Raw genomic sequence first — 56511 nt, 5'->3', positions numbered from 1 at the left:
CGCCGTCCGCGTCGGCCGTCACAAAATCACCGGGCCGCACCGTCACGCCGCCCGCGCTGACGGGATGGTTGATGCGCCCCGCGATGTTCTTGGTCGGGCCGTTCGGGTTGGTGCCCACCGAGAACACCGGGAAACCCATCTCGCGCAGCTCCAGGCTGTCGCGCACCGCGCCGTCGATGACCACGCCCGCCAGCCCCAGCTTGCGGCAGGCGCTGACCATGATCTCGCCCATCAGGGCGCTGGTCTGGTCGCCCTTGGCGTCCACCACCAGCACGTCGCCGGGTTGGGCCAGCGCCATCGCGGCATGGATCATCAGGTTGTCGCCGGGCCGCACCTCGACGGTGACGGCCGTGCCGGCGCACTTCATGGACGGGTGCAGCGCCGTGATGCGGCCGTGCAGGGCGCCGCGCCGGCCGGCCACGTCGGCCAGGATGGCGGGCTGGAAACGCGCCGCGCCGGCGACCAGCTCGGCCGGCAGGCGCTCGAAGCCGCGGATGATGTCGGGCTTGGGGGTGGCGCTCATGGTCACTCCACCTTGATGTTGGCTTCTTTGATCACGCCGCCCCATTTGCGCTTGTCGGCAACCAGGAACTCGCGGAACTTCTGCGGCGTGCTGCCGACCGGCTCCAGGCCGTCCTGGACCAGGCGTCTGGAAATCTCGGGCATCGCCAGCACCTTGGCGACCTCGCGCTGCACACGCTCGATCGCGGCGGCCGGCGTGCCCTTGGCGGCGCACAGCCCGGTCCAGGTGACGGGGTCGAAGGCGGGAATGCCGGCCTCGGCCACGGTGGGCACGTCGGGCAGCGCCGGCAGGCGGCGCGGGCTGGCCACGGCCAGGATGCGCAGCTTGCCGGACTGGGCATACGACATGGAGCTCACCGGCTGGTCGAAGATCATGGACACCTGGCCGGCCAGCAGGTCGGTCATGGCCTGGCCCGTGCCCTTGTAGGCGACGTGGACGATGTCGATGCCGGCGCGCGCCTTGAGCATCTCGCCGGCCAGGTGGCCGCCCGTGCCGTTGCCCGAGGACGCGAAGTTGATGACGCCCGGTTTGGCCTTGGCGTAGGCCACCAGTTCCTTCACGTCCTTGACCGGCAGCGCGGCATTCACCAGCAGCAGATAGGGCGCGTTGGCGATCTGGGTGACGGGCAGCAGGTCGGTCTCGGAGTTGAAAGGCGCCTTGATCAAATGCGGCTGGATCGACAAGGTGCCGGTGGTGCACATCATGAGCGTGTGGCCGTCCGCCGGCGCGCTGAGCATGGTGGATGCGGCGATATTGCCACCCGCGCCGGGCTTGTTGTCGATCAGCACCTGCTGGCCCAGCGCTTCCGACAGCTTGGGCGCGATCAGGCGGGCCACGATGTCATTGGAGCCGCCCGGCGAAAAGCCGACCAGGATGCGGACCGGTTTGCTCGGAAAAACATCCGAGGCCAGGGCACCGGCGCTGCCCAGCGACGCCATGGCGGCGAGCAGGGGCATCATCTTCAGGAGTGTGCGTAGAGTCATAAAGCGTCCATTCAGGGGGTGGCGGGGAAAGTCGGAAGGGGCAAACGGAGCGCCGCTCAGCGGCCCAGCTGCTCGCGGGCCTGCGCGATGCGGCGGCAGCCCTCGAGCAGGTGTTCGGTGCTGGCGGCAAACGACAGCCGGAAATGCGTGGGCACACCGTAGGCGCTGCCCTGCAGGGCCGCCAGGTTTTGCGCATCGAGCAAATGCATGATCCAGTCGTCGCTGGATTCGATGACGGCGCCGCCCGGCCTGCGCAGGCCGAACAGCGCCGCGCAGGAAGCAAACACATAAAAAGCGCCTTCGGGCGCAAGGCAGCGTATGCCGTCCACCTGGTTGAGCGCGGCCACCACGGTGTCGCGGCGCTGCTGGAACACATCCCGGTTCCGGGCGATGAAATCCTGCGGGCCCGTCAGCGCGGCCACCGCCGCGGCCTGGCCTATGGAGCTTGCGCCCGAGGTGCTTTGCGATTGCAGCTTGACCATGGCCTTGATGAGCGCGGCCGGCCCTGCCCCGTAGCCGATCCGCCAGCCCGTCATCGCATAGGCCTTGGAGACACCGTTGATGGTCAGCGTGCGGTCCTTCAGCTCGGGCGCGGCCTGCGCCAGCGTGGCGAACTCGCGGCCGTCGTAAATCAGGTGCTCGTAGATGTCGTCGGTCATGACCCAGACATGCGGGTGCCGATGCAGCACCTGCGCCAGCGCCACGAGCTCATCCCGCGTGTAGGCGGCGCCGCTGGGATTGTTCGGCGAGTTGAGCACCAGCCAGCGCGTCTTCGGCGTGATCGCGCGTTCCAGGCTTTCGGGCTGCAGCTTGAAGCCCTTGACTTCGTGGCAGTCCACAAACACCGGCACGCCGTCGGCCAGCAGCGCGATGTCGGGATAGGACACCCAGTAAGGCGCGGGCACGATGACTTCATCGCCGGCCTCCAGCGTGCACATCAGCGCGTTGAAGATCACCTGCTTGGCGCCGGTGCCGACAATGATCTCGCTCGCGCCGTAGTCCAGGCCGTTTTCAAGCTTGAACTTGCGCGACACCGCCTCCCGCAGCTCGGGCGTGCCGCCCACGTCGGTGTAGCGCGTCTTGCCCTCGGCCATGGCGCGTGTGGCGGCTTCCTTGATGTGCTGCGGCGTTTCAAAATCCGGTTCGCCGGCCGTCAGGCCGACGATGTCTCGCCCCTGGGCGCGCAGCTCGCGGGCGCGCTGGCCCGCCATGGAGCTGGGCGAGGGTTTGATGCGGTTGAGGCGGCTGGCGAGTTGGATCATGGGAAGGAAGAAGAAAAAAAGTCGTGCCGGTTGCGTTGCGACCAAGTTTCCGGCAGGGCCGGCAAATCGCCAAACGAGTATTCGGCGCAGGCAGCTATTCCTTTTTTTCCTGGCGCTCCCCCGTGCGCTACAGTGGCGGGGAATGAACCTGACCTTCAAACAGCTAGAGGCCTTTTTCTTCAGCGCCAGGCTGCAGAGCTTCAGCGCCGCGGCCGTGAAGCTTCACACCACGCAGTCGGCGATCTCCAAGCGCCTGGCGGAACTGGAGGACGTGCTGGGCGCGCCCGTGCTGCACCGCAAGTCCAAAGGGCTGGAGCTCACGCCGGTGGGGCGCCGCCTGTTGCCGCTGGCCGAGGAGACGCTGAGGCTGAGGCTGCGCATAGAAACCGAGCTGAGCGTGGACCAGACCCTGGAAGGCACTTTCCGCATCGGCGTGACCGAGCTGATCGCGCTGACCTGGCTCACGGGCTTCATCAAGCGCTTGCAGGAGCTGCACCCCAAGCTCATCCTCGAGCCCGTGGTCGACGCGGGCCTGCATTTGTTCCAGAGCCTGGAGTCGCACAAGATCGACCTGGCCATCATGCCCGGCGTCTACTGGGGCAAGCAGTTCACCACGGTGAAAGTGGCGCAGGTCGAGGACCTCTGGATGGCCAGCCCCAGCCTCAAGATGCCCAGGCGCGCCCTCAAGCCCGAGGAGTTCGCGCTCTACCCGGTGCTGGAGCAGTCAACCGGCGCGGCAAAAAACAAGTTCTACGAAGCCTGGCTGGCGCAGCACGGCTTCAAGTTCAACAAGGTGTTCGCCACCAACAGCACCACGGTGCTCAGGGAGCTCACCATCAGCGGATTCGGCATCAGCCAGATGGCCCTGGAGTACATGCAGCCGGACATCGACAAGGGCCTGCTGCGCATCGTGCGCAGCGACCCCATGCCGCCGCCCATGGTCTACAGCGCGGTCTACCACAGCGACAACTTCAGCCCCGCGATGGACAGGGTGGTCCAGCTGGCGATCGCGAGCTGCGATTTCTCGCGCCGCTCCGGCATTCATGAGAAGGGCGCGGCCGCCTGAGCCCGCGCTTTATGCCCCTAGCGCGAATTTCTTGAGCCCTTCAAGGTCCATCACTTCGATCGATCCGTATTGCACCCGGATCAGGCCGGCGTTTTCAAGTTCGTGCAGGGCGCGGTAAGCGGTCTGCCTCACCATGCCGGTCAACCGGCCTATTTCTTCCTGGGAAATGTCTATGCGCAGCTGCGTGTTCGGATACAGCTGCGGGTTGAAGAGTTCGGCCAGGCAGTAGGCGACCCGGGTGTTCACATCCCCCAGGCGCAGGCCTTCGACCAGCGCCACGTAGTAGCCCAGGCGGGCGTTGAGCTGGTCTATCAGCCAGCGGCTGAAGGAATGGCTGTTGTCCAGCAGCCAGAGAAAAGTGGCGCGCGGCACAAACGCCACCGTGCTGTCGCGGATCGCGACCACGGCATAGGGGCGCGGTTCGCCCTTGAGCACCGCGCCTTCGCCGAACCAGGCGCCGCCGGGAACGCCGGCAAAGGTCGTGGCCCGGCCGTCGGCCGACACCGTGTCGACCTTGACCAGGCCGTCCACGACGGCCAGCCAGTGCTCGGACGGTGATTCGCGAAGGCACACCGTCGCTCCGGCCGTGAAGCCGCGGCTCACGGCGTCGCCGCAGACGCGATCGAACTGGTCCTGGGTCAAGCCCTTGCACCAGGGCGACGAAGCAAGAAATTCCAGCAGTTTTCCGCGCGGCTCTGCCTGGTGAGCGTTCATGTCGTGGGACCCCTGGCAAGTTTGACGAAGTAAGGATGGCAATACTAACCAGCAATGGCCGCCCCGCCAAATGTCGTCTGGAGAACATTCATACCGCCGCGCTTCTTCGACAATTTTTCTTTTGCCTGGAAGACGAACATGAACAGGGATACCAGCAGCCGGATGGCCTCACCGCCCAGCCTCCCGACCGAGGTGCTGCAAAGCGCCGTCGACTGGGCACTGGTGAGTCGCCGCGCCACGCGCGCCTTCCTCCCGACACCGGTGTCGCGCGCCGAGGTGGAGGCCATTCTGGACGTGGCGCGGTATTGCGCCTCCGGGGTCAATACGCAACCCTGGCATGTGCACGTGCTCATGGGCGACGCGAAGCAGCGCCTCAGTGAAGCGGTACTGCGCGTGTATGACGACCCGCCGCTGGCGGCCCAGCTCGACGAGCCCTACGACTACTACCCACGCGAATGGGTTTCGCCCTATATCGACAGGCGGCGAAAAGTGGGCTGGGACCTGTACGGCCTGCTCGGCATCCAGAAAACCGACAAGGAGCGCATGCACGCCCAGCACGGCCGCAACTACCGTTTCTTTGGCGCTCCGGTCGGGCTGATGTTCACCGTGGACCGGGGCATGGGGCGGGGCAGCCTGATCGACTACGGCATGTTTTTGCAAAGCGTCATGGTCGCCGCGCGCGCACGCGGGCTTGACACCTGCCCGCAGGCGGCCTTCACGCCCTTTCACCGCGTCATCAGCAGGGAGCTGGCCATTCCTGATCAGCAGATGTTTGTCTGCGGCATGAGCCTGGGTTACGCCGACCCCAGCCGCATCGAAAACTCGCTGGTGACCGGGCGCGAGCCGGTCGACGGTTTCACCACCTTTCACGACAGCCTCAACACGGAGACAAGACCATGAGTGCAACCGCTTATGCGCAGGGCCTGGCAAAGACTGCCGCCAACCATGTTCCCCTGACACCGCTCAATTTCCTGGACCGCACGGCCGATGTCTATCCCCAGCGGACGGCCATCGTGCACGGCAGCTTCCGGCAGACCTGGGCCGAGACACGCGAGCGCTGCTACCGCCTCGCGTCCGCGCTGGCCAGGGCGGGCATACAAGCCGGCGACACGGTGTCCATCATCGCGCCCAACACGCCGGCCATGCTGGAAGCCCACTTCGGCGTTCCCCTGTCGGGCGCCGTCCTCAACGCCATCAACTGCCGGCTGGACGCGGACGGGATCGCCTTCATCCTGCGCCACGGCGAGTGCAAGCTGCTGCTGGTGGACCGTGAATTTGCTTCCCTGGTCCGGCGGGCGCTTCAAGGCCTGCCGCATCCGCCCCGCGTCATCGACATCAACGACCTTGAAGCGCCCACCGGCACGGCCCTGGGCGATACCGACTACGAATCCTTCCTGGCCGGCGGGGACCCGGCCTTCCCCGGCCGCTGGCCGGCCGACGAGTGGTCGCCCATCGCACTCAACTACACCTCGGGCACCACGGGCGACCCCAAGGGCGTGGTGCCCAGCCACCGCGGAACCTACCTCATGAGCCTGCTGCAGATGACCGACTGGGCACTCCCGCGCGCGCCGGTGTATTTGTGGACGCTGCCGATGTTCCATGCCAACGGCTGGTGTTTTACCTGGGCGGTCACCGCGGCGGCGGGCACGCACGTGTGCCTGCGCAAGGTGACGGCCGCGAACGTCTTTGCCGCGATAGAGGAGCACGGCGTGGATCACTTCTGTGCCGCGCCCATTGTGCTGGCCGGGATCGCGGGCACACCCGGGGACCAGCGCCGGCCGCTGCCGCGCCGTGTGCGTGTGCTCACGGCGGGATCGCCGCCGCCCGCCGCGGTGCTGGAGGCCGTTGGGGCCATGGGCTTTGAGGTCGACCATGTGTTCGGCATCACCGAAATTTCGGGCACCGCCATCAGCTGCGCATGGCAGGACGGGTGGGATGAACTGCCCGCCAGCCAGCAAAGCCGCCTCAAGGCACGCCAGGGCGTTCGCGCCGCGGCGCTCGAAGCCGTGCGGGTGGCTGATCCCGACACGCTGGTGCCCGTTCCGCGAGACGGCGCAAGCAGCGGTGAATTGCTGATACGCGGCAATACCGTGATGATGGGCTACCTCAAAAACCCGGGTGCCACCGCGAAGGCTTTTTCAGGCGGCTGGTTCCACACGGGCGACGTGGCGGTGATGCATGCCGATGGCCATCTGCAGATCACCGACCGATCCAAGGACGTGATCATCTCCGGCGGCGAAAATATCTCGTCGGTCGAAGTGGAAGAGGTGCTGTACCAACTCACCGGCGTGCTGCACGCCGCCGTCGTCGCGCAGCCTGACGGCAAATGGGGTGAAGTGCCGTGCGCCTTTGTGGAGCTCAAAGCCGCTGCGCCGGCCATCACGGAAGCCGATGTGATGGCCTTCTGCCGCGAGCGCCTCGCGCACTTCAAGTGCCCGCGCCGCGTGATTTTCACGGACTTGCCGAAGACGGCGACGGGCAAGATCCAGAAGTTCCGGCTGCGCGCGCTGGCGGGCAGCCGCGAGGCGATTACCCAACTGGCTCAATAAACATCGGAAAGCGAAGGTATTTCAGCGGCGAGAGAGTCGATGTGCCGGGCCGCATGTCAGTCGAGGTTCACCGGATCGTCATCTGCCGTTCATGAAGGACACACAGATAATGGCGCATGTTCCGCAAACGCCTGACCGTCGCCCTGGGTATTCTGGCTTTGGCCGCGCTCCTGCAGGGCGGCGTGTCCTGGTGGGTACTGCAGGAGGCCGGCGAGAAGGTCTACCGCGGCCGTGTGGCCAGCGACATGCTGGGAGGGTTTCTGGACCTGTACGGCACCAAACAGCGCCTGCGGGCCTGGTTGTCACAGGCCTTGCTGGGTGCCCCGGTAGACCCGCAACTACGTGAAACACTGCAGAACGACATGGCCGCCGCACTCAGCAGGCTGGATGCCATGGCCCTGCTGGCCGCCGAACTGGATGGTGACCGCGATGCGCTGCAGGCCGAACACCGCCAGCGCAAGGAAGACCTGCGGGTGCTGCACCAGAGCCTGGACGAACTTCGCGCCGCCATGGCCACCGTGCAGCTCGCCGCGCCCAATGCGAATCCGGTGGCAGTATGGTCGGAGATCACCCGGGTGTTTGACGTGTCGCAGGGTCGGGACCTGCGCTCGCTGCTGTCCCGAAACATAGACCGCGAAAAACTCGCCGTGGCCCGCGACCGGGCCGCGGCCGACAGCTCCCTGGCCCTGGTCCGCGGCCTGGCGCTGGGGGCGGCGACCGCGCTGGCCCTGGCGGCCATGCTGCTGGCGCTGTACTTCACCCGCGCGCTGCGCCAGCCGCTGGAAGAGCTCAGCACCGGTGCCGAGGCCCTGCAGCGCGGCGACCTGCAGCATCGAATTCCGACCCACCGGCACGATGAGTTTTCACGCTTTGCCCAACGCGTCAACGCGATGGCATCCGAAATCGCCCAGCACCGCGAGCGCGAAACGCAGGCGCGCCAGCGGCTGGAAGACCTGGTGCAGGCACGCACCGCCGAGCTGGAGGAGGCCTTGCACACGCTTCAGCAACTTGAAGCCCGCCGCCGCCAGCTGTTTGCCGATGTGAGCCACGAGCTGCGCACGCCCACCACCGCCATTCGCGGCGAAGCCGATATCGCCTTGCGCGGGCAGGACAAGCCCGCGGCGTACTACCAAGGCGCGATGCAGCGCATCGTGGGCGCCGCCCAGCAACTCGGCGGTGTGATCGATGATTTGCTGACCATGGCGCGCAGCGACATCGACGCGCTGACCTTGCACCGCACCCCCCTGGATGTGGCCGAGCCCCTGCAGGAAGCCGTGGAGCAGGCCCAGGCCCTGGGGCGGGAGCACCGTGTGCAGGTGCAATACGCCCTGCCCGAAGACGCGCCGGGCTGGCGGTTGCTGGGCGATGCACAGCGCCTGCGCCAGCTCTTTACCCTGTTGCTGCACAACGCGGTGTGCTATTCGCACCCCGGCGGCACCGTGCAGGTGCGGGCCCGGCGGGTCGAGGAAGCCGGCGATGTGCCGCACTGGGAACTGCGGGCCACCGACCACGGCATCGGCATCACGGCCGATGAACTGGGGCGCGTGTTCGAGCGAAATTTCCGCAGCGAGCGGGCCCGCCTGCACCGCGCCGACGGCAGCGGCCTGGGCCTGCCGATAGCCGCGACCCTGGCCCGTGCCCATGGTGGAAAGATAGAAATTGACAGCGCTCCGGGGCACGGAACCACCGTGATCCTGCGCTTGCCCCTGCTGACTGGACAAAGCTGAACCCATGAACATACTGATTGTGGAAGACGACGCCCGCGTGGCCGATTTTCTGGATCGCGGCCTGCGCGCCGAAGGCTACCGTACCCAGGTAGCGCGCAACGGCACCGACGGCTTGGCGCTGGCCCGGCAAGTAGCCCGGCAGGCCCGCGAAGACGGCACGCCCACCGTCATGCTGCTGGACCTGATGCTGCCCGGCATGGACGGGCTGGAGGTCTGCCAGACCCTGCGCGCCGGCGGCGTGGCCCTGCCCATTTTGATGCTGACCGCCCTGGGCACCCTGGACGACCGCGTCTCGGGTCTGCGCCTGGGCGCCGACGACTACCTGGTCAAACCCTTTGCGTTCGAGGAGCTGCTGGCGCGCATCGAGGCGCTGATGCGGCGTTCGCGCGACCTGGCACCCGCCAATGCTTCGCGCCTGGAAGTCGGCGACCTGGTGTTCGACCGCGAGGCCATGCGCGCCACCCGCAGCGGCCAGCCCATCGCGCTGACGGCGCGCGAGCTGGCCCTGCTGGAGTTGCTGATGTCGGCGCCGGGGCGGCTGTTCAGCCGTGAGCGCATTTTGTCGGCCGTGTGGGGCACGCACGAGGACCCGCTGACCAATGTGGTGGACGTGTACATCCGGCGCCTGCGCAGCAAGATCGACGACGGCCGGGCCCAGCCGCTGATCCACACCCTGCGCGGCCTGGGCTACCGCCTCGAAGCACTGGGCTAGGGCGGTTCATCTGGCGTTCATGTCATCGTCAGCCGCGCTTAACGCCGCCAGCGCCCTGGCGTTCATGCCCCGCTTCGACACTTCTTTCACTGCGGCGGATTTCCCCACCGCAGGTTTTGCCCGACAGGGCCAACCCATGAAAGAGTGCACACCATGACTTCCGCAACCACCCGTTTGCTCCCCGCTTTTGCCGCCGTGCTGCTGTTGGCCGCGGGCGCGGCGCAAGCCCGCACCGAGACCTGCCAGCCCACCGACGAAAAGAAAATCGCCGGCCTGTTCGATCGCTGGAACGATTCGCTCAAGACCCTGGACCCGGCCAAGGTCACCGCCAACTACGCCCCCGATGCCGTGCTGCTGCCGACCGTGGCCAACCAGCCGCATGCGACACCTGCCGAGATCAACGGCTATTTCGTCAAGTTCCTGAAAGACCAGCCCCAGGGCGCCATCGACAAGCGCTTCATCAAGATCGGCTGCAATCTGGCGCAGGACGTGGGAACTTATACCTTTTCCTTCAAGGACGGCAACAAGGTGTCCGCCCGCTACACTTTTGTGTACGAGTTCACCGGCGGCAAGTGGCTGATCGTCAACCACCATTCTTCGGCCATGCCTGTGAAGGAATAAGAGCGGCCAGTACGAGTCCGGTGGCGGCCGCGGGCCTGCCGCCGGCCCTCCAAGGCCTTGCCGTTCAAACCACAGCGGGCACCGCTGAAGTGCCTTCGCTTGCAGGGTGTCCCGTCTCCCACCTCCCACCTCCCGCCGCACTGTCGTTGCAATGACAGCGTTCCGGTGGCGCCCCTGCTAATCTGGAAATGCAGTGGACATACGCGGATCAACCCAAAGGAGACAACATGGCATGGAATATCGACGTGGTGGAGGGATGCGCCGTGGTGCGCATGAACACCAATAAAGTGAATGTGCAGAACGAGCAGTTCTTCGCCGACCTGCATGCGGCGTTTGACCGGCTGGAGCGCGAGTTCAACGAGCTGCCGGTGGTGCTGACCGGCCAGGGCGACGCCTTCTCGGCCGGCATCGACTTCCAGTACAGCTTCGACATCTTCGGCAGCGGAAGCCAGGACAAGATCCGCGAATGGTACCGGGCCTACCGCGCGACGAATCTGCGCATCTTCCAATACCCAAGGCCCACCGTGGCAGCCGTGAACGGCCACGCCATCGCCGGCGGCCTGATCACCGCGCTGGACTGCGACTTCCGGGTGGCCGCGCGCAAACCGGCGAAGTTCGGCCTCAACGAAGTGCCCATCGGCATTCCCATGCCCGCGGCCTATGTCGAGATCATCAAATATGCGTTGGGCGACCAGGTCGGGGCGCTGGCCACGCTGCGCGGCAAGCTGTATGAATTCGAGGAAGCGGAGCGGCTGGGCTTCTTCCATGAGGTGGTGGAGCCCGACAAGCTGCTCGCCACGGCCATCGGCTATGCAACATGCATCACCCCTGACTGCAACACCGCCTATGCGATGTCCAAGAAGGCTTTGCAGGATGGTGTCATGAGGCAGATCGAGGAACGCACCGTCGCACTGGACGCACAGCTCCCGGCGGGGATGAGCGACGCAGGCAACCGGCGGGCCCAGGACCGCCGGCGGCAGGAAATCATGAACAAGCGGAAATAAGAGCCGCCATGATTGATCTTTACAGCTGGGCGGCTCCCAATGGACACAAGGTGCAGATCCTCGTGGAGGAGCTGGAAATTCCGTATCGCGCCATCCCGGTCAACATCACGAGCGGCGCCCAGCACGAGGCCGGCTACAGGGCCATCAACCCCAATGGGAAGATACCGGCCATCGTGGACCACGACCCCAAGGGCGGCGGTGACCCTCTGACCGTCTTCGAGACCGGGGCCATCATGACTTACCTCGCGGAGAAGGAGGGGCGATTTCTTCCGGTCGACGTGCGGCAGCGCAGCGAAGTCATGCAATGGCTGTTCTGGCAGGTCGGTGGGCTGGGGCCCATCATGGGGCAAGCCCAGCACTTTTTCCGGTATGCGCCCGAGTCCGTACCCTATGCAATGGCGCGCTACCAGAACGAAACGCGGCGCTTGTTGAAAGTGCTGGATGACCGCCTGCAAGGACGGGAGTACATCTGCGATGCCTATTCGATCGCCGACATGGCGTGCTTTCCCTGGATCCGTATCCACAAGCTGACGGGCGTCTCGCTGGATGAATTCCCGCGGGTCCAGGCCTGGTACGGGCGGGTGCGCAGCCGGCCGGCCGTGACACGCGGCCTGAACCTCCTGAGAGACCAGTGGATCGACGTCACCACCTCGGCGGAAGCCAAACGAAATCTCTTTCAGAGGCAGTAACCATGGCCCCGAATGACAACGGCGTGGTGGACGCCTTCATCGATCTGCGCAGCCCTTACTCCTACCTCGCATTGCAGCCCGCGCGTGCTTTGGCCCAGCGCACCGGCGTGGCCTTCGAATGGTGGCCCGTGATCACGGACTTTCGTTCCGCCTACGGGGGTGAGGTCGAGCAGCGCTCGCCACGCGATGTCGCGAAACTGAAGTACCTGTACATGGACTGCCGGCGCCTGGCGAAGCTGCAAGGCCTCACGATCCGTTCCACAACAAAGCTCTGGGACGCAGGCCTGGGAAGTCAGGCGATGCTGTTCGCGAAGTCCAGGAATTGCCTCTGGGAGTTCTGCGATCCCCTGCTGGCGGCCTTCTGGCGCCGCGAATTCGACCTGGAGTCGCCGGTGCAAATTGAGGCGGCACTCGTCAGTGCGGGCCTGCAAGCCGGCGATTGGCGTGAGTACCTCAATGCCGACGCGCAGCGAGACCTCGATGCAGCGTTTGAGCGCGCTGAACTGCTGGGGGTTTTTGGCGCCCCGACTTTCGTCTATCGGGGCGAGCTGTTTTGGGGCGGCGACAGGCTGGACCTGCTTGCCGCCGCTCTAAATCGTCGGGAACAGGCTTGAGCCTCAGGCAACAGAGCCATCCGCTCCCGGAGCTTTCGAGGGCACGCGACACTAAACAGGTGTACCTCCGACCCGCGTCGTATTGCCTCAAGCACCATGCAGTTTCTTGCGACAGCGGTACTTAAACGCACTCGGTTCTAAATGGGTAATTCGGAGGTCATCTTGATCTTCTGCATGGGTATCTCAGTCTTGACGCTCTGTACTCCCTTGATCCGAACCAGGTGCTCGCCCTGGAATCTTCGGTAGGCATCAAGGTCGGCAGCAACAACACGAAGCAGGAAGTCGCAGTCTCCGGCCATCAGATGGCATTCAACGATTTGAGGGAGGCTCTGTACTTCAGCCGTGAAGTTATCTATGGTTTTCGCGTCTTGGCTGGTTAACCAGATACGAACAAAGACTGTCAGTCCGATCCCCAGCTTCGAGGCATCAAGCAATGCGACGTATCGTTCGACGACACCTGACTCTTCGAGCGCTTTTACTCGGCGCAGGCATGGAGACGGTGACAGGCCTGCTTTTTCGGCCAACTCCACATTTTGAATTCGCCCGTCTTTTTGCAACATCCGAAGAATGCGGAGGTCGATTTCATCCAGAGTTTTCATGGTGATTGGTTCCTAGATTTCATCTTGGCATCACATGCCACAGATTTTCTATTTTGTGGTTTTGAATATCAATTTCTGGAAATAGTAAGACATAAACGCAATCAAACACCATCTCTTTTGGGATAAATTAATTTCATTCGACAGAGGACTGAGCGTTCCTGTTGCGAGCGAAGGAGCCAACAGAAATGAGTGTCAGCGTCATGCAAACTTTCCAATTCAAAAGCAACCTCAGCCCGGTAGATGCGGGCCGACGGGAAGCTTTGCTGGAGGCCCCAGGCTTCGGCCGCGTGTTTACCGACCACATTGCCACGATTCAATATTCGGAAGAGTGTGGCTGGCACAACGCGAAGATCGGCCCGCGCGAGCCCTTCAGCCTTGATCCTGCAACACTGGTGTTCCACTACGCTCAGGAAATCTATGAAGGCATGAAGGCTTACCGCATGCCTGACGGCGGGGGCGCGTTGTTCCGTCCGGATGCGAATGCGCGCCGATTCCGCAATTCCGCCGAGCGGCTCGCCATGCCGGCTCTGCCGGATAACTTATTCATCGAGTCCGTCCGTGAGCTCGTTCGCGTCGATAGAGCGTGGATTCCATCAACGGCAGGGTCGGCGCTCTATCTCCGCCCGTTCATGATTGCGACTGAAGTGGTCCTCGGCGTGAAGCCCTCGTCGGAGTATCTTTACTGTGTCGTGGCGACGCCAGTCGGCCCCTATTTCAAGGGCGGATCGGTGACGCTCTGGATTTCCGAAAATTTCTCGAGGGCCGCTCCTGGCGGTACTGGCGAAGCGAAATGCGGTGGCAACTATGCGGCCAGCCTTGCCGCGCAGGCAGAAGCAATCCAGCAAGGGTGTGAACAAGTGGTATTCCTCGACGCGATTGAACGGCGTTGGGTTGAGGAACTCGGTGGCATGAACGTGTTCTTCGTCTTCGATGACGGATCGCTTCAAACGCCGCCGCTGACCGGAACGATTCTGCCGGGTATTACCCGTGCTTCTCTGATCACACTCGCATGCGACATGGGACTCACTGTGCGCGAAGAGCCCTATGGAATCGATCAGTGGGAGGCCGACGCCAAGAGCGGGCGGCTGCTGGAGGCATTCGCGTGCGGCACCGCCGCGGTGGTTACGCCGATCGGCAAAGTGAAGGGTCGTAGGCATGGCTTCACCGTCGGGAATGGGGGTATGGGCCCGGTGACTGCGCGGTTGAAGTCGGTACTGCTCGGCATCCAGAACGGGTGCGCGCCAGACCACCATGGTTGGCTGGACCGTCTGTTCTGAACAAGAACGGGTAAATCGCATCCCCCGCAAGGAGTCCCAAGAATGACGCACCCACCCGTTCAAAATCTTAACGAGGCGTTTCTTTCCCTACCACCGAGGATATTCATATGACACGATTTTCCACCTCACAGGGTTTCATGGGGCCCTTCTCCCATGACGGAAAGGCCAGCATCGCGCCGTATCCACCATGGCACTATGCTGCCGACTTCGTCACAGTCGAATGCTGGGTGGATCCCGCCGCCGTCGAGGCGCTGCTGCCACCAGGGCTCAGTCTTCATCCCGATGAGCGAGGCCTTGTTACGGTCTCTTTTGTCGACTGGCAAGCCTGTACCGACACCGGTGGGGAATTGCTGGACCCCGTGAGAGCCCAGTATCGCGAGTGCATTGTGCTGGCGAGTGTGCAGTACGAAGGCAAGCTGATGCAGTACTGCCCATATATCGTGGTTGACCAGGACACCTCGCTGGCGCGGGGTTGGGCTCTGGGCTATCCGAAGAAAATCGGCTCCGTGTGGATCACCCGGTCCATGGGCGTTGCGTCGGTCGCGTCCCCGGCGCTCGAGCCTGGTGCGATCTTTGCGGGTACGGTCGCTGTGAAGGACAGGCGCATTGCGGAAGGCCATGTGAAGCTCACGGCCAGGGCCGACGCAACGGCAGTCACTTTCGGCAGCCGGCCCATAGTGGCCCTCCGGCACTTTCCGTCAATGTTTGAGGGCCACGCTGACCAGCCCGCAGTGTTCGAGCTCGTTCGGCTTCAGGCCGAGAACGCACAAGCCGGACCGGTCTGGGAGGGTGTTGCAAACCTCAACATCCTCGATTCGCCCACCGAGCTGCTGAGCGGCCTCCGGCCCATCCGATTAGGGCGAGGCTGGCGTTATTCGCTTGCAATGACGAATCGATTCAATCACCTGCTCCGCGATCTTCGCGAGCTAAATCAACAAGACAGTATCAAGGGGAAGTGATCATGGACGCCGTAAAACTGCAACGAACCTATCTTGACCTCACAACGCCGCACGTCGCTGATGCGTGCATGCGACTCGGTATTCCGGTCCGTAGCGCACCTATGGAAATGCGCCCCTTATGGACCGGAACGCACCTGGTCGGCCGTGTCTGCCCGGCACGCCACTACGGCAGCGTCGACGTGTTCCTTGAGGCCATCGAAAGCTCGGCGCCTGGGGACGTCATGGTCGTCGACAACGGTGGCCGGCGGGATGAAGCTTGCGTCGGGGACCTGGTGACTTTGGAGGTAAGCCTTGCCGGATTGAGTGGCATCGTGATATGGGGTTTGCATCGCGACACGACTGAACTGCGAACCATACGCCTGCCGGTGTTCAGCCTGGGCGCATTGCCTCCCGGCCCACAACGCCTGGATCCACAGGACGCTCTTGCGCTCTCATCCGCCACGTGTGGGGAGCACCTCGTCACCGCCGACGACTTCGTGCTGGGTGATGACGACGGCATCTTGTTCATCCCGCTGGCTCGCGCCGGTGAAGTTGCGGAACTGGCAGCCAGTATCCGGGACACGGAGCGCTACCAGGCGGCACGCATGCATCTCGGCACCACGTTCAGGCGACAGGCCCGGTTCGACGAATACATGGCAACCCGGCGTTCTGACGCAACTCACACGTTCCGGCAGCACCTGCGTGCTATCGGCGGGGCGATCGAAGAGTAGACCTCGGCAAGCGGATACGGCCTAGCCGTGTTCCGCGATGTAGCCACGCAGGCGCGGCACGTGGACCACCAGCAATCCCTTGTGGTCCCCGATGCGGACAATGCCGTCCTGCTTAAAGAGGCTGAGCGCCATATTCACCCGCTGCCGGGACAGCCCACAGATCAAGGCGATTTCATGCTGGGGAATCGACAGCTCATGCGCTTCTCCTTCCCTGTTTTCGGCAAGCATCAGTAGCGCTTTGGCGACCCGCATCTCGGGCCTCAGCAGACGAGATGCAGCCAACATCCCCACAAACTCGCCCATACGCGCGTTCATGAGCTCGCAAAGAAAATGGCTGAATTCGATGGACGACTGGCGCAGCGTTTCGAATGTCTGCACGGGGATCAGGCAAATTCGAGCAGGGGTGAGCGAGCGCAGGTCGTATTGCCGCAGTTCCTTCTTGAGCAAGGAGCCTTCACCTCCCCATTCTCCTTCCCGCAGGCAGTACAGGGTAGTTTCGGCGCCCTCCGGCGTGACCACGTACATTTGCAGGAAGCCGCGCATGACCCCATACCAATGCGTACTGGGTTCACCCGTGCGGGCGATATATTCACCAGCTACAGATGTCTTTTCAGTGGCGGTTCTCAGCGTCAATGAGCGCAGATCTGTCGATAGCGCGCAATACCAGGGCCACTTCTCCAGAAACTCCGGCAAGCTAGGGGTCGGCGTCTGCTCCGTTGTCAGCATGCTCATAAACCGGCACTTTCTTCTACGACGTTGATGTGGTGTCGAGTAGCGGTGCTTCACTCCTCTCAGGAGTATTGAATGTCGTCGAAATCTGACCTAAATGAAACAGTAGTTTCCATCACTCTGAGCCGCTCCAGCCGCCCTCAGGACAGTTCAGCAACAGAAGCGCCTTGAACCTGATTGCTTGCCAGCGCATCCGCAACGAACCCATTGATTTTCATTTCCTCGACAAAGGCACGAAGACACTCAGCTGCGGCCTCTCCCCGCCCTTTAGGGACTCCCATAGCCTGCTGAATTACCATGAAACGGCCCGGTAGCAACCGGAGTTCTCTGTGATTTTTTGCGTCGGCCTCGAGTTGCTGTTTTACGCCAGCCGCGACATCTGTTTTCTCCGCAATGAAGGTGTCCACTACGGCAGGTGAAGTAGGCGCCCTGACAATGCTGGCGCGCTTCAGTTCACGGGTCAGGTACAGATCGTATGCGCTGCCGAGCCCAACGGTCACGGTAACGCCTTCCCGGTCAACTTCGCCATTGTGAGTGAGGGGCGAGCTTTCACGGACAAGATAACAACCTTCGATCAAGACATACGGCGCAGTAAATGAAATGCCTGCACCTCGCAACGGGTCAATGGCGAAGAAGCCTATGTCGGCCTGATCATCTGTTACAGCCTGGACAGACTTCCCAGCGGAGTCAAAAACCAAGAACTCTACGGGAACCCCTAGTCGCTGTGCAAACGCTCTGGCCAGATCAACGGACACGCCCGTGGGCTCTCCACCATGTGGGTTCGCTTTGGCCAGAATGGGGTTTCCAACATTGATGGATGCTCGCAGAACATCCGTTGGGGTGAATGCTTTGATAACCGCAGAATCGATGGCCACAGGGGATCCTTCAAGGCTTGAGAATATTGCTGATCTTCTTGAGATTCCGTAGCGTGCTTGAGAGATGCTTGTGCATCAGCTGCGAGGCCTCTTCATTGCGCTCGCGCTCAAGCAGATCAAGAAGATGAAGGTGTTGTTCGCAGTGTTGTTTGTAGCGACTTCTGTCCTGCATGGATCTATAAGACAACAAGCGACGTACCCGGTTCACTCGTCGAATAGCGTCAATAAAAAACGGGTTGCCTGACCCCTCCACAAGCGATTCATGAAAACGAACCCCACGATCGTGAAGCTGGTCGGCGGTGTCAGTTTTAATGCCGCCTTCCAGCAGATGCTTCTCTGCAGCGCGACAGCGTGCAATGACATGTGCCGGCAAATGATAGTTCGGCTCCAACAAGGCAGCAGGCTCCAGGGCCAGACGAAGGCGATAGGATTGCAACAAGCTGTCGGCAGTTGTCAGCATCGACGAGAACTCCCAGCCATAGCCAGGCTTCTTCTCGATCCAGCCCTCATTAGCGATGCGGCCGAGTACAGCGGTCAACTGCGCTGGCGTTAGCCCGTAACGCTGTTTAATCTGCGCTTCAGAAAATTCATCCGGCAACTCGCCGCGAAGCCTGTCCTCTGCGATACGAAAGTAGGCGTCGGTCACTGCATCCGACTTCGCTTGCCCTGCCTCTTTAAGCAAACCGGGCGACTTCGATACCTCTTGAGCCAGGAAATAGCCGCGGTTGGGCTCACGCGTCAGCAAGCCTTTTTCCGCGAGGTAGGCCAAAGCATCGTTGACCGGCGAGCGGGATACCCTCAAGCGATCCGCCAGTAGCTGCGCTGGCAAATGACTGCCGACGGACATGCCGTCGGCCTGAATCAGGCCGAGGATCTGAGAGGTGATCGATTGGTCGGGTCGCATGAAGATGGATTTTCCATCAACCCGCCGAAACGGCTGCCGGTTGAGGTTTGTGCAGGCCAATCATGCGCTTGAGGGTTGAAGGGATGACGCCACCCGCGCGCAGCAACTCCACCTCAAGAGCGGTTTCGACGGCCGCCGTGGCATCGAAGTGTTCGCTTGTTCCGTTCGCTCTGAGCACGCTTATCGATACCGGGCCGCGCGGCTGAATCTCGTCCGGTTGGGCATCGATCTCAATTCGGTCTCCAATTTTGAGACCCAAGGTGAATGGAGTCGCACCGACGGGCATCTTGAGGGGCAATACGCCCATGCCGATCAGGTTGGAGCGGTGAATTCGCTCGAAACTGTTAGCCAGAACGGCGCGAATACCCAGAAGGCGCTGCCCCTTCGCCGCCCAATCCCTGGATGACCCCGTTCCATACCGCTCACCGGCAACCAGAACCACTGAGTCGCCCGCCTTGCGGTATCGCTCCGCGGCTTCCCAGAGCGGCATGACGTCTCCGCTGGGCACATGAAGTGTGTGCGCCACAGGCAATCCTGGAGTCAGCATGTTTTTCAGGGTTTTGCTGTGAAAAGCGCCACGAACCATGACCTCCCAGTTGCCGCGGCGGGAAGCAAATACGTTCAGGTCGTTTCGATCGTCACCTCTTTCGACCAGGAAATCTGCCACCAAGCTGTCGCGCGGAATGGCGCTGGCCGGTGAGATATGGTCTGTGGTGACATCATCGCCGACGATGAGCAGCGGATACGCCGTGTACCGTCCCAGCATGCTGCCCTCAGTGAGCGCAGCGAATGGCGGCCGGCGCAGTGCGGTTGACTTTGGCGCCCACGGGTAGAGCTTTGCATCGGGCGCCTCGAGCGCATTCCAAAGCGGATTGCTGGTGGCCAGGTCGAAGGAACGGCGGTAGTCCTGAGGATCTTGGGAAAGGCTTAACGCCGCGTCGATTTCCTCGGACGATGGCCATAGGTCTTTCAGGAATACCTTGGCCCCGTCGGCTTGGACCTGGACCGGATCGACGCGAAGATCCTTTTCGGCGTCGCCGGCCAATCCGAATGCGATCACCAAAGGAGGAGACATCAGGAACCCAAGATCGAGGTCTGGATGAACTCGGCCGGGGAAATTGCGGTTGCCGGACAGCACTGCAACAGGATGGATCGAGCCTTTGCCTAAGGCTTCCTGAATCACCAACGGCAAGGGGCCTGGATTTCCGATGCAGGTGGTGCAACCAAAGCCCACGATATTGAAGCCCACTGCAGCCAGGTCTTCGGTAAACCCTGCGCGCTCCAGGTATGCTGCCGCCGCGGGTGAACCGGGGGCCATGGACGTTTTTACCCACGAGGGCGCTTTAAGGCCGAACGCGCGCGCTTTACGAGCGACCAGGCCCGCGGCGATCAGCAATCTCGGATCGGAGGTATTGGTGCAGCTGGTAATTGCCGCAATCGCGATGGGATGGCGTGGCATCACCGCATCGCCGATCCTTGGGCGGAACTTCAGGGCCGCCAGTACTGACGCCGTTTCCCCGTATTTCAGCAGATCTTGCGGCCGCCGCGGCCCCGCAACATGCATGGCGACGGCATTGAGGTCGATATGAATTGTCTTTGTGTATCTGGGCTCGGCTGAAGGATCGAACCATAAACCCGTGGCCTCCATCAGAAGCCTGACCCGCTCGATGTGATTCGGGGAGCGGCCCGTTTCCCTCAGGTAGTCCAGCGTGCGGCCATCCACTGGGAAGTAACCAGTGGTGGCGCCATATTCCGGAGCCATATTGGCGACCACGGACCGCTCTCCGGCAGACAAGGTGCTGACTCCCGGTCCGTAAAACTCGACAAACTCACCTGAAACACCGATGGCCCGCAACCGTTGCGTTACGGTGAGCGCGAGGTCAGTAGCCAGCGCACCGGGCGGCAAGGTCCCAGTGAGCTTTACGCCAATGACATCCGGAATGCGCAGCATGGTTGGCATTCCAAACATGACCGTCTGCGCCTCAAGACCGCCCACACCCCAACCTAGAACGCCTATGCCATTGATCATGGGTGTATGGCTGTCGGTGCCAATCATCATGTCGGGAATCAACCAGTCCGCACCATCGCGGCTTTCGATTGTGGCCACAGTGGCGAGCTGCTCGAGGTTGATCGTGTGCATGATCCCTGTGCCTGGCGGATTGATGCGGACACCCTTCAATACCCTGGAAGCCCAGCGCAGGAATGTGTAACGCTCCGCGTTCCTGCGGATTTCGAATGCCATGTTGATTTCCGGCGCATCAGCGCGACCAAAGGCCTCAACGGCAAGGGAGTGGTCTATGGACACGTCGACCTGCAGGCTCGAGTTGAGGAGGGCCGGATCGACGCCAGCTTCGTCCAAGGTGTTGCGCATTGCAGCCAGGTCGACCAGTGCCGGAGTGCTTGTGGTGTCGTGCATCAGCACCCGGCTGGGCTGAAATGCAATCTCGGAATCGCTTGTACCGGTCTGGGCCCAAGCCAGCAGCGCATCGATCGCGGCGCGTTTTTCGGCACCTTTCATGTTCCGGGCCGCGTTTTCCAGCAACAAGCGCAACACGACGGGTAGCTTGAACAGCGTTTCCCTACCCAAGGACCGCAAATCGACCCCTTCGAAAGACTGCCCATTGACCCCGATCTGAAGGCTCGGGGTGGCGTAAGTGTTTTCCATAGCTTGCATTTTGCCTTTTAACTATACAAAATGCAATTAAGCAAAGACCTTGAAAACACCTTCTTTGCCCTCCCGGTCTCATCAACAGTCAAGGAATTGCATGTACGCCTATGTTGGCAGCCGCACCACACGCGAACGCAACGCGCGCGGTGAGGGCATCAGTATTTTCAAGGTCGATACCAAAAGTGGCTCCCTTGAGCTTGTCGACATTGTTCGCGGGCTGATCAACCCTTCTTTCCTCGCCTTGAGCGCGGATGGCGAGTTCTTGTACACCGTGCACGGCGACGATACGGAGGTCAGCGCATTCAAGGTGAATCGAAGTTCCGGCCTGCTCACCTTTGTCAATCGGCAAAGCACGCAGGGGAAAAACCCGGTTCACCTGGCCCTGGATCCCACAGGCCGATTTCTGATCGTCTCCAACCACATCGGCGCCAGCCTGGCGGTCCTGCCACTCAAGGTTGACGGCTCTATCGGTGAGATTGCCCAGTTGATGCCCGTCGAAGGTCCCATAGGCCCGCACCGCATTGAACAGAAACAAGCCAAACCGCATTTCAACCCCTTCGACCCGTCAGGTCGGTTTGTCGCGGTTCCTGACAAGGGCCTGGACCGCATCTTTGTCTATCGCTTCGAAAACGGAAAACTGGTACCCGCCGCACACCCGTTCGTACGGTCGCGAGAAGCGGCCGGGCCACGCCATATGTCGTTTCATCCGACTTTCCCGTGGGCCTATGTCGTCAACGAACTGGACTCTACCGTCACCGCATATCACTTCAACGCCGAGACGGGCGCCTTGAAGCCCTTTCAGATCCTCTCATCGTTGCCAGACGACTTCACCGGCGACAGCCGCGCGTCCGAGGTGGAAATCGATGCAACAGGCCGTTTCCTTTATGCCTCCAATCGCGGATTCGACAGCATTGCCGTATTCGCCATTGACCAACACACCGGGCGACTGGCTTTCGTCGAAGCGCAGCCGACCTTAGGCAGCACGCCTCGGTTCTTCACTTCAGCGCCCGATGGCCGCTTCATGTTTGCACTCAACGAAGACAGCGACTCCATCGTGACTTTTGCCGTCGATGCCGACAGCGGGCGTCTTTCTCCGGCGGGTACCGCCGTGGCATCGGCCAGCCCGGTCTGCATGGTCTTTTCCCGATAGCTATTCCCATACCCCGATTCCCCAACGAGCAGGCTTACCAAGTAAGCCGCTCTCCCCCCTCAGGAGTTCACATGCATTCAATTCAACGTCGCTCCATTCTCCTGGCCGCCGGTCTGACAACCTTGTCCAGTATCGTCATGGCCGAGGACTACCCAACACGGCCGATTACGATCGTGGTTCCCTTCTCAGCTGGTGGCGGTGTGGATACCATGGCGCGTCTGCTCGCTGAGAAACTGCGGGAAACCCTAAAGCAATCCGTCGTAGTGGACAACAAGGGTGGAGCCAGCGGCATGCTCGGCGCCGGCTTAGTCGTGAAGGCGGCACCAGACGGCTACACATTGCTGCTCGGGTCCGCCGGCGAAACGGCCATCAATCCGCTGGTCTACAAAGAGAAGATGCAATATGCACCGGAAAAGGACTTGGCACCCATCACCCTGGTCACTCGCGTGCCTAACGTATTGGTGGCCAATCCGAACTTCCCGGCGAAGAACATCGCGGAACTCGTGGCTTACGCCAAGAAGAATCCCGGGAAAGTCACTTACGCTACCAGCGGCGTGGGTAACCCACAGCACCTCAATGGCGAGCTCCTGCAATCTCTCACGGGCATCCAGATGGCTCATGTGCCCTATAGGGGCGCATCCAACCAGCTGCTTGATGTCGCAGCGGGCAATGTCGACATCACTTTCGTGAGCCTGGCCGGCGCCACGCCGTTCATCAAAAGCAATCGTGTCAAGGCAATTGCGGTCACGTCTGCAAAGCGTGCAAGTTTTGCCCCTGACATTCCCGCAATCTCGGAGTTTGCACCCGCTGCGACCTACAGCCTGGAAAACTGGTTCGGCCTATTCGCGCCCGCCAAGACGCCGGCGGACGTGCAGGCAAAGCTCAATGCAGCGGTGACCGCTGCATTGAAGGACCCACAGCTCGTCAGTCGGTTGCGCGAACAAGGCGGCGAACCTACGCCACTGAGCCAGGCTCAGTTCCGGGATTTCATCAAGAAAGAATCCGCGCAGTATGGTCGTATCGTAGACAGCGCAAAGATTGTTGCGGAATGAAGACAGGTCGCTGAGACCTTCAATTCGCCACCTATCCTGGCTTGGGTGCTTCTACCTCCATGTCCCCGCTCAGCAACTCCAGTAGAGTGCCTCTGCATTACGGTTCAGCGCATCGAAGCCGGTCGCTCCCGCTATTGCCCTGCAAGCGCCCATCCACAGCCGGTCATCGACCTGCCTGAAATCCTCGACAACATCGAGCGCTGCCTGGCTCGATCTGGCGGTACCCAGCGTATGAGGCCAGTTTGATCCCCAAAGCAAGCGGTCTGGCCGTTCAATCATCAGCGATCTGATAAATGGCACGAGATCCTCGTACGGCGGTCCGGCAAGTGATGACAGATAGGGTGCCGACAGTTTCACATAGAGATTTCCGGACCGCAGTAGCTCAAGCAGGTTTTTCCAAGAGGCCGAGGTCACCGTTTCACCCACGACTGGCAATCCAATATGGTCCAGCACATAGTTACGTTTCGAGCTGACGATGTAGTCAGCGAGACCGCTCAGCGTTAGCGTTGAGACATGTAGTTGGAGGTGCCAATGCCACGGCAGCAAACTGGTTGCTCCAGCCAACTTTGCAATGGCTACTGCGGGGTCCTCGACGCGATCCACGACGAGATTCACGCGTGCGCCGCGGACACCCGCCGCGTCCAACCGCCGAATTTCGCTCAATGGCGCGCCTTCGGACAGCACGGCTACACCACGGGCCCGACCTTGAAGCGTCTTTAGAGCCTCTTCGAGGCAGGCGTTATTGGCGCCATAAACGCTCGGTTGAATGATCACGGCTGTACCGATGCCCAGATCGCCCATGCGCGCTGCGAGCTGAGCAGCAGTCGCCTCACCTGGCGTGAAGCGCCGCGGCGTCACATACGGGAAACGCCGGGGATCAAAAACGTGGACGTGGGTATCGCAGAGCAACGGCTCGATTGTCATTGCGTCTGAATATTCGCCGCCTTGACCGTTTGCTGCCATTTTTTCAGATCTTCCTGAATGAATTTCTGGAACTCTGCCGAGGAATCGCCAACCGGCGTCGCACCCAGTTCCTGAAGCTTTTGCACAACCTCAGGCGCCTTCAATGCTTTCGCGACCTGGGCATGGATGGTTTTCAGGAGCTCAGGCGGCACCTTCCCCGGCGCGACCACGCCGACCCAGTGCGTCATCGAGAACTTCTGGATGCCGGACTCTTCGAAGGTTGGTACGTCGGGTATTTTGGCAGCACGTTTGGATTGGCCGATTGCTATTGCCTTGATACGTCCCGAGGCCAGAGGACCGGTCGTGCTGGTAATGCTGTCGATCAACAGGTCAATCTCGCCGGCCATAAGCGCCTTGATGGACTCGCCGCCGCCTTTGTAGGGGACGTGCAGGAATTTGGTCCCGGTCAAGGTTCCGAGCAGCTCGGTCGTCAGGTGTGGTGTGCTGCCTATGCCGCCGGAGCCATAAGTTAGTTTTCCGGGATTCTGGCGGGCAAAATCCATGAGCTCGTGCGCATTCTTGAACCGCGAAGTGGCAGGAACCATCATGACCATCGGCGATTCCGCGACCTTGGCGACTGCGGCGAGATCTGTTGCGGTGTCGTAAGGCATCTTGGCCTGCAACGCGGGAGCCATCGTGAAAGGGCCGCTGATAAACCCCAATGTGTACCCGTCAGGAGCGGCCTTCGCCACCGCGTCAGTGCCGATCACGCCGCCTGCGCCGGCTTTGTTGTCGACCACATAGGACTGGCCGGTTTCCGCAGTCAAGCGCTGGGCCAGAACTCGGGCCATCACGTCATTGGGTCCCCCCGCGGCAAATGGGACCACCAGGCGAACGGGTTTGGTCGGATACGCGCCGGTTTGCGCGAATGCCATCGGACCAGCGGTCGCGAGAAGTGCAAAGGCCAAGGCGGCCCTGCGTGTCGGTAGAGGCTGTTTGAACACTTTTATCCTTTCATGTCTCGTACGGCAGAGCACCTCCGCCCGTGCAGTGGCCACTGCACCATGTTGTTGATCACGCGCCCGCAAAGACCCAGCTGGCTTCCTGCGGGAAAGCGACCCAGTATTCGTTTCCAGGTTGGCGGGCCTCCGTTCCGAAGGCACGGAACCGAAGTTCGCCACACATGAAGAGATATTCCCAGCGGTCGCCCAGGAACATAGACGTCACCAGTTTCGCGGCCAGGCTGTTGTCGGTGGGCTGATTCGCCACGCTGACCTTTTCCAGGCGGATGACCATTTCCGCCGTATCGCCTGTTGTGAGTTCGTCGATGGCCTTGCCGGCAATCTTCCACCCATCACCTGCCAGGGTAACGTGCTCGCCGTTCACGGCTTCCACACGCCCCTTGAGGCGGTTGTTGCTGCCCATGAATTCCGCCGTATACAGCGATTTGGGTGAGCCATACAACTCCTGAGGAGAGCCCTCCTGCTCGATTCGACCGTTGCGCAGCAGCAAGATCCGGTCCGACATGGCCATGGCTTCAGTCTGGTCATGCGTCACGCACAACGCCGACAGATTCATGCTCACGATCAGTTCGCGCAGCCAGGCGCGGGCCTCTTCCCGCAGTTTGGCGTCCAGATTAGACAAAGGCTCGTCGAGCAGAATGACAGGCGGGTTGTAAACCAGCGCGCGCGCGATGGCCACGCGCTGCTGCTGGCCGCCGGATAACTGGAAAGGGTAGCGCTTGCCTAGGTGCCCAAGGCCGAGGTTGTCAAGCGCGGTCTGCACCCGTTGGGCAGTTTCCGCCTTGGGTATGTTGCGCAGCATCAGACCGTAGCCAACGTTCTGTTCTACCGTGCGATGGGGCCACAGTGCATAGGATTGGAACACCAGGCCTAGCGAGCGTTGTTCAGCCGGGAGGTTGATGTTTTTTGCTGAATCGAACAATGCCTTGCCATCCAGCAGGATGCTCCCGGCGCGTGGCTGTTCAAAGCCGGCAACGGCGCGCAGCAGCGTGGTCTTACCGCTGCCCGAGGCTCCCAGCAAGGAGACAACCTCGCCTGCCTTGAGGTGGAAAGAGACACCCGTGAGAACCTCAACAGTTCCGTAGCTAAGATTGATATTGGTGACAGAGAGCTTAGTCATGGAGCTTGATCCCGAAACGCAGCGCAAGAGCAAGACCAACGCTGACCATTAATATATTGATGACTGAAAGAGCGGCGACCAGATTGGTCGCGCCGCTGGCCCACATGGAAACCAGAAGGGCGCCAATAACCTCTGAGCCTGGCGAGAGAAGGTAAACACCCGTCGAGTACTCCCGCTCAAAGATCAGGAAGATCAGCAGCCAGCTGGACAGCAAGCCGAAGCGCACCAACGGCAGGGTAATGTGGCGGTTGGTTTGAGTGCGCGTAGCGCCAGCCACGCGGGCGGCCTCCTCCAGATCCGGCCCCACTTGCATGAGCGCACCCTGAACCACTCGCATGCCGTATGCAAGCCAGATCACCGAGTAGGCAATCCAGATACTGATCATCGAGCCGCGCAGTTCTTTCAAGCCGGGGATGAACAGGAAAACCCAGAGAAAGGCCAGACCGGCCAGCAAGCCCGGTATGGCGCGCGGGACCAGCACCAGGTAGTCCATCAGGCGCGTGCCAACGTCGCTGCGACGGTGGGCCGTGAAAGCGATGGCCGTGTACCAGGCCACGGCCGCCGCACCGCCTACGATCCCTATGCCCAGGGTATTGACAATAGCGCGTACCAGGTTGTCCTGCTCAAACACTTCCCGGTAGTTGTCCAGGGTCATCGCATCCATCAGCGAAACACCTTCGCCCCAGCTGGTAACAAATGACCGCAGTGCAATGCCGGAGACCGGCACAAACACGGTCACGAACAGCCAGGACATCACAATGGCGATGGCCAGCCATTTCCAGCGGCCAAGACGAAGGACCTGAGTCCTGCCACCCTTGCCTTTGAGCGTCACATATTTGTTGGCGCTTTTGAGCAGGTGGCGCTGCATGATGACCAGCGGAAAGGTGACCGCGACGATAACCATCGCCACCACTGCCATCAGATGGTAAGAGGGGATGCCGAGCTTGTTGGCCAGTTTGTACATATAGGTGGTCAACACCAGGTAACCGCCAGGATCGCCAAGCACGAGCGGCAATCCGAACACCTCGAATCCCAGGAACAGCATCAGCACTGCCGCAAACAACATCGACGGCATGATCATGGGAATGCTGACATCGCGCGCTACACGAAATGGTGAGGCCCCCGAAATTCGGGCTGCTTCTTCGACGTCGCTACCCACATTGCGCAAGGCGGCAGAGGCATACAGATAGACGTGCGGCACATGCGTCAACCCGGCAATCACCGCAATCCCCGTCAAAGAGTAGACATTCCAGGGCTCTTCGCCAAACATGCTGCGCCACCAGAGGGTGTAAAACCCGGTAGGGCCCGTGGCAACCACGTAGCCCAGAGCCAGCACGACAGCGGAAATGAAGATGGGCGTGAGCAGCATCGGTTCAATCCATCGACGCCATGGCATGTCAGTTCTCACCATCAGAAAAGCCAGAATGGCTCCGAGCGGTATTGACACCACCACCATTCCACCTGCGATGACCAGTGAGTTCTTCAGGGCAACATAGAAATCGTCGTCAGAGAAGACGAACTTGTACGCATCCAGAGAAAACTGATGCTTGAGGAAGAAAGGCGCGTTCAGCAGGCTTTGGTAGCCGATCATCACCAGCGGCAGCAGAACTGCCACCACGGTGATGAGGACGACAACCCAACGCGGGACTTGCGACAAAATTGGCCACCGCAGGCCCAAGGCTCCTGCTGATGGCGATGAAACTGACACGGTCATTGAAGCTCCTAGGCGGCGAACAACGGGTTCATTTTTTGACGTTTTGCTGCCATTGCTTGAGGAATTCGACCCGTTTGGTCTGATCCAGATAGGTCAGTAGGTTGTCGTCGATAGCGATTGGTTTGAGGTTGCTGCCCAGTTGCTTGGTCAGTGCTGCCATGGTGGTTTCACCTTCTACATCGGAGCGGATCGAATACAGCTCCGATGCTGTCGAAAGCGTCGTTTGGCCCTTCTTGGACAGCAGATAGTCGAGCCACAGCTTGGCTGCGTTCGGATTCTTTGCGGTCTTCGAAATGAACGCCACACGGCTGAAGACCAGCGTGTAATCTTTCAAATAGGCGTAGCCAATGCTCGCGTCCTTCTTGGCGCGCGCATGCGCATAAGAAAGAAACATGTTGTAGCCAATGATGTTCTCGCCAGAGGAGATGCGCTCCATCATGGTGCCGCTGGAGGATTGCAGCTTCACGCCGCTGCCGGCCATCGTCTTAATGACTTCCCAGGTGTTTGGCGAAAGCTTGACGTCGTTTGAAAGGAACAGAAATCCGGAACCGGACTTCTCGATGTCGAAGCTGGTGACCTTGCCCTGAAAGCGGGTTGGATCGCTCTTGAGGAGCTTCATGAAATCGGCTCGAGTGGCCGGCACTTCGGCTTCTTTCAGCAGGCGCTTGTTGTAGACGATACCGACTGGCTCGAAAGTCGTTCCATAGGCTGTGTTCTTGTAGACAGCCCACTTTGGCAAATTCTTCGCTTCCGGGCTCTCATAGGGCGCAGAGTAGTTTTCGTTCACCAGCTTCAACTGCTGATCCATCGCCGAGCTCCACACCACGTCAGCGCTACCAGCGCCGGCGGCCGTTTCGCTGATAAAGCGATTGAAAAGCTCTGTGGTGTTCATGTCGCTGTATTCGACCTTGACGCCGGGGTACATGGCTTCAAACTCTCGCACCAGCGGACGACCCGCGGCTGCGTCGGTTGGCGTGTAAATCAGGACCTTGCCTTCTTTCTTTGCACCGTCGATGACAGCTTGATATGACGCCGGATAGCCAGCAGGTACTTGCGCGTGCGCCAGCATGGTGAAGCCGGAAGCCGCCAGAACGAGAAGTGATTGCTTAAAAACGTGTTTCATGTTGTCTCCAGTTAAGAATTAATACAAATTGGTAGAAATCGACAATGACGCGCTACGGTCATAGGCCGAATTCCAGGAATGCGGCGATTAAAAGGGCCGAATCGGAACTTCTTGCGATCAACATCGACTCAATCTGCTCGGATTTTTTGGTCCTTCACTAGCTTCCCCCATCGGAAGGATTCGGCCGCCACAAATGCTTGAAACAGTTCCGGGCTGCCTGTCCCAATCTCGTTGCCTTGGGCTACAACTTTGTCGCGCAAGTCGGGCTCTTTCAAGGCCCGGTTGATTGCGGCATTCAGTTTGGCAACGACGGCCGGCGACGTGCCCTTCGGTGCCACGATGCCGAACCAGTTGGAAATTTCCACGCCCTTGAACCCGATTTCTGCAAAAGTTGGCACATCGGGCAACAAGGGTGACCGCTTTGAGCTGGCAATGGCCAGAGCGCGCGTCTTTGGAGGCGTGGCCTTCAACTGCGGCATTGAAGCCGTAATCCACTCAAACATAAAGTTCACATTCCCGGCAATCAGGTCATTGACTGCAGGCGCACCGCCGGAATAGGGAATGTGTGTCGCGAAGATTCCGGTCGTGCTCTTGAACATCTCTCCTGCCAGATGATGAGCTCCGCCCGAGCCAGCCGAGGCATAGCTCAGCTTGCCTGGCCTGGCTTTAGCATCAGCGATCAGGTCTTTGGCACTCTTGTAGGGCGCATCGGCTTTGACCATTAGGAGTAAAGGACCGCGCTCAATCAAAGCCACGGGGATAAGGTCCTTCTGAGGATCAAAGCCCATCTTGGGATCCAGGTGCTTGTTGATCGCGAGCGGAGCAAAGTTGCCCAGACCGATGGTGTAGCCATCCGGGGCCGCTTTGACGATCAACTCCGTGCCCGTATTTCCGCCTTTGCCGGGTTTGTTTTCGACGTTAACCGGCTTTCCGAAGTAACCGGCCAGCTTCTGTGCAACCTGTCTCGCCCTGATATCCGAGCTTCCCCCTGACGCATAGGGCACGATCAGGGTGATCGACTTACTAGGGTAATTGGCGTCGACATCCTGCGCATGCGCGGTCGCACCACCTAGCGCAACCACAATCAACACGCACCCGTGAATTGCTACGTCGCGAAAGGAGCTTCTCGTTCCAGAGCTATTCGTTCGCATTTTGTCTCCTTAGGGTTTGTTCTCACTTAAAGCTCCTGTTTTTATATTTGTACTAAATCATAACTTGATACAATACAGGCAAGAATAATGATTAACCCTGAGACAACGCAATGAACAGCCGGATCGCTCTGATTCACGCCACGCCATTGGCAATAGCCCCCATCGAGGAGGCCTTCAAACGCCTTTGGCCAACAGCAACCACGATGAATTTGCTTGACGGCAGCCTGTCCGCCGACCTGGCGCAGGGTGCGGTCTCCACCGAAGCGTTCACGGCTCGTTTCCTGGCGCTGAGCCGCTATGCCGCGTCAACGGGAGCCGAGGCCGTCTTATTTACATGCTCGGCCTTTGGTTCAGCACTGGACGAAGCCAAGAAAACCATGTCTTTACCCAGTCTCAAACCCAATGAGGCGATGTTCGCGGAGGCGCTCGCTCACGCCCGCGGCAAGCGTGGCCGGATTGGATTACTTACGACCTTCTTGCCGGCGACCCAGGCGCTTGAGAGTGAGCTTCGCGACGATGCCGGCGCTGCCGGCATGGAAGTGGAGGTCATCAAGAAATGCGTGCCGGAGGCTCTCGACGCGCTCAACCGAGGCGATGCCGATACCCACGACAGGCTGCTCAAACAGGCGGCTCTTGAAATGGGCGAAATGGACGTGCTGATGCTCGGCCAATTTTCCATGGCCAGGGCATCAACCCTTCTAAGGGAATGCCTCAGCTACCCCGTGCTGACCAGTCCGGACAGTGCCGTGTCCAAGCTCAAGTCTTCCATCGAATCTCACCCCCGACACAACCGCTCCAATCCAATCTAACTGAAAGGTGTTTTTATGAAAATTGTTGTTCTGCCTTGCGATGGCATCGGCCCTGAAATTGTTGCAGCCTCCATGGAGGTGCTGCAAGCTGCCAACACCAAATTCAAACTCGATCTGTCGTTTGACTATGAAATCGTCGGCTTCGAAAGCCTGGAAAAATTCGGCACCACGCTCCGCCAAGAAGTGCTTGAACGCGCCAAGACCTACGACGGCGTGATTTTGGGCACCCAGTCACATGCAGACTATCCGACACCGGAAAAGGGCGGCCGCAACGTCTCCGCCGGCTTTCGTATCGGCTTGGACCTCTATGCAAACGTTCGCCCCGCACGTACCCGCCCATTCCTGCAGTCAAATATGCGTGAAGGCAAGTCCATGGACCTCGTCATCATGCGCGAAGCTACCGAAGGCTTCTATCCAGACCGGAACATGACAAAAGGCTGGGGCGAAGTGATGCCAAGCCCGGACATGGCACTGTCAACACGCAAAATCACCCGCCATTGCAGCGAGCGCATTGCCCGCCGTGCATTCGAGCTGGCCATGACCCGCCGCAAGAAAGTCACGGCAATCCACAAGGCCAACAGTTTTCACATGACGGACGGTCTCTTCCTGGAAGCCGTGAACCACGTAGCCAAGGAGTTCCCGGAAGTCAAGCTGGATGACCTGCTGGTTGACGCTTCCACAGCGCACCTGGTTCGCAATCCTGAGTCCTTTGACGTGCTGGTTGCGACCAACTTTTATGGCGACATCCTTTCCGACCTGGCCAGCGAACTGTCCGGCAGTCTCGGCCTGGCAGGCTCAATCATGGCCAGCGACACCTTGTGTTGCGCCCAAGCCCAGCACGGCTCGGCACCGACCATCGCCGGCAAGGACATCGCCAACCCAACGTCCATGATCCTGTCGGTAGCAATGCTGATACGCTGGATGGGTGACAACAAGAAGATCAAGGCTCTTCAGAACGCCGGCGACGCAATGCAGGCCGCCGTCGACAAGGTATTGGAGGATCCAGCTCTTCGCACCTCGGATCTGGGCGGAACCACCGGCTGCAAGGCTTTTGGTCAGGCCGTTGCCAAGGTGGTCGCTGCAGGTTAATCAATGAGCGCAACTCAACCCTCACGCGCCGTGAAACTCGGCTGTATCGCAGACGACTTCACCGGTGCAACCGATCTGGCCAACAACCTGGTCAGGTCGGGAATGCGGGTGATACAGACCATCGGTGTACCGCAAGGAGGCATCGGAGAGGCCGACGCGGTTGTTGTCGCATTGAAGTCCAGGACCATTCCCGCAGGTGAAGCGGTCACGCAATCCCTCGACGCTCTGGCCTGGCTGAAGAAGCAAGGCGCCTCCCAGTTCTATTTCAAGATCTGCTCCACCTTCGACTCGACATCTGACGGGAACATCGGCCCCGTCGCCGAGGCATTGATGACAGCCTTGAGCACCGATTTCTGCTGCGTGACTCCCGCGTTTCCGGAAAATCACCGTACGGTATTCAAAGGTCACCTCTTCGTCGGTGACCAGTTGCTCAGCGATTCGGGAATGCGTAATCACCCGCTGACGCCCATGACCAACTCCAACCTGGTCCAGGTGATGCAGGCGCAATCCGATGGCAAGGTCGCGTTGATCGAACACGCCACTGTTAACGCCGGCGGCGCTGCGATTCAAGACAAGATTGCTCATCTTCGCAGTCAGGGCTTCCGGTTTGCGATCGTTGATGCGATTGATAACGAGGATTTGCTCAGCTTGGGACGGGCCATCTCCATGATGCCGCTGGTCGTGGCGGGCTCCGGGGTCGCGATTGGATTGCCGCAGAACCACGGGCTTACCCCTTCGACGAAGGCCGCGCAATTGCCGCCGGCCGCGGGTCTTCAAGCGATCGTCTCCGGCAGCTGTTCCATCGCCACCAACCGGCAAGTGGCGGAGTTCATCCGGGCTGGCCTTCCGGCGCTGGCTATTGACCCCCTGCGGATTGCCGCGGGTAACAATGTTATTCAAGAGGCGCTTGACTGGGCATCAAAGCAACTCGGCACGCAACCAATCCTTATTTACTCGTCTGCAGACCCCGTCTCCGTCAAAGAGGTGCAAGGCCAACTCGGCGTCAACGACGCCGGCGCCATGGTCGAGCACGCGCTTGCTGCGATCGCCAAGGGATTGGTGGAATTAGGCGTGCGTCAGCTTCTGGTAGCCGGCGGTGAGACTTCGGGCGCGTGCGTACAGGCTCTCGGTATCGCCCAAATGCGCATCGGTCAGCAGATTGATCCAGGTGTGCCCTGGTGCTACGCCGGCGCCAGCGCCTGCGGCGCCGACATTCACATCGCGCTGAAATCCGGAAACTTCGGTACTCCCGACTTTTTCACGAAGGCATATAGACTCCTTTCATGAACGAAAACCTTGCCCGTAAGGAAATTTGCCGCATTGGTAAAAGCCTGTTTGATCGTGGTTATGTCCATGCAACTGCCGGCAACATCAGCGTGCGGCTTGAGGATGGATTCCTGATCACTCCGACTGATGCCTGCCTGGGATTTCTGGAACCGGACAGTATTGCCAAGATCGGCAACAACGGTCAGCAAGTCAGCGGTGATCGAGCCAGCAAGACCTTGGCACTACATTCGAAAATTTACTCAGCGGTAGTCTCGTCAGCCCCCGAAACTCGCTGCGTCATTCATACCCACAGCACTCATTGCGTTGCGCTGACGTTAACGGACCCTGTAGGTGAGCTGCTGCCAGCCATTACCCCCTACTTCGTCATGAAAGTGGGACATGTTCCCGTCATCCCTTATCACCGTCCTGGCGATCCCGCGGCCGCAACGCTGGTTGCCGAGACCATCAAACGCTACGAGACCGCAGGCACGCCCATTCGCTCCGTGATGCTTTCGCGATTGGGGCCGAATGTCTGGCATGAGACACCCGCTCAGGCCATGGCAGTTCTGGAGGAGCTCGAGGAGACCGCGCGCTTGTGGGCGATCTCTTCCCACAAACCCGCGCCCCTGAGTGAGGCCGCAATTGCGGAACTGCGCAAAACCTTTAACGCTTCCTGGTAGGCACATGAGAAAGCTCGGCGAATCGTTTCAACTCTCAACCCTCATTCCCGAGCCCTCAGATATACCTGGACAGGCTGCGGTGAGCTTTCCGCTGAATCAGCTGGAGTACTTGATCGGCGGTGATATTCGAGCCTGGAAAGGCCCTTCAAAGCCAGTCCACTCTCCGGTACTGATTGCTGGCGCCCCTGAGAACCAAGCTCGAATACTGGGCAGCTTCCCCTTACTCGACCGCCACACTGCGCTGGAGGCCTTGGCCGCTGCCGTGACGGCATACGACAACGGCCGGGGAGTCTGGCCCAGCATGTCCGTTGCGAAGCGGATCGAGCATATGGAGCTCTTCACCCGCATGATGATCGACCGGCGGGCACAAATTGTTGCCCTCATCCAATGGGAGGTCGCCAAGAACCTTCCGGATGCGGAAAAGGAGTTTGACAGGACCATCGAGTACATAGAGGCGACAGTAGGCGCACTCAAAGACCTTGACAACGCCAACTCCCGGTTTACCACGGTCGATGGCACCATCGCACAGATCCGGCGCTCTCCGCTCGGAGTCGTTCTCTGCATGGGCCCCTATAACTATCCGTTGAACGAGACACTCACCACGCTCATTCCAGCGCTGATCATGGGAAATACCATTCTGCTGAAACCGCCAAAGCTCGGTGTCTTGATCTATGGCCAGCTTCTGGAGGCCTTTCAGAAAGCTTTCCCGCCAGGCGTGGTCAACACGGTCTATGGGCAGGGTGAGGAAGTGGTGCCGCCACTGATGGAAAGCGGCAGGGTCAGCGTGCTGGCGCTGATAGGTTCGAGCAAGGTCGCCGACAAGCTGAAGAAGCTTCACCCCAAGTCAAACCGCCTGCGAGCCATTCTGGGCCTCGACGCCAAGAATCCGGGAATCATCCTTCCCGACGCCGACCTCAATCTGGCGGTCAAGGAGTGCCTGCTGGGTACGCTCTCCTTTAACGGGCAACGCTGCACGGCACTCAAGATTTTGCTGGTTCACAGGAGTATTGCGGAGCAGTTCGTCGAGAAACTCTCGGTCGCTGTTAACGGCATGAGTATTGGCATGCCGTGGGAAGCAGGCGTGCAGATCACGCCAGTAGCCGAGGCCGGCCGCGTCGCTTACTTGGCCGAATGTATTGCGGACGCCAAGGCCAAAGGGGGTGCCGTGACGAATGCGCATGGAGGAGAGTTTCTGGGAACCTTGTTCAGACCTGCTGTGGTCTATCCGGTCTCGCCAGACATGAAGCTCTACCAGGAAGAGCAGTTTGGACCAATCATTCCCGTAGTGCCTTTCGACAACGTCAGCGAAGCGCTGGAGTATGTGAGTGAGTCGAAGTACGGCCAGCAGGTCAGCGTGTTCGGAAGTGACCCTGCCCAGATAGGCTCGGTTGCCGACCAGCTGGTTAACCAGGTGTGCCGCGTGAACATCAATGCCCAGTGTCAACGGGGACCGGACATCTTTCCATTCACCGGCCGAAAAGACTCTGGGGAAGGAACGTTATCTGTGGCCGACGCGCTACGAGCCTTTTCTATCCGAACCATGATCGCCGCGAAGGAAACCGCGGCAAGCAAGGAGTTGTTGCATGCCATCGTCTCGGGTGGTCACTCGAACTTCATCCATACGGGGTTTGTTTTTTGAGCACACGCCCGCTGTTCCGATAGCAGTGGTCAAAGTAAAATGAACCCTTACTAGCCTTCAGTCCTGAAGAGAAGTTGCCATCATGAAGCCCACCGCATTACCGTCCAACGTCAGTCCGCTCGCGCCCGCGCTTGCCGGAAAAATCGTGGAGATGATCCGGCGGGACTGGTTACCGGAAGGCCACCGCTTAACCGAACAGGTTTTGTGTGACGAGCTAGGTGTTTCGCGCTCACCCGTTCGAAAAGCCTTGCAATATCTGGCCGCTACCGGCGTTGTCCGATCCGAGCCAAATAAGGGCTTCCAGGTTGCGAAGTCCTCCAAAGACCTGGGCTCCATGGTGCTGCCCGAAGCCGCTGATTCCGACGAAGCTGTGTACATGCAGATCGCTGACGATCGCGTCGCCGAGAAGCTCGGTACCGACATCGCCGAGACTGATTTAATGCAGCGCTATGGAAGCACCCGAACCCAGATCCAGCGTGTTCTTAATCGCATGTCGCGTGAGGGTGTGGTCGAACGCAAAGCCGGACGGGGATGGGTTTTTCTTCCTCTGATGAGCACTGCTGAGTCTTACAGAGAAAGCTACCGCTTTCGCATGATCATTGAGCCCGCCGCCATCATTGAGCCCGGTTATGAGGTGGACCTTGTCGAGTTAGACAAATGCTATAGGGAGCAGGTTGAACTACTGTCAGGTGGTATTGAAAAGTGGACACGCTCAGAGCTCTTCCGGCCGGGCGTGCACTTACACGAAACAATCATTGCGGGCTCAGGTAACCGTCTGCTGCTGGATGCGTTGCGCAAAGTCAATCAGTTGCGGCGGTTGATGGAATACCGGTCCAAGCTCGATCGATCGCATATGCGCCTTCAATGCGAAGAACACCTGGTCTTGATCGATCTGCTGAGGCGCAATGAACGAGTGGAAGCATCACACTTTCTTCGCGAGCATTTGAATGGCGCCAAGACCCGAAAGGCCGGACCGGACTCCAAAGCAGGCGCCAAACTCAAACGCGCCTAGGTCCCTACGCCAAGACTCACGCGCGCGCAACATCAAACGCCAGCGGCAACCGCACCTGCGCGACCAGGCCCTGCGGCGCGCGCCTCAACTGCACGTCGCCGCCGTGGGCCCGCGCGATGGAGCGGCACACGGCCAGGCCCAGGCCGCTGCCGGTCTTGCTGGAGGCGCGCGCCTCGGGCGTGCGGTAGAAGGGTTCAAACACACGTTCGAGTTCCGCGTCGGACAGGCCGGGACCGTGGTCGCTGATTTCGACCACGGCGTCCTGCCGCTCGGTGAACAGTCGCACCTCGGCCTGCTCGCCGTACTTCACGGCGTTCTCGACCAGGTTGGCCAGCAACCGGCGTATGCCGATGGCGTCGATTTCCACCGCGGCCTGTTCGCTGTGTTGCAGCACGGCTTTTTTGCCGACGAAGGCGGCGTCCTCGACCACGTCCTCGACCAGGCTGGAGAGCTCGAGCTTTTCGCGCACGCCGGGCTCGGACGCGTCGCGGATAAAGGCCAGTACCGAGCTGATCATCTGCTCCATCTCGTCGAGGTCGGCCTCCATGCCCTGACGCACGCCGTCGGGCACGTCCTCGATGCGAAAGCGCATGCGGGTCAGCGGCGTGCGCAGGTCGTGGCTGATCGCGCCAATCATGGCCGTGCGGTCGGCCACAAAGCTGCGCAGCCGGCTTTGCATGCGGTTAAAGGCGTGCGCCGCGCGGCCGACTTCGGCCGGGCCGCCGAGCGCGAGCACAGGCGCCGAAGGGTCGCGGCCCAGGCGTTCGGCGGCGCTGGCAAAACCCGAGATGGGCCGCACCAGTCGGCGCGAGAACCACCAGCCCGCGGGCGCCACCACCGCGGCCGCCACCAGGAACCACAACAGCACACGGCGCTGCCAGGCGTTCGGGAAAGGCTCGGGAACCGGCTGCACCACCGCCCAGCCGTCGACGCTGCGCATCGCGGCCATGAAGTCGCCCTCCACAAAGGGCGCGGGCGCCAGGCCGAACAATCCGCGCGCGGGCGCTGCTTCACCGGCCGGGCTGGCGGTTGCGGGCGGCGCGGGCAGGCGCGGCGCCGTTGCGCTGCCCGCCTGGGCCGGTGAGCCTGCAACAGGAAGCTCGGCCGCCGGTTCGGGAGGGCGTGCCGCGGAAGGTGCCGAGGAGGCCGTTCCAGGGTTTGTGCGGGCGGCCGGTGCGGGTATAGGCACGGCCTGCTGCAGGGGCGGCTGGGCTGCGCGCTGATTGGAAGGACTCACCGCACCGCCGGGTGCGGGAGGCGCGCCGGCAGAAGATGGCGCACCGCCGGCTGGCGGTGATGTGGGCGATGTGGACGCCGCAGGAGCACCGCCCTGCCCTTGCGGCCCTGGCGCCGCTGCGCCTTGTGCCTGGCCTTGCGCGGGTGATTCAACCGGGCCCGCGCCGGGTGGCGGGGCCGTGCCCGCAGTGGGCGCGCCAGGTGCCGAAGGGCTGGACGTCGAAGGCGTTCTTGATGACGGATCGCTGCCCGACGATGGCGGCAAGGCCGTGCCCTGGCCAGGGGCGGGCGACCCGCCCGGCCAGCCGAAACCACCACCGGGCATGCCGCCCGGTCCCCCCGGGCCCGCCCCGCCGGGAGGCCCGCCCGGCCTGCCGGCCTGCACGCGCAGGAATTCGGCGCGCATCAAACCTGGCTGCGCGCTGTACCCATTTGCCAGCGCATGGCGGCTGCCCGGGTAGGCCGGCAGGGGCGCCGCGCCGGTTTTTTCTTCGCGCGGCATGGCGCTTGCGGTGCCGGCAAAGGGCAGCGGCGTGAAGAAGTAAAGCCGCACGTCGGCCTCGGGCCGGCCCAGCAGCTGGGCCAGCTCGTGGCGCGAGCGCTCCGAGGTCAGCCAGCCGGGGCCCGTCGGTGCCGGCGGCTCGCTCTGCAGCAGGCGCTGCAAAGGCCTGGCGCCGCGTATCTCCAGGGCCGAGCCCGACAGCACCCGCGCGATGTCGCCGAGCTCATACTGCCGCCGCGGCTCGGGTGGCAGCAGCATGGTCAGCGCCAGGGTGACCAGTTGAGCGACCACCAGGCCCGCGAGCAGCAGGCCGGTGATTTGAAGTGCCAGCGGCGGACCGGACCAGCGACGGGAGACATTCCTTGCGTTCATGACACTATGCTGCCATGGAAGCAGGGGGGTGTCACGCAAGGCGGGAAGGCTGGCCATAAGGGATGTCAGCGCATGGCAAGGGCCAGCTCGCGCGCGGCGACGATCTGCGCGATGCCGCGCCGCCCGCCCGTGCGGTCCAGCTGCACCACGAGGTCGACGACGGAACAGGCATAGGCAATCGTGTCGGCACGCGACAGGCCCAGGCCGGACTGCAGCACCATCAGCGCCAGTTGCTCCAGCGCGCCCTGCGGCGAGTTGGCGTGGATGGTGGTGAAGGAGCCGGGATGGCCGGTGTTGATGGCGCGCAGAAAGCTGACCGCCTCCTTTCCGCGCAGCTCGCCGAGCACGATGCGGTCGGGCCGCAGCCGCAGGGCCGCCTGCAGCAGGTCGTCGGTGGTGAGCCTGGCTTCGCCGAGTTCGCCCTTGACCGCGACCAGCGCGAGCTTGTTGCCCTCGCCGGTGTGGATCTCGGGCGTGTCCTCGATCAGCACCACACGCTCGCCGCCGGGCACCTCGCGCAGCAGGGAATTGAGGAAGGTGGTCTTGCCGCTGGAGGTGCCGCCGCTGATCAGTATGGTGGCCCGTGCGGCGACGGCGCGGCGCAAAGTTCCTACCGGGTCGGCCGCATCGATCCGCAGGCCGGTGTCCGCCTTGCCCACGCGCGCGCTTTGCGCGTAGTCGGCGAGGCTGACTTCCCTGAGCCGGTGCCGGCGTATGGCCAGCGCCCAGTGCCCGCGCGTCGCGGGCGGGGCAACGACCTGCAGGCGCGCGCCGCCCGGCAAGGTGGCCGACAGCAGCGGCCAGGTGCGGCTGACGCCCTGGTGGGTAACCCGCGCGACCTGCTCGCTGAGGCGGCGCAGCAGGGTGTCGTCCACGGCGGGCGCGGCCACCCTGCGCATGGCGTCTTCGCCGGCCACTTCGAGCCAGACCTCGCCGGGACGGTTGACGATGATCTCCGACACCTCGTCACCCTCCAGCCACTCCCGGAAAGGTTCGAGGTAGGCGCCGAGGTAGACGGACCCGAAGGCCTCCCGGGATTTTTCGGCAAAGACAGCGTCGTTCATTTGGCGGCGGCCTCCCGCGTGACGGCGGCGAAATCCAGGTCGCGCGCGGTGAAGACGCGAATCGGCGAGCCCTGGGGCACCTTGATGGTGGGCGGTATCTGCGCGTCGCGCTGCACCGCCACCGCGGCGGCGCTTTGCGAGCCCGAAATCACCACCGACGCGCTGCCCACCGCGGCAAGCACGTCGACCACCGACAGCAGGATGGCCGAGCCGAAGCGCGCGAAGAAATGCGTGTCCACCTCGCCGGCCAGGCCGGTGTTGCCCGCGAAGTCGGTCGCGGGCGAGGCCAGCGCGATGGAAGCGCCGTCCGGCCGTATCAAACGCGACCACAACACATAGGCGCGCTTCTGGCCGTTGGCCACGCCGCTTTTGTACTGCCCGACCAGGCGCGAGGCGCGCGGGATCAGCACGCGCGAACCGTCGAACGAGCGTATGTCCTGGCTGACGACGGCGCGCGCGAAGCCGGGCAGGTCGCTGTCGATGGCGGTTTCCAGCACGGCCGCGATCAGGGTGCCCTGGATCACGGTGTGGCCGGGGTCGGCCAGGCGGGTGGCCGTGACGGTATCCGCGCTGCTGCTGCCTATGCGCTCGGCGAAGGACTCGTCGGCCGACAGCGGCTGCTGCGGGCCGCGCGCGGCGCTCGCGGGCGCCGCTGCGGCGACGGCCGCCGCCGGTGGCGAAGCGGGTCTGGATTCGGCCGCCGCGATGTCCAGGATCAGCGCAGGCGCACGCAGGCGGTTCTCCATAGCGTCGGCCGGTGCCACAGGCGGCGCGGCCATGGGCGGCTCGGTTTTCACGACAGGCGCGGGAAGCTCTGCCGCAGGTGAAGCCGAGGCGACGGGAGAGGCCGCCGGCGACGTGCGCTGCGAGGACATGCCCCAGAAGGCGGCGCCTCCCAGCAGCAGCGCGCAGGTGATGCCCATCAAGGTGCCGAGGCGGTCGCCGCGCTGCACATGGCCGGCAACGATGGGAAAGCCGTTGCGGCTGGCGTTCGCGAGCGCTTGCCCCGTCATGCCTTCGCGCGGGTCGGGGTGCGGGCCGGTCTTGCCTGTCATCGGTATATCTCCTGGTTTGCGGGGTTGTGGCGGGTTGTGCCGGGGGCCGGGGCGGGCGCCGTGAGGTTGGTCAAGGTGGCCGTATCGCTGCCCGCGCGCAGCACCAGCTGGCGCATCACGCCGTCGACGACGATGGTGCCGCCGCGCATCGAATAATTGACCGGGCCCTCGACGCCGCCGTCTCCCGCGACCAGGATGGCGGGCAGCGGCGTGTCCTTGCCCCAGTCCAGGTAGACGGCGCGGCCGTCGTCAAACACATGGGCCGGCAGCAGCTTGCCGGAACCCTGCCGGCCCCAGGCGAAGTTGAGGTTCGCCGCGCGTTCGGCGAACTCATTCGGCGCGGCGGCGGCCGGGGGCTGCGCCGCGGGCTCAACGGCCGGGGCCGGCGCTGGGGCCGGCGGCGCGGGGTAGGAAAAGCGCAGGCTGTACAGCACCGCGTTCGGGCGCGCCGCCGTGCGCAGATCGAACAGGTAGACACGCTTGTCGGTGACCACAGTCATATTGGTCACCGCGCCGCGCATGACCGGCTTGAGGAACAGCACGTTGGCACGCTTGTTGGGTGTGACCTGCCAGGCCAGGCTGTCGCCCACGGCAACGTTCTCTATCTTCTCGTCATCACCGAAGGCAATCAGCGACTGGAAGCCTTCGAGGCCCGCAATGGCAACGATGTCGGAAGGGCTGTAGGCCACGCTGCGCACGCGGCCCTCGTCCAGCGCGTGCGTGGCCGGCGCGGCCAGGGCCAGCGCCGCGCCGCAAAGGGCGGGCCAAAGCGCCGCTTTCAAAAATACATGTTTCATGGTGTCTTGTTGTCCTTGAAAGGCGAAGAGGTTTGTGCACGCGCACCCAGGTGCCGTGTCCGTTCACCGGCGGCGGATGCCGCGGGCACCGGCATGGCGGAAACCAGTTGCACCGCGCGCGACTGTGGCGCTGCGCCGTGGGCAGCGGCCGCCGCGGGTGGACGATAGCTGGCCGCAACCAGCTGCCGAACGCGTTCATCGCGGCCGGCCTCGTGCGCATGGCCGGCCCCGGGAAGCCCCGGTGCCGCGGCGGCGGCCGGCCCAAGGGGCTGCGGAGGCAGAGCCGGCCGGCTGTCGCCGCCCTGCCCTTCGCCCGCGGCGCGCGGCAAACGCCAGCCGCTGGTCAGCGACGCCGCGGCCTTCAGGCTGATGGCCATCAGCGCGGTGTAAATGCAGGAGGCCAGCAACAAGCCCACCGCCAGGCGCATGGACGGCGCACCGCCGGCGGCGGACAGGGCCTGGACCATGGGCGACAGCAGCATCAGCCCGCCGGCACCGACCAGCACCGTGACCAGCGGCACCAGCGCGAACAGCGCCACGCTTTTAAGCCAGCCCTCAAACAGGCCGCGCGTGGCACCGAACAGGGCCAGCACCATGAACAGCGGCCCGATGGCGAGCAGCGCGGCCAGCGTGATCTTGGCGACGATCAGCACCCCGGCGGTCCCCAGCAACAGCAGCAGGCCGCTGAACCAGAGCAGGTCGGACGGTGACAGTCCCGCCGATTTTTTGGCGGCATCGGACGCGGGCGCGGACGCCGCGGAACTGGCGCCGGCCGCGTCGGCCACGGTGCTGAACATGCGGTCCAGCTGGCCCGCGAAAAATTCCGTCGCCGAGCCCTGGCTGCCTATCACCAGCCGCGCCACCTCGTCGGGCGCGCCCACGGCGAGGTTCCACACCACCTGCTGGTAGGCGACCCAGGAGCTCGCGAAGGTCAGCACCAGGCCCAGCGTCAGCGCGCGCGGCGTGAGCAGCGACAGCCTCAGCGCCGTGCGGCCGGTGAGCAGGTTCAGCGCGAGCAGCGCGATGTAGAGCGTCAGCACCGCCGTCAGCGCGAGCGACAGCGCGCCGTGGGCGCCGAAGAAGCGCTCAAACGCGAAGGCGGTGGCCTGCTTCATGCCGCAGTCCACGCCGCGCAGGACTTCGGTGATGCCGGAGGGCCCGTCGAAGTTCAGGCTAGTGCAACTCATGCCGCCACCCCCCTGTGAACATCCGCCGGTGAATCCCCGGGCCAGCGCGCGCGGGTCAGCAGCGGGTACCAGGCCGCCGGGTCGTCGCCGACGCGCGCGCGGATCATGTCGAGCCGGCGCACGGCCGACTCGCGCCCCGACAGCACCATCAGCATGTCGTCCATGCCCGACAGGTCCAGCCGCGCCACCACCGAGTGGTTGGCGTGGCGGATCAAAAAGCAGCGGCTGTGCGCCGGCAGCGCGCGTATCAGGTCCAGCTCGTGCGGCGTGAGGCCGAAACCCGCGCAGTAGTCTTCCTCGCGCGCCTTGGGGTTGGGCATGAAGACCATGGTGGCGGTCTGCTCCACCAGGGCCGAGGCGATGCGGCTGTCCAGCGCGTCGCGCGCGCTCTGGGTCGCGAAGCCGACGATGGCGTTGCGCTTGCGCAGGGTTTTCAGCCAGTCGCGCAGCTGCGCGGCGAAGACCTCGTCGTCCAGCGCCTTCCAGCCCTCGTCGATCAATATCATGGCCGGCTCGCCGTTGAGCCGCGCGTCTATGCGGTGGAACAAATACATCATGGCCGGCGTGCGCAGCCGCGGGTTGTCCAGCAGCGCCGTCATGTCAAAACCCAGGGTCATGCGGTCTATGTCGAGTTCGTCCCTGGCGTTGTCGAACAGCCAGGCGTGCTCGCCCTCGCCCACAAAGGGCGCCATGCGCGCGCACAGGTCGCCCTCTTCCGGCCTGCGCCCGCCCGACAGCAGCTCGCGGAAATAGCGCAGGCGGCGAAACGCGGGTGCATGGCCGAAGCAGGCGTCCACCGCGCCGGCCACCGTGGCCAGTTCCTCCGGCCCCCTGGCCTGCAGCAGCGTGCCCAGCCACTGGCACAGAAAGGCCCGGTTCTCCGCGGTATCGGCCAGGGCCAGCGGGTTCAGCCCCGTCGGCTCGCCCGGCACCAGGCGCGCATAGTGGCCGCCGGCCGCGCGCAAAAAGATTTCCGCGCCGCGGTCCTTGTCGAAAAACACCAGGCGCGGCGAGAACTTGGCCGCCTGCGCGGCCAGGAAATTGAGCACCACCGTCTTGCCCGAACCCGAGGGGCCTATGACCGTGAAGTTGCCGAGGTCGCCCTGGTGGAAGTTGAAGTGGTAAGGCGTGGCGCTGGTGGTCTCGAACAGGGTGGCGGCCGGGCCCCAGTGGTTGTTGGCCGCCTGCCCTGTGGAAAAGCCGTGCAGCGACAAAAAGCCGGCGGCGCTGGCCGTGGAGATCAGCGCGCGCCGCACCACATAGTCCTCGTTGCCGGGAAACTGGGCCCAGAAGGCGGGCTCGAGGTTGGTGTCTTCGCGCACGGCGACGGCGCCCATGTCGGCGATGGCCGCGGCCGCTTCGGCGATCGCGGCGTCGAGTTCCGGCAGGCCGGCGGCGCGCACCAGCACCGTCAAGTGGTGGTCACCGAAGCCGATGGCGCCGGCCGACAGCGCGTCCTTGGCGCTGAGCATTTCCATGCGCTCGGTGGCGCCGTCGTCATCGGCCACCTTGAGCCGGCGCAGCGCCAGGTCTATGCGCTCGCGGGCGATCTGCCGGTCCACCGGCGAGAAGGTTTCGGTGAGCACCAGTTCGTGCGGCAGGCGCAGCAGCGAATCCAGGACGCCGGGACGCGTCGCGGCCGGGTATTCCTTGACCGACAGCACGGCCGAGAAGCTGCGCCCCTGCGGCCCCGCGCTTTCCATCGCGTTGAGGCCGAAGCTCACGCGGCAGTAGGGAATGTGCCGGCCCAGGTCGACCTCGCCATCCTTGCCAGCCTCGCTGCCAGGCAGCGCAACGGGGCGCATCTCGCCGTTGTACAGCGCCGAGAGCAGCTCCAGCGGCTCGGAAAATTTCACGCCATGGCGCGAGACGATGCCGAGCACGCGCGCGCCGTAGGGCTGCAGGCCGCAGGCCAGCGCGGTCACCGCGGCGTTCAGCATGCGCTGGTCTTCATGGCTGGCGGTGCCGGCCGCCTGCATGCGCCGGCCCAGCTTTTCGGCCCAGCCGCTCTTGCCGCGCGCGGGGCGCCGTATCACGGTGAGGAACTGTTCATTGACAAACAGCCGGCGCTCGGCGAGGCGGGCCGTCCAGCGTTCATTGAGTTCGGCGGCGAAGGGCTGCTCGAAGCTGCCTTCGGGTTGCGGCGCGATCTCGCGGCGCACGATGTGGTGGTAGACGATGAAGCGCGCGTCCAGCGCGCTGCGCAGCAGCACCTCGCGCACCGACTGGTGGTGGTTCAGGGCCTCGGCGCTTTCGGTCTCGAAAGGCAGGCCGGGCAGGTGGAGGGTGCGCATCAGCGCGCCGTCGCGCAGGACCAGCGTGCCGTCGTCCAGGTGGCGGGCATAGGGCAGCCGGTCACCGGCGCGGACTTCGCGCCTGAGCCAGGCGGCGGGACTTTTCCAGGGCATGGGCGAACTCCTGAGGGTTGAGAGGCTAAGGGGCATAGCTGTTGCAGCCCCAGTGTTTCCAGTTGGGGACGCGCGAACACTTGCCGGCCTTGGCCAGCCAGAGGTCGAACACCCGGGGCTCGCGCAGGCAGGCCAGGTAGCCGGCGCAGTGGATGGCCAGCGCCAGCGGCAGCACGAGGAAGGATCGCGTCACCAGGAAGGCCTCCGTCGTGACCGAGGCGTTGAGCACAAAGAAGCTGTAGGTGACGCCGGCAAACATCTGCGGCCGGGTCAGCGCGCGGAACACCGGGTGGGATTGCAGCGCGCCCATGGCTTAGCGGGCCGCGCCGGCGGCGCCCTGTATGCCCGACACAATCGCGGCCGAGCCGAACAGGATGAAGCAGCCCAGCACCACGGTCGCGCCGAAGCGCCAGTTCATGCGCCCGCTCAGCATCAGGAAGCCGACCATGGCGACGGCGATCACGGCGGCTGCCGTGGCGAGGTTGCCGAGCAGGGTGCCCTGCAGCCAGATCAGGGCCGCCAGGATGGGGCCCGAGCCCTGCGGGTCGGCCACGGGCGCGGCGATCGCGAGGCTGCCGACCGGCAGTGAGGCCACGGCCCGGGCGGCAAAGCCCGCCAGGTTGAGAGCGCTGTGTATCAGTCGTTTAGGGGACATGGAGGATTCCTTTTTGAGGGTTGATGGAAGTTGCGGGGTGGGTGGAATGGGTGGAGTGAGTGGGAGTGGTGCCGGGTGCTGCGGCCGATGCGGTGATGCGGCCGAGAACGGCGTTGACGTAGTCGCGGGTTTCCGCGATGTCGGGCACGCCGCCGGCGGCCGCTACGCGGGCCGGGCCCGCGTTGTAGGCGGCCAGGGCCGACGGCAGGTCGCCAAAACGGTCCATCTGCTGGCGCAGGTAGCGCGCGCCGCCTTCGAGGTTGTCCAGCGGGTCATGGGGGTCGACGCCGAGTTCGCGCGCGGTGTCCGGCATCAGCTGGGCCAGGCCTATGGCCCCCTTGGGCGATAGCGCGCCGGTGTTCCAGCGGCTTTCCTGCCAGACCAGCGCCTCCACGAGCGCGGGGCTCAGCGCATGCCGGGCGGCGATGCGCTCAAGCTGCGGCCGCCAGGCGGCGGGCATGGCGGCAGTGGCACCGGTGGCGGCCGCGCGGACGCGGTCAGCGGCGCGCACCAGCACGGCGCCGTCCGCGCCTATCTCCAGCACGCTGCAGGGCGCGGCCGGGCTGGCCAGCAGCAGCGCGGCGGCAAGACCCGCGGCGCCGGCGGGAAAAAGGTAGGTGGGAGAGGGCACGTACGGGCATCCTTGTTGTTGAATGCCCGCAGTATCAAAAACCCGCATTGCCGCGGAATTTCAGCTTTATTTCAGTGTGTTGCAGGCCGGGCCGGACCCGGGGCAATCGCGGTATCATCCCTCGCAAACCCCCGCCCCACCGTGAACCTCTCCACACGCCTACTGATCGTTGACGACGATGCCGGAATCCGGGAACTGGTCTCGTCCTTTCTGGAGAAGCACGGTTTCCACGTCGATACGGCGGGCGACGTGCGCGAGATGCGCGCCAAGCTCGAGCAAGGCGGCTACGCCCTGATCGTGCTGGACGTCATGCTTCCCGGCGAAGACGGGCTCAGCGCGCTCAGGGCCCTGCAAAAAAGCGGTGGCCCGCCGGTCATCATGCTGTCGGCCGTGGGCTCGGACATAGACCGCATCGTCGGGCTCGAGATAGGCGCGGAAGACTACCTGGCCAAACCCTGCAACCCGCGCGAGCTGCTCGCGCGCATCCGCACGGTGCTGCGCCGTAGCGCCGGCGCGCCGCAGGTTTCCGCGCCACCTGAAGGCGGGAAGGTGGACGAGGACAGCGAGGTGCTGAAGTTTTCGGGCTGGCGCATAGACCTGCGCTCGCGCGTTTTGTACGATCCCGCGAATGCCGTGGTCACCCTGTCCGACGGCGAGTTCCGCCTGCTGCGCGCCTTCACGCAGCACCCGCGCCGTGTGCTGACGCGCGACCAGCTGCTGGACTATGCGCTGGGCTCCGACAAGGACACCTACGACCGCGCCATCGACGTGCAGATCAGCCGGCTGCGCCGCAAGCTCGCCTTCGGCGAGGAACGCGCCGACCTGATACGCACGGTGCGCAACGAGGGTTATATGTTTGTGCCGGCGGTCGCCCGGGCTTAGCGAGCGAATGGGGGCCGCGCGGCGGCCGCAAGGTCTGCAACACAGCTGCAATATCCGGACATCCGGCGGCAACATGGCGGCGCGACGCTAGGGGCTCCATCAACCACATGAGTGACCCATGAACCACAAACACGTTTTATTGCCCCATGAACCGCAGCACGGCCACAGCCTGGCCGAGGACCTGCCCCGGCTTTCGTCCCAGCTGCTGCAGCGCCGCCAGGCGCTGGCCTGGCTGGGCGCCGCGGCGGCGCCGGCACTGCTGGTCGCGGGCTGCGGGGGCGGCTCCTCGGGCAGCTCGTCGGGAAGCAGCACCACGGCAAGCAGTTCGACGAGTTCGAGCAGCACCTCGAGCAGCGGCGCCTGCATCGCCGACCCGACGGAAACAGGCGGCCCCTACCCGGCCGACGGCACCAACAGCTCGTCGGGCGCGACCTCGGACGTGCTGACCGCCAGCGGCATCGTGCGCAGCGACATCCGCAGCAGCTTCATCAGCTCCAGCACCGTGGCGCCGGGCGTGCCGCTCACCCTCACCCTGACGCTGGTGAACACCAACGCAAGCTGCGCGGCCCTGTCGGGCTATGCGATTTACCTGTGGCACTGCGACCGCAGCGGGCTGTATTCGCTGTACAGCGCGCCCACCGAGAGTTACCTGCGCGGCGTGCAGGTCACCGACAGCGCGGGCCAGGTGACCTTCACCACGATTTTCCCCGCCTGCTATTCCGGCCGCTGGCCGCACATGCATTTCGAGGTGTTTTCCAGCCTCGCGACCGCGACGGTGGGCACGAACTCGGTGCTGACTTCCCAGCTGGCCATGCCCAGCGCGACCTGCTCCGCGGTCTACCCCAACGTCACGGGCTACAGCGCCAGCGTCTCGAACTTCGCGGCGGTGTCCCTCGCCAGCGACAACGTGTTCGGCGACAACAGCGCAGCCCAGATCGCGGCCATGACACCCACCTTCGCCGGCAGCGCCGCCGCGGGTTACACGGCGACCGCCACCATAGGCGTCGCCCGGTAGCGGGTGGGGAGCATCCCGTGAGCGCGCGGGATGCAATGCGAGGAGGCAGTCTCCGCGTTTGAGCGCTGCAGTTATGGGGGCAACCCGGCCTCAAAGCGCGCCAGCTCTTCCTCCACAGTCCCGCGCCCGCCGAAATCCCGCTGGGCTCTACCGTACCAATAAGCGGCGTTGTCCAGGTCGCCCTCCTGGACATGCAAAATGCCGTGCAGCCAGGCGGCCGTTTGTGACTCATCGCTTTGCACAAGGGTATGCGCCTCATCCCATCGCCCCGCATGCGCGCAAAGCAGGGCTTCGCGAAGAATGTCCATTTTTAATACTCCTTGAACTGAATGCAGCTATGGCTGCGAAATCTTTCCCGGCCTGCGCGGGCGCGGGGCCGGGGCCGCCCGTTCCTTGCGATCACGCGGGCCGGCGACGGGCGCATGTTGCGCCATCAGCCCGGCCACCCACTCGATAAACACCCGCAGCTTGGCGCTCACATGGCGGTTCGGCGGAAAGGCCACATAAAGCGGCATGGGGTCCAGGCGCCAGTCCTGGAACAGCGGCACCAGCTCGCCGCTGTCCACGTGCGCCACGGCCATGTAGTCCGGCAGCCACAGCACGCCCAGGCCCGCCAGGCCGGCCGCGAGGTAGGCATTGCCGTCGTCAAAGGCAAACAGGTGCCGGCCCTGCACCTTGATACTCTCGTCGCCGCGGTGCATGGCATAGGGAAAGGCCTTGCCGGTGCGCGCCCACAGAAAACCGACGATGTGGTGCTGTGTGCCCTCCAGGTCCCGCGGGTGCGAGGGCGTGCCGACGCGATCCAGGTAGCCGGGCGCGGCATACACCCCCAGCTGCAGGTCGGCCACGCGGCGGGCGACGAGCGACTGGTCGGTGAGTTCGCCGCCGCGCACCACGCAGTCCACGTTGTCGCCTATCACGTCGACCATGCGGTCGCTGACACCCATGTCGAGCTGGATCTCGGGGTAACGCGCATGAAAGTCCGGCAGGGCCGGCACCAGGATCATGCAAGCCAGCGGGCTGGGAACATCGACCCGCAGCCGGCCCCTGGGCGAGGCCGAAGCGCTGGACAGGCTGGTCTCGGCATCGTCCACGTCGGCCAGCACGCGCAGCACGCGCTCGTAGTAGGCCGCGCCGTCGGCCGTGAGCTTGACCTGGCGTGTGGTCCGGTTGAGCAGCCGCACGCGCAGCCGCGCCTCGAGCTGCTGCACCAGCTGGGTCACGCTGGTCTTACTCATGTGCAGCGTCTCGGCCGCCCTGGTGAAGCTGCCCGCTTCCACCACGCGCGCGAAGGCCTGCATTGCGTCGAAACGGTCCATGTGTGCTTTCTTCCCGGCCTGGGTGATTGTTTGGATTCTACGAACAGTGTTGGGTGGGCTTGCCTGTTTATCGGGAAGGCACTGCCTTCTACAGTGTCTTCATCGTGAACCACGGGCCGGCTTCGGCCTATTTGCAAGGAGAGATTGATGGCACAACGTGAAGTTGTTTTCCCGCCCGGGCGCCGGGCGCTTTATGAACGCAACCGGTATTCACCGGCGGTGAAGTCCAACGGCTTCCTGTTTGTGTCGGGCCAGGTCGGCAGCCGCGAGGACGGCTCTCCCGAGCCCGACCTGGAGGCGCAGGTCCGGCTCGCCTTCGACAACCTGAACGCCGTCCTGAAAGCCGCGGGCTGCAGCTTCGACGACGTGGTGGATGTCACCGTTTTCATGGTGGATCCGGAATCGACGTTCGAGACGGTCTGGAAAATCGTGCCGGACTACTGGGGCGAGGCGCCCCACCCCACGCTGACGGGTGTGGGCGTGACCTGGCTCTACGGCTTTCAGTTCGAGATCAAGGTGATTGCCAGGCTTGCATCAGCACAATGATGGCGGCCGCGACGGACGCTCATTCGGCCGCCACCCGGCGGTAGCTGCTGGGCGTGAGGCCCGTCGTGGCCCGAAAGACCGCCGAAAAATGCGCGTGGCTCGCAAAGCCGGTGTCCAGCGCGATCGTGGTGAGCGGCGCGTCGGTGCGGCAAAGCAGCTCCCGCGCGCGCTTCAGGCGCCGCGCCTGGATGTATTGATGCGGCGTCGCCGAGAAAGTCATCTTGAACGCGCGGGAAAACCTGACCACGCCCATGCCCAGCGCGGCGGCCATGGCCGCGGCTGCCGGAGGCTCCTGCAGGTTGGCATCGACAAAGGTTTCCAGCCATTCGCGCGCCTGCAGGTCCAGCCCGGCGCTGTCCGGCTGGCGCGCATCGGCCGCCAGTTGCAGCCGCACCACCCTGTCGACCAGCGTGCGCGAAATTGCTTCGGAATACTCGGAGCCCAGCGGCTCGCCGCTTCGGTGGCAGGCCGTCAGGCGTCGCACAAGCCGCTTCAAGTCGTTGTCGGCGAACTGGTAGAGCGAGCGCAGGCCAAAGCGCCCCGCCACGCCCTCATCGTCGGCCGGCAGCCAGCCAGGCGGTAGCGCGACGACAAGGCTGATGGTCGCAACCCTGTCGCTGACCGCGTTCATACGCACACCCCGCGCGAACAAGTCAAAGCGCAGCGGCGCCTGGCGAAATTCCACGCAGTGCCCCTCCCCGTCGGCGGTTTCCACCCGGGAGCCGACATCGTCGCGAAACACCAGCATGGGCGTGTCCACATAGAGCTCGTACAGGCCGGGGTCCATATTGCATTGCAACAGGGGCAGGCCGGGCCAGGTCTCGTCGGTCAGGGGCGATGCGGGCATCGGCGCATCTGGAAGCCGGCCACTGACTACAGGCTTACAAAAGACCGGGAAGCACGGAGAGGGTTTTCCTGATGGGCGGCCATCGCGATTTTGAAAGACGGGCTTGCGGGCTTCGCGCCAAATTCCGGGCTGAGCCGCCGCAAAGCGCGGCCACCTGGAGACAACAGCATGCAGCAGAACGATTTTTTTACCGGCCGCGCCACAGCCCGCGCCATCTTCGGGCCCTTCCTGCTGGCGGCGGCGCTGGCGCTGGGCTTGGCCGGCTGCGCCACGGCGCCCACGGCGCAGCAGGCGCCGCCGGCCCAGGTCGACGGCGCGCGCCTGGGCAAGGTGGTGGGCTGGCTCAAGGCCGACGTCGCGGCCAACCGCTTTCCCGGCGCCGTGGTGCTGGTGATGCAGGACGGCAAGGTGCTGCTGCACGAGGCCGTCGGCTGGGCCGACAAGGACCGCGGGGTGGCCATGGCGACCAACAGCATCCACCCTATCGCCTCATCGACCAAGCTGGTCACCACCGTCGCCGCCCTGCGGCTGTTCGAGGAGAACCGGCTGAAGGTGATGGCGCCCATTGCCACCTACCTGCCGGAGCTGGCCAACCTGCGCGTGGCGCGCCGCGACCCGGCCGGCAACCCCACGAGCGAGCTTGTGGCGGCGGCGCGCCAGCCCACGGTGCACGACCTGATGACACACCGCGCCGGCTTCACCTACTTCTTCTTTCCGAAAAACCCCCTGCGCGACCGCTACCGGGAGCTTGGCATAGACCGCATCGACGCGGACGACGCGCCCGAGATGATGCGCAAGCTGGCGACGCTGCCGCTGGCCTTCGAACCCGGGTCGTCCTTTGAATATTCGATCGCCACGGACCTGCTGGGACACATCATCGAGCGGGTCACGGGCAAGCCGCTGGACAAAGCCCTGGGCGAGCTGGTGCTGGAGCCGCTGAAGATGCGCGACACCAGCTTCCAGGTCAGCGGCGCCGCGCTGCCGCGGCTGGCGCGCCCGTTTGCGAACGATCCCGACAAATGGGTCTTCGACTGGCTGGACGTGAGCAAACCGCCCAGGCGTTTTTCGGGTGGGGCGGGGCTGGCCTCCACGGCGAGCGACTACGCGCGGCTGCTGCAGATGATGCTCAATGAAGGCGAACTCGAGGGTACCCGGCTGCTCTCGCCGGCCACGGTGCGCTGGGCGATGTCGGACCAGATCGGCAGCACGCGCGGCGTGGCGCATCCCGGCGACGGCTACGCCTGGAACCTGTTCAACCCCGTGCGCACCCAGGCCGGCGGCCCGGTGTTCCCGGGGAGCGTGGGCGACATCTTCTGGGGCGGCATCACCGGCCCGCGCTATTTCATGGACCCCAGGCAACGCCTTGTCGGTGTGCTGTTTTTGCTGCGCCCCTCCGAGCGGGCGGCGGTGCATGCCGAATTCCGGGCCATGGTTTACGGCGCGATGAAATAGGCCGCGCCAGCCATCCATCCATCAAGTCCGCCGGGAAAGTTTCCTGAAGCGCAGAGCGCTGCCCGCGCTCAGCGGCAGGGGTTCAAGGGACTGTGTCTCGCACGAAAATCGAGCTCGACTGGCGCAGGCTTTGACTTTCCCCCGCCCCGCACTCTCCCGTCGCCGCAAGCCGGCAACCGTCCCTGTACTTCGCGGCCTCGGCTTCTATCCAGGCCCTGAACAATGCCAGCATGCCGTTGCCCAGCTTCTGTTCGGGACAGACCAGGTAGTAGCGGCGGTCGCTGAGAAACTCGTGCCGGGTCAGTTGCACCAGGCGGCCCTGCGCCAGGTCGTCTTCGATCAGGAAGCGCGGGATCAGCGCCAGGCCTTGGCCGTGAATGGCCGCTTGCACCGCCATCGAAAAAAGCTCCATGCGCGCACCGGCCATGTCGCCGGCGACATCAAGCCCCAGGGACGCGAACCACTGGCGCCAGGCATACGGCCGTGTGCTCATCTGCAGCAGCGGCAGGCCTTGCACATCGGCGGGCTTGAGCACCTGCCTGGGTGTCACCAGCGCCGGGCTGCCGACGGCCACCATGCTTTCGTCCATCAGGAAGGACGACTGTGTGCCGGGCCAGCCCGCCTCGCCGGCGCAGATGGCGGCGTCCAGCGTGGTTTCGGCAAACAGGAAAGGCCGTGTGCGGGACGACAGGTGCACCGTGATCTCGGGATGCTGGCGCTGGAAGCCCCCCAGCCTGGGCAGCAACCACTTCGCCGCGAAGGTGGGCACCACGCCCAGTTCGAGCACACCGCCTGTGCCGCCCCTGGCCATCATCTCCAGCGTGTCGCGCTCCACGTCGTCCAGCCGCGCGCGCACCCGGCGGGCGTAGTGAATGCCCGCATCCGTCAGCAGCACGCCGCGTTTGGTGCGCCTGAACAGCTTGACGTCCAGGAAATCCTCCAGCCCCGCGACCTGCCGGCAGACGGCGCTCTGGGTCACCGAATGCTCTTGCGCCGCGTGGGTGAAGCTCTGGTGGCGCGCCGCGGATTCAAACAAGGCGAGTGCGGTGGTGGAGGGGATTTTTCGGCGCATGGCTGCGGGCTTTCCTGCGGGCAAGGTTGTCGGAATTCTTTTTGGGCACACACAGGTGCCGAATCATCGTTTGTGAAGGGCGGCTTGCGCCTTTAAGCTTTTCCCATTGACTGGTTCTTTCCCGGAGATTCCCATCCCATGGCTTCCCCTTCTTCCGCCCTGCGCCCGCCGCCGCTGAGCGGCATCCGCGTGCTGGACTTGTCGCGCGTGCTGGCCGGCCCCTGGGCCGGGCAACTGCTGGCCGACCTCGGCGCCGACGTCGTCAAGGTCGAGAAGCCGCAGGGCGGCGACGACACCCGCGCCTGGGGGCCGCCCTACCTCAAGGACGCCTCGGGCCGGGACACCGGCGAAGCCAGTTACTTTCTGTGCGCCAATCGCAACAAGCGCTCGGTCGCCATCGACATCGCCACGCCCGAAGGCCAGGCGCAGGTGCGGGCGCTGGCCGGCCAGGCCGACGTGCTGCTGGAGAACTTCAAGGTGGGCGGCCTCAAGCGCTATGGGCTGGATTACGCCAGCCTGAAGGACGGCCACCCACGCCTGGTGTATTGCTCCATCACCGGTTTCGGGCAGACCGGGCCGTATGCGGCGCGCGCGGGCTACGACTTCCTGATCCAGGGCATGGGCGGCCTGATGAGCGTGACCGGCGGCGCGGACGGCGAGCCGGGTGCCGGCCCGCAAAAGGTCGGCGTGGCGCTGACGGACATCATGACCGGCCTGTACGCGACGGTGGCGGTGCAGGCCGCGCTGGCGGAGCGCGAGCGCTCCGGCCTGGGGCAGCACATCGACCTGGCGCTGCTGGACGTGCAGATCGCCTGCCTGGCCAACCAGGCCTCCAACTACCTGGCCGGCGGGCAGCTGCCGCGCCGCATGGGCAATGCGCATCCCAACATCGTGCCCTACCAGGACTTTCCGACGGCGGACGGCGACATCATCCTGGCGGTCGGCAACGACGAGCAGTTCGCCCGCTTCTGCGCCGTCGCGGGCCACGCCGAATGGGCGCGGGACCCGCGCTTTGCGAGCAACGCGCAGCGCGTGGCCCACCGGGCCGTGCTGCTGCCTTTGCTGAGGCAGGCCACGGTGATGCGCAGCTCGCCGGACTGGATCGCCGCGCTGGAGGCCGCCGGTGTGCCCTGCGGCCCCATCAACCGCATCGACGAGGTGTTTGCCGACCCGCAGGTGCAGGCCCGCGGCCTGCGCATGGCCCTGCCCCACCCCCTGGCGGGCGAGGTGCCGCTGGTGGCCAACCCCATCCGCCTTTCCGGCTCGCCCGTCAGCTACCACAGGCCCCCGCCGCTGCTGGGCCAGCACACGGCCGAGGTCCTCGCGCAGTGGCTGGCTGATGGCGCCGCACGGGCCTGAACCCGCATTCGCTTTTTTACACAGGGCCGGCACATCCTAGTGTTCGCCCGGCGCGGCGCGCAGGCGCGCCACCGTGGCGGGCAGGTCTTGCCAGGCGGGTTCGGCCGGCGCATAACGGCTGCGCATATAGCTGGCCAGCGCCGCGACCTGGCTGTCGTCCAGGCTGTGGCGGAAGGCCGGCATAAAGCCGATGTCCTTGCCGGCGGGCGCGCTGATACCTTCCAGAATCGTGCGCACCAGGTTGTCAGGCCGCGCGCTGTGCAGATTGCTGTTGAGCGCCAGCGGCACGTTCACGCCAAGCAAACGGGGGCCGTCACCGTCGTGGTGGCAGGAGGCGCAGGCGCCGTTGAAAAGGCGCTGGCCGGGGCCGGGCAGGCTGGTGGCGGACTGCCGCGCGGACAGCACCGCCTGCCGCGCGCGTTCGGCGCTTTCGGCCTCAGGAAGCGCTTCGTTGAAAGACGCCAGGTAGGCGGCCATGGCGCGAATGTCTTCATCAGGCAGCGCGGACAGCTGCTTCACCACGGGCGCCATGGGGCCGGCGGCGATGCCGTGTTGCGGCGCATACCCCTTGCGCAGGTAGGCATAGAGCTCCGAGGACGTCCAGGGCACGGGCGCGCGCGACAGCGCCGTGAGCGCGGGCGCCTCCCAGCCGTCGACCATGGCGCCGCCCAGGAAAGCCTGGCCGCCGCGCTCGGCGCCCACGGCGTTGCGCGGCGTATGGCAGGCGCCGCAGTGCCCCAGGCCGTTGACCAGGTAGGCGCCGCGGTTCCATTCGGCACTGCGCGCCGGGTCGGCGCTGTAGGGCGAGGCGTCGTGGAACAGCGCGTTCCAGCCGGCCATCAAGGGGCGCACACTGAAAGGAAAGTCCAGCCGGGTCGCGGGCGTGGCGGAACGCACGGCGGGCTGCGCCATCAGGTAGGCATACAGCGCGGTCAGGTCTTCGTCACTGGTTTTGGCGAAGGCACTATAGGGAAAGGCCGGGTACAGGTAACGGCCGTCGCGCGAAATTCCTTCGCGCATCGCACGCTGAAAGGCGCTGAAGGACCAGCTGCCTATGCCTGTTTCCACGTCGGGCGTGAGGTTGGTCGTGATGATCTTGCCGAAGGGCGTGTCCATGGCCCGGCCGCCGGCATTGGGAATGCCGCCCGGCGCGGTATGGCAGACCACGCAGTCGCCGGCGGCCGCGAGCCGGCGGCC

Annotated in this window: 54 protein-coding genes (1 of these 54 only partly in view); 25 read left to right on the top strand and 29 right to left on the bottom strand. The window is 63.6% G+C overall.

Going from position 1 to position 56511, the window contains the following annotated elements; genetic code table 11:
* The 3 genes in view from PMI15_RS22000 to PMI15_RS21990 are tightly spaced (at most 56 nt apart) and all read right to left on the bottom strand, a layout consistent with a single transcriptional unit that may run on beyond the window.
* Positions 1-523, bottom strand: partial view of an RraA family protein gene (locus tag PMI15_RS22000; RefSeq protein WP_007874363.1) — the 5' portion only. Its footprint begins 170 nt before the window's first position; 523 of the gene's 693 nt are visible here — the first part of the coding sequence; it begins with the start codon at positions 521-523; the stop codon falls past the left edge of the window.
* A 2-nt stretch (positions 524-525) separates the two neighbouring features.
* The gene (locus tag PMI15_RS21995) at positions 526-1506 is read right to left on the bottom strand and encodes a tripartite tricarboxylate transporter substrate binding protein (RefSeq protein ID WP_007874361.1); all 981 of its coding nucleotides are present in this window, start codon (positions 1504-1506) and stop codon (positions 526-528) included.
* A gap of 56 nt (positions 1507-1562) precedes the next feature.
* Positions 1563-2768, bottom strand: a complete 1206-nt coding sequence (locus PMI15_RS21990) for a pyridoxal phosphate-dependent aminotransferase (RefSeq protein WP_007874359.1) — start codon at positions 2766-2768, stop codon at positions 1563-1565.
* 142 nt (positions 2769-2910) lie between these two features.
* Between PMI15_RS21990 and PMI15_RS21985 the strand changes: the two genes are divergently transcribed.
* Complete coding sequence (locus tag PMI15_RS21985) at positions 2911-3834, top strand: LysR family transcriptional regulator (protein ID WP_007874357.1); 924 nt, start codon at positions 2911-2913, stop codon at positions 3832-3834.
* Positions 3835-3843: 9 nt separating this feature from the next.
* Here the strand turns inward: PMI15_RS21985 and PMI15_RS21980 are convergent, their stop codons facing one another.
* Positions 3844-4548, bottom strand: a complete 705-nt coding sequence (locus tag PMI15_RS21980; protein WP_007874356.1) for a Crp/Fnr family transcriptional regulator — start codon at positions 4546-4548, stop codon at positions 3844-3846.
* 138 nt (positions 4549-4686) lie between these two features.
* Here PMI15_RS21980 and PMI15_RS21975 point away from each other — a divergent pair, with 138 nt between their 5' ends.
* From PMI15_RS21975 to PMI15_RS21940, 8 genes are all read left to right on the top strand, one after another.
* Entirely contained in the window at positions 4687-5448 is a 762-nt protein-coding gene (locus tag PMI15_RS21975) for a nitroreductase (protein WP_007874348.1), read from the top strand.
* A complete protein-coding gene (locus tag PMI15_RS21970) occupies positions 5445-7097 on the top strand; it encodes an AMP-binding protein (RefSeq protein WP_007874347.1) in 1653 nt (550 codons plus the stop codon). The genes PMI15_RS21975 and PMI15_RS21970 overlap by 4 nt, the downstream gene beginning before the upstream one ends.
* Before the next feature lie 116 nt (positions 7098-7213).
* Positions 7214-8824, top strand: a complete 1611-nt coding sequence (locus tag PMI15_RS21965; RefSeq protein WP_007874346.1) for a cell wall metabolism sensor histidine kinase WalK — start codon at positions 7214-7216, stop codon at positions 8822-8824.
* A 4-nt stretch (positions 8825-8828) separates the two neighbouring features.
* Positions 8829-9536, top strand: coding sequence for a response regulator transcription factor (locus PMI15_RS21960; RefSeq protein ID WP_007874345.1), 708 nt, complete (start codon positions 8829-8831; stop codon positions 9534-9536).
* A gap of 153 nt (positions 9537-9689) precedes the next feature.
* Entirely contained in the window at positions 9690-10157 is a 468-nt protein-coding gene (locus tag PMI15_RS21955) for an SgcJ/EcaC family oxidoreductase (RefSeq protein WP_007874344.1), read from the top strand.
* Positions 10158-10384: 227 nt separating this feature from the next.
* A complete protein-coding gene (locus PMI15_RS21950) occupies positions 10385-11161 on the top strand; it encodes an enoyl-CoA hydratase/isomerase family protein (protein ID WP_007874343.1) in 777 nt (258 codons plus the stop codon).
* A gap of 8 nt (positions 11162-11169) precedes the next feature.
* Positions 11170-11850, top strand: a complete 681-nt coding sequence (locus tag PMI15_RS21945) for a glutathione S-transferase N-terminal domain-containing protein (RefSeq protein WP_007874341.1) — start codon at positions 11170-11172, stop codon at positions 11848-11850.
* 2 nt (positions 11851-11852) lie between these two features.
* Positions 11853-12464: a DsbA family protein gene (locus tag PMI15_RS21940; protein ID WP_007874339.1), complete on the top strand. Its 612-nt coding sequence runs from the start codon at positions 11853-11855 to the stop codon at positions 12462-12464.
* Positions 12465-12601: 137 nt separating this feature from the next.
* Here the strand turns inward: PMI15_RS21940 and PMI15_RS21935 are convergent, their stop codons facing one another.
* On the bottom strand, positions 12602-13063 hold the full coding sequence (locus PMI15_RS21935; RefSeq protein WP_007874337.1) for an Lrp/AsnC family transcriptional regulator: 462 nt from the start codon (positions 13061-13063) through the stop codon (positions 12602-12604).
* Between the two features lie 200 nt (positions 13064-13263).
* Between PMI15_RS21935 and PMI15_RS21930 the strand changes: the two genes are divergently transcribed.
* From PMI15_RS21930 to PMI15_RS21920, 3 genes are all read left to right on the top strand, one after another.
* On the top strand, positions 13264-14340 hold the full coding sequence (locus PMI15_RS21930; RefSeq protein ID WP_369751968.1) for a branched-chain amino acid aminotransferase: 1077 nt from the start codon (positions 13264-13266) through the stop codon (positions 14338-14340).
* A 107-nt stretch (positions 14341-14447) separates the two neighbouring features.
* The gene (locus PMI15_RS21925) at positions 14448-15299 is read left to right on the top strand and encodes an acetoacetate decarboxylase family protein (RefSeq protein WP_007874332.1); all 852 of its coding nucleotides are present in this window, start codon (positions 14448-14450) and stop codon (positions 15297-15299) included.
* A gap of 2 nt (positions 15300-15301) precedes the next feature.
* Positions 15302-16009, top strand: coding sequence for an RraA family protein (locus PMI15_RS21920; RefSeq protein ID WP_007874330.1), 708 nt, complete (start codon positions 15302-15304; stop codon positions 16007-16009).
* 21 nt (positions 16010-16030) lie between these two features.
* Here the strand turns inward: PMI15_RS21920 and PMI15_RS21915 are convergent, their stop codons facing one another.
* The 4 genes from PMI15_RS21915 to acnA all read right to left on the bottom strand — a co-directional run bounded on the left by PMI15_RS21915 (position 16031) and on the right by acnA (position 21182).
* Entirely contained in the window at positions 16031-16741 is a 711-nt protein-coding gene (locus PMI15_RS21915; protein ID WP_007874328.1) for a Crp/Fnr family transcriptional regulator, read from the bottom strand.
* Positions 16742-16878: 137 nt separating this feature from the next.
* Positions 16879-17613, bottom strand: a complete 735-nt coding sequence (locus PMI15_RS21910) for an ABC transporter substrate-binding protein (RefSeq protein WP_007874327.1) — start codon at positions 17611-17613, stop codon at positions 16879-16881.
* A 10-nt stretch (positions 17614-17623) separates the two neighbouring features.
* Positions 17624-18517, bottom strand: a complete 894-nt coding sequence (locus PMI15_RS21905; protein WP_036840639.1) for a GntR family transcriptional regulator — start codon at positions 18515-18517, stop codon at positions 17624-17626.
* 16 nt (positions 18518-18533) lie between these two features.
* Positions 18534-21182 carry an aconitate hydratase AcnA gene (acnA, locus tag PMI15_RS21900; RefSeq protein WP_007874319.1) on the bottom strand — a complete coding sequence of 883 codons (2649 nt, stop codon included), beginning with the start codon at positions 21180-21182 and terminating at the stop codon, positions 18534-18536.
* A gap of 100 nt (positions 21183-21282) precedes the next feature.
* On the opposite strand from acnA, the gene PMI15_RS21895 reads away from it, so the two are divergent.
* Entirely contained in the window at positions 21283-22335 is a 1053-nt protein-coding gene (locus PMI15_RS21895; RefSeq protein ID WP_007874317.1) for a lactonase family protein, read from the top strand.
* Between the two features lie 71 nt (positions 22336-22406).
* Positions 22407-23387, top strand: coding sequence for a tripartite tricarboxylate transporter substrate binding protein (locus PMI15_RS21890; RefSeq protein WP_007874315.1), 981 nt, complete (start codon positions 22407-22409; stop codon positions 23385-23387).
* A gap of 69 nt (positions 23388-23456) precedes the next feature.
* Here the strand turns inward: PMI15_RS21890 and PMI15_RS21885 are convergent, their stop codons facing one another.
* From PMI15_RS21885 to PMI15_RS21860, 6 genes are all read right to left on the bottom strand, one after another.
* Entirely contained in the window at positions 23457-24311 is an 855-nt protein-coding gene (locus tag PMI15_RS21885) for an amidohydrolase (protein ID WP_051002031.1), read from the bottom strand.
* On the bottom strand, positions 24308-25225 hold the full coding sequence (locus PMI15_RS21880; protein ID WP_007874311.1) for a tripartite tricarboxylate transporter substrate binding protein: 918 nt from the start codon (positions 25223-25225) through the stop codon (positions 24308-24310). Before PMI15_RS21880 ends, PMI15_RS21885 begins: the two co-directional genes overlap by 4 nt.
* Positions 25226-25364: 139 nt before the next feature.
* The gene (locus PMI15_RS21875; RefSeq protein WP_007874309.1) at positions 25365-26432 is read right to left on the bottom strand and encodes an ABC transporter ATP-binding protein; all 1068 of its coding nucleotides are present in this window, start codon (positions 26430-26432) and stop codon (positions 25365-25367) included.
* Positions 26425-28146 carry an iron ABC transporter permease gene (locus PMI15_RS21870; protein WP_007874308.1) on the bottom strand — a complete coding sequence of 574 codons (1722 nt, stop codon included), beginning with the start codon at positions 28144-28146 and terminating at the stop codon, positions 26425-26427. The genes PMI15_RS21875 and PMI15_RS21870 overlap by 8 nt, the downstream gene beginning before the upstream one ends.
* Before the next feature lie 28 nt (positions 28147-28174).
* Entirely contained in the window at positions 28175-29269 is a 1095-nt protein-coding gene (locus PMI15_RS21865) for an ABC transporter substrate-binding protein (RefSeq protein ID WP_007874305.1), read from the bottom strand.
* A 128-nt stretch (positions 29270-29397) separates the two neighbouring features.
* Complete coding sequence (locus tag PMI15_RS21860; RefSeq protein ID WP_007874303.1) at positions 29398-30420, bottom strand: tripartite tricarboxylate transporter substrate binding protein; 1023 nt, start codon at positions 30418-30420, stop codon at positions 29398-29400.
* A gap of 110 nt (positions 30421-30530) precedes the next feature.
* Here PMI15_RS21860 and PMI15_RS21855 point away from each other — a divergent pair, with 110 nt between their 5' ends.
* From PMI15_RS21855 to PMI15_RS21830, 6 genes are all read left to right on the top strand, one after another.
* The gene (locus tag PMI15_RS21855; RefSeq protein WP_007874297.1) at positions 30531-31229 is read left to right on the top strand and encodes an aspartate/glutamate racemase family protein; all 699 of its coding nucleotides are present in this window, start codon (positions 30531-30533) and stop codon (positions 31227-31229) included.
* 15 nt (positions 31230-31244) lie between these two features.
* Positions 31245-32318 (top strand): isocitrate/isopropylmalate dehydrogenase family protein, encoded by a 1074-nt coding sequence (locus tag PMI15_RS21850; RefSeq protein ID WP_007874288.1) that lies wholly within the window; start codon positions 31245-31247, stop codon positions 32316-32318.
* 3 nt (positions 32319-32321) lie between these two features.
* Complete coding sequence (gene otnK, locus PMI15_RS21845) at positions 32322-33605, top strand: 3-oxo-tetronate kinase (RefSeq protein WP_007874286.1); 1284 nt, start codon at positions 32322-32324, stop codon at positions 33603-33605.
* Complete coding sequence (locus PMI15_RS21840; protein WP_007874279.1) at positions 33602-34264, top strand: aldolase; 663 nt, start codon at positions 33602-33604, stop codon at positions 34262-34264. Before otnK ends, PMI15_RS21840 begins: the two co-directional genes overlap by 4 nt.
* Positions 34265-34268: 4 nt before the next feature.
* On the top strand, positions 34269-35903 hold the full coding sequence (locus PMI15_RS21835) for an NADP-dependent glyceraldehyde-3-phosphate dehydrogenase (RefSeq protein WP_007874278.1): 1635 nt from the start codon (positions 34269-34271) through the stop codon (positions 35901-35903).
* Positions 35904-35985: 82 nt separating this feature from the next.
* Positions 35986-36915 (top strand): GntR family transcriptional regulator, encoded by a 930-nt coding sequence (locus PMI15_RS21830; RefSeq protein WP_007874277.1) that lies wholly within the window; start codon positions 35986-35988, stop codon positions 36913-36915.
* Between the two features lie 16 nt (positions 36916-36931).
* Here the strand turns inward: PMI15_RS21830 and PMI15_RS25505 are convergent, their stop codons facing one another.
* The 9 genes from PMI15_RS25505 to PMI15_RS21785 all read right to left on the bottom strand — a co-directional run bounded on the left by PMI15_RS25505 (position 36932) and on the right by PMI15_RS21785 (position 46822).
* The gene (locus PMI15_RS25505) at positions 36932-39025 is read right to left on the bottom strand and encodes an ATP-binding protein (RefSeq protein WP_007874276.1); all 2094 of its coding nucleotides are present in this window, start codon (positions 39023-39025) and stop codon (positions 36932-36934) included.
* 65 nt (positions 39026-39090) lie between these two features.
* Positions 39091-40089, bottom strand: a complete 999-nt coding sequence (gene virB11, locus PMI15_RS21820) for a P-type DNA transfer ATPase VirB11 (RefSeq protein WP_007874275.1) — start codon at positions 40087-40089, stop codon at positions 39091-39093.
* Positions 40086-41144, bottom strand: coding sequence for a TrbI/VirB10 family protein (locus tag PMI15_RS21815; protein ID WP_007874273.1), 1059 nt, complete (start codon positions 41142-41144; stop codon positions 40086-40088). The genes virB11 and PMI15_RS21815 overlap by 4 nt, the downstream gene beginning before the upstream one ends.
* On the bottom strand, positions 41141-41941 hold the full coding sequence (locus PMI15_RS21810; protein ID WP_007874271.1) for a TrbG/VirB9 family P-type conjugative transfer protein: 801 nt from the start codon (positions 41939-41941) through the stop codon (positions 41141-41143). Before PMI15_RS21810 ends, PMI15_RS21815 begins: the two co-directional genes overlap by 4 nt.
* Entirely contained in the window at positions 41938-43128 is a 1191-nt protein-coding gene (locus PMI15_RS21805; protein ID WP_007874269.1) for a type IV secretion system protein, read from the bottom strand. Before PMI15_RS21805 ends, PMI15_RS21810 begins: the two co-directional genes overlap by 4 nt.
* Positions 43125-45536 carry a VirB4 family type IV secretion/conjugal transfer ATPase gene (locus PMI15_RS21800; RefSeq protein WP_007874268.1) on the bottom strand — a complete coding sequence of 804 codons (2412 nt, stop codon included), beginning with the start codon at positions 45534-45536 and terminating at the stop codon, positions 43125-43127. Before PMI15_RS21800 ends, PMI15_RS21805 begins: the two co-directional genes overlap by 4 nt.
* Positions 45537-45561: 25 nt before the next feature.
* On the bottom strand, positions 45562-45846 hold the full coding sequence (locus PMI15_RS21795; protein ID WP_007874267.1) for a type IV secretion system protein VirB3: 285 nt from the start codon (positions 45844-45846) through the stop codon (positions 45562-45564).
* A 3-nt stretch (positions 45847-45849) separates the two neighbouring features.
* On the bottom strand, positions 45850-46191 hold the full coding sequence (locus tag PMI15_RS21790; protein WP_007874266.1) for a TrbC/VirB2 family protein: 342 nt from the start codon (positions 46189-46191) through the stop codon (positions 45850-45852).
* Positions 46181-46822 carry a lytic transglycosylase domain-containing protein gene (locus tag PMI15_RS21785; RefSeq protein WP_007874265.1) on the bottom strand — a complete coding sequence of 214 codons (642 nt, stop codon included), beginning with the start codon at positions 46820-46822 and terminating at the stop codon, positions 46181-46183. Before PMI15_RS21785 ends, PMI15_RS21790 begins: the two co-directional genes overlap by 11 nt.
* A 141-nt stretch (positions 46823-46963) precedes the next feature.
* Between PMI15_RS21785 and PMI15_RS21780 the strand changes: the two genes are divergently transcribed.
* Positions 46964-47704: a response regulator gene (locus PMI15_RS21780; protein WP_007874264.1), complete on the top strand. Its 741-nt coding sequence runs from the start codon at positions 46964-46966 to the stop codon at positions 47702-47704.
* Between the two features lie 118 nt (positions 47705-47822).
* Positions 47823-48719: an intradiol ring-cleavage dioxygenase gene (locus PMI15_RS21775; protein WP_007874263.1), complete on the top strand. Its 897-nt coding sequence runs from the start codon at positions 47823-47825 to the stop codon at positions 48717-48719.
* A 71-nt stretch (positions 48720-48790) separates the two neighbouring features.
* On the opposite strand, the gene PMI15_RS21770 is transcribed toward PMI15_RS21775, so the two are convergent.
* Both PMI15_RS21770 and PMI15_RS21765 read right to left on the bottom strand, forming a co-directional pair.
* Positions 48791-49027, bottom strand: coding sequence for a hypothetical protein (locus PMI15_RS21770; RefSeq protein ID WP_007874262.1), 237 nt, complete (start codon positions 49025-49027; stop codon positions 48791-48793).
* A 27-nt stretch (positions 49028-49054) separates the two neighbouring features.
* On the bottom strand, positions 49055-50038 hold the full coding sequence (locus PMI15_RS21765) for a LysR family transcriptional regulator (protein ID WP_007874256.1): 984 nt from the start codon (positions 50036-50038) through the stop codon (positions 49055-49057).
* Between the two features lie 147 nt (positions 50039-50185).
* Between PMI15_RS21765 and PMI15_RS21760 the strand changes: the two genes are divergently transcribed.
* Entirely contained in the window at positions 50186-50584 is a 399-nt protein-coding gene (locus PMI15_RS21760; protein WP_007874254.1) for a RidA family protein, read from the top strand.
* 19 nt (positions 50585-50603) lie between these two features.
* On the opposite strand, the gene PMI15_RS24155 is transcribed toward PMI15_RS21760, so the two are convergent.
* Positions 50604-51431, bottom strand: coding sequence for an AraC family transcriptional regulator (locus tag PMI15_RS24155; protein ID WP_007874252.1), 828 nt, complete (start codon positions 51429-51431; stop codon positions 50604-50606).
* Between the two features lie 168 nt (positions 51432-51599).
* Here PMI15_RS24155 and PMI15_RS21750 point away from each other — a divergent pair, with 168 nt between their 5' ends.
* On the top strand, positions 51600-52883 hold the full coding sequence (locus PMI15_RS21750; RefSeq protein WP_007874250.1) for a serine hydrolase: 1284 nt from the start codon (positions 51600-51602) through the stop codon (positions 52881-52883).
* Between the two features lie 82 nt (positions 52884-52965).
* Here PMI15_RS21750 and PMI15_RS21745 read toward each other — a convergent pair whose 3' ends face one another.
* Positions 52966-53955: a LysR substrate-binding domain-containing protein gene (locus tag PMI15_RS21745; RefSeq protein WP_007874248.1), complete on the bottom strand. Its 990-nt coding sequence runs from the start codon at positions 53953-53955 to the stop codon at positions 52966-52968.
* 138 nt (positions 53956-54093) lie between these two features.
* On the opposite strand from PMI15_RS21745, the gene PMI15_RS21740 reads away from it, so the two are divergent.
* Complete coding sequence (locus PMI15_RS21740; protein WP_007874246.1) at positions 54094-55314, top strand: CaiB/BaiF CoA-transferase family protein; 1221 nt, start codon at positions 54094-54096, stop codon at positions 55312-55314.
* Between the two features lie 36 nt (positions 55315-55350).
* Here PMI15_RS21740 and PMI15_RS21735 read toward each other — a convergent pair.
* Positions 55351-56511, bottom strand: a 1161-nt coding sequence (locus PMI15_RS21735; protein ID WP_007874244.1) for a cytochrome c, incomplete at its 5' end; no start/stop codon positions are given.

The sequence above is a fragment of the Polaromonas sp. CF318 genome, assembly GCF_000282655.1.
Lineage (GTDB): Bacteria > Pseudomonadota > Gammaproteobacteria > Burkholderiales > Burkholderiaceae_C > Polaromonas.
Note: the sequence above shows the minus strand (reverse complement) of the source record. Positions and strands in the feature narration are given on the sequence as shown.

Bases quoted from the DNA above. Each gene is read 5' to 3' on its own strand.
- PMI15_RS21980 (WP_007874356.1), bottom strand. From the start codon at position 4,548: ATGAACGCTCACCAGGCAGAGCCGCGCGGAAAACTGCTGGAATTTCTT.
- PMI15_RS21925 (WP_007874332.1), top strand. From the start codon at position 14,448: ATGACACGATTTTCCACCTCACAGGGTTTCATGGGGCCCTTCTCCCAT.
- PMI15_RS21860 (WP_007874303.1), bottom strand. From the start codon at position 30,420: ATGCGAACGAATAGCTCTGGAACGAGAAGCTCCTTTCGCGACGTAGCA.
- PMI15_RS21745 (WP_007874248.1), bottom strand. From the start codon at position 53,955: ATGCGCCGAAAAATCCCCTCCACCACCGCACTCGCCTTGTTTGAATCC.
- PMI15_RS24155 (WP_007874252.1), bottom strand. From the start codon at position 51,431: ATGCCCGCATCGCCCCTGACCGACGAGACCTGGCCCGGCCTGCCCCTG.
- PMI15_RS21865 (WP_007874305.1), bottom strand. From the start codon at position 29,269: ATGAAACACGTTTTTAAGCAATCACTTCTCGTTCTGGCGGCTTCCGGC.
- PMI15_RS21770 (WP_007874262.1), bottom strand. From the start codon at position 49,027: ATGGACATTCTTCGCGAAGCCCTGCTTTGCGCGCATGCGGGGCGATGG.
- PMI15_RS21760 (WP_007874254.1), top strand. From the start codon at position 50,186: ATGGCACAACGTGAAGTTGTTTTCCCGCCCGGGCGCCGGGCGCTTTAT.
- PMI15_RS21850 (WP_007874288.1), top strand. From the start codon at position 31,245: ATGAAAATTGTTGTTCTGCCTTGCGATGGCATCGGCCCTGAAATTGTT.
- PMI15_RS21990 (WP_007874359.1), bottom strand. From the start codon at position 2,768: ATGATCCAACTCGCCAGCCGCCTCAACCGCATCAAACCCTCGCCCAGC.
- PMI15_RS21855 (WP_007874297.1), top strand. From the start codon at position 30,531: ATGAACAGCCGGATCGCTCTGATTCACGCCACGCCATTGGCAATAGCC.
- PMI15_RS21840 (WP_007874279.1), top strand. From the start codon at position 33,602: ATGAACGAAAACCTTGCCCGTAAGGAAATTTGCCGCATTGGTAAAAGC.
- PMI15_RS21870 (WP_007874308.1), bottom strand. From the start codon at position 28,146: ATGACCGTGTCAGTTTCATCGCCATCAGCAGGAGCCTTGGGCCTGCGG.
- PMI15_RS21915 (WP_007874328.1), bottom strand. From the start codon at position 16,741: ATGAGCATGCTGACAACGGAGCAGACGCCGACCCCTAGCTTGCCGGAG.
- PMI15_RS21895 (WP_007874317.1), top strand. From the start codon at position 21,283: ATGTACGCCTATGTTGGCAGCCGCACCACACGCGAACGCAACGCGCGC.
- PMI15_RS21905 (WP_036840639.1), bottom strand. From the start codon at position 18,517: ATGCGACCCGACCAATCGATCACCTCTCAGATCCTCGGCCTGATTCAG.
- PMI15_RS21935 (WP_007874337.1), bottom strand. From the start codon at position 13,063: ATGAAAACTCTGGATGAAATCGACCTCCGCATTCTTCGGATGTTGCAA.
- PMI15_RS21810 (WP_007874271.1), bottom strand. From the start codon at position 41,941: ATGAAACATGTATTTTTGAAAGCGGCGCTTTGGCCCGCCCTTTGCGGC.
- PMI15_RS21795 (WP_007874267.1), bottom strand. From the start codon at position 45,846: ATGGGCGCGCTGCAATCCCACCCGGTGTTCCGCGCGCTGACCCGGCCG.
- PMI15_RS21750 (WP_007874250.1), top strand. From the start codon at position 51,600: ATGCAGCAGAACGATTTTTTTACCGGCCGCGCCACAGCCCGCGCCATC.
- PMI15_RS21970 (WP_007874347.1), top strand. From the start codon at position 5,445: ATGAGTGCAACCGCTTATGCGCAGGGCCTGGCAAAGACTGCCGCCAAC.
- PMI15_RS21885 (WP_051002031.1), bottom strand. From the start codon at position 24,311: ATGACAATCGAGCCGTTGCTCTGCGATACCCACGTCCACGTTTTTGAT.
- PMI15_RS21920 (WP_007874330.1), top strand. From the start codon at position 15,302: ATGGACGCCGTAAAACTGCAACGAACCTATCTTGACCTCACAACGCCG.
- PMI15_RS21930 (WP_369751968.1), top strand. From the start codon at position 13,264: ATGCAAACTTTCCAATTCAAAAGCAACCTCAGCCCGGTAGATGCGGGC.
- PMI15_RS21835 (WP_007874278.1), top strand. From the start codon at position 34,269: ATGAGAAAGCTCGGCGAATCGTTTCAACTCTCAACCCTCATTCCCGAG.
- PMI15_RS21945 (WP_007874341.1), top strand. From the start codon at position 11,170: ATGATTGATCTTTACAGCTGGGCGGCTCCCAATGGACACAAGGTGCAG.
- PMI15_RS25505 (WP_007874276.1), bottom strand. From the start codon at position 39,025: ATGAACGCAAGGAATGTCTCCCGTCGCTGGTCCGGTCCGCCGCTGGCA.
- PMI15_RS21890 (WP_007874315.1), top strand. From the start codon at position 22,407: ATGCATTCAATTCAACGTCGCTCCATTCTCCTGGCCGCCGGTCTGACA.
- PMI15_RS21940 (WP_007874339.1), top strand. From the start codon at position 11,853: ATGGCCCCGAATGACAACGGCGTGGTGGACGCCTTCATCGATCTGCGC.
- PMI15_RS21815 (WP_007874273.1), bottom strand. From the start codon at position 41,144: ATGACAGGCAAGACCGGCCCGCACCCCGACCCGCGCGAAGGCATGACG.
- PMI15_RS21790 (WP_007874266.1), bottom strand. From the start codon at position 46,191: ATGTCCCCTAAACGACTGATACACAGCGCTCTCAACCTGGCGGGCTTT.
- otnK (WP_007874286.1), top strand. From the start codon at position 32,322: ATGAGCGCAACTCAACCCTCACGCGCCGTGAAACTCGGCTGTATCGCA.
- PMI15_RS21975 (WP_007874348.1), top strand. From the start codon at position 4,687: ATGAACAGGGATACCAGCAGCCGGATGGCCTCACCGCCCAGCCTCCCG.
- acnA (WP_007874319.1), bottom strand. From the start codon at position 21,182: ATGGAAAACACTTACGCCACCCCGAGCCTTCAGATCGGGGTCAATGGG.
- PMI15_RS21800 (WP_007874268.1), bottom strand. From the start codon at position 45,536: ATGCCCTGGAAAAGTCCCGCCGCCTGGCTCAGGCGCGAAGTCCGCGCC.
- PMI15_RS21805 (WP_007874269.1), bottom strand. From the start codon at position 43,128: ATGAGTTGCACTAGCCTGAACTTCGACGGGCCCTCCGGCATCACCGAA.
- PMI15_RS21765 (WP_007874256.1), bottom strand. From the start codon at position 50,038: ATGGACCGTTTCGACGCAATGCAGGCCTTCGCGCGCGTGGTGGAAGCG.
- PMI15_RS21960 (WP_007874345.1), top strand. From the start codon at position 8,829: ATGAACATACTGATTGTGGAAGACGACGCCCGCGTGGCCGATTTTCTG.
- PMI15_RS21995 (WP_007874361.1), bottom strand. From the start codon at position 1,506: ATGACTCTACGCACACTCCTGAAGATGATGCCCCTGCTCGCCGCCATG.
- PMI15_RS21950 (WP_007874343.1), top strand. From the start codon at position 10,385: ATGGCATGGAATATCGACGTGGTGGAGGGATGCGCCGTGGTGCGCATG.
- virB11 (WP_007874275.1), bottom strand. From the start codon at position 40,089: ATGAACGACGCTGTCTTTGCCGAAAAATCCCGGGAGGCCTTCGGGTCC.
- PMI15_RS21775 (WP_007874263.1), top strand. From the start codon at position 47,823: ATGAACCACAAACACGTTTTATTGCCCCATGAACCGCAGCACGGCCAC.
- PMI15_RS21880 (WP_007874311.1), bottom strand. From the start codon at position 25,225: ATGGCATTCGCGCAAACCGGCGCGTATCCGACCAAACCCGTTCGCCTG.
- PMI15_RS21740 (WP_007874246.1), top strand. From the start codon at position 54,094: ATGGCTTCCCCTTCTTCCGCCCTGCGCCCGCCGCCGCTGAGCGGCATC.
- PMI15_RS21965 (WP_007874346.1), top strand. From the start codon at position 7,214: ATGTTCCGCAAACGCCTGACCGTCGCCCTGGGTATTCTGGCTTTGGCC.
- PMI15_RS21985 (WP_007874357.1), top strand. From the start codon at position 2,911: ATGAACCTGACCTTCAAACAGCTAGAGGCCTTTTTCTTCAGCGCCAGG.
- PMI15_RS21830 (WP_007874277.1), top strand. From the start codon at position 35,986: ATGAAGCCCACCGCATTACCGTCCAACGTCAGTCCGCTCGCGCCCGCG.
- PMI15_RS21875 (WP_007874309.1), bottom strand. From the start codon at position 26,432: ATGACTAAGCTCTCTGTCACCAATATCAATCTTAGCTACGGAACTGTT.
- PMI15_RS21955 (WP_007874344.1), top strand. From the start codon at position 9,690: ATGACTTCCGCAACCACCCGTTTGCTCCCCGCTTTTGCCGCCGTGCTG.